The following is a 55,748-nucleotide window of genomic DNA, read 5'->3' on the forward strand; positions in this document are numbered from 1 at the left end:
TCGGGAAGTTTTATTCGTAAGTGCTTTATGAGTAAAACAGTCGTAAAACTTTGAAAACTTATTCATTTAATTTCCTTAACTTACCTGTTTGCCGAGTTGATACTCGGCTTTTTTTTTCGCCAAAATTTCTGTGAAAGAGCGTGGCAGGGCGATTTTGGCGTGTTGGGCTAAATTTTTGATAAAAAAATCGTCAGCTAAACCCGTTTAGTATTGCATTTTTTTTTTTTTTTTTACAATCGGGAAGTTTTATTCGTAGTTCCTTATGAGTAAGACACAGTCGTAACTCTAAAAATTTTATTCATTTACTTTCCTATTAGCCAAGCCTAACCCACTTGGCTTTTTTTCTTCTTTCTTATTTTTTCAGCCCATAAAAAAGCCCAAACCTATGTTTGGGCTTAAAATTTTTGCCAATCTCACCCCTTGCAAGCGGTGCGATAGCGGATTATTTCACGAAACTATCAAATTTGAGTTCGTAATTGTCGCCGTCTCGGTTGTAAGAGATGTAGCGAGGGAATTTTTCATCGGCGTGTTTTTTCACGGTAATGTATTTATCGCCCGTGCGGAAGCGGTAGGTGATTTCTTCCACATTTTGCCCGCCACGTTTTACCATTTTGCTGGTTTTGTTTACCACCACGTTTTCCGTTGGGTAGAGCTTTTTGCCGTTGGTGGTTTGGAAGCTGTTTGGCAATTTGTCGTAATAGCTCAACTGGAATGCGGTGGTAAAGAGGTCAAAGGTTGGCATTTTCATCACTTCTTCTTTGAGCGGTTCTTTGGTTCTGCCGTATTTGACGGTTTTTGAGTCAATTTCCGCCACGGCGTAGGTTTTGCCGTTGCGGGTATCGCGATAGCTCAACATACTGAGCATATTATTGCGATCTAACCCTTTGGCGGTAAACACGATGTTGTAAAGTGGCACGTTGATTTGGGATTTGATGCTATATTGCCCATTGCCATTTTTGAAGGTAACGTAGGCGGGCATTAAATAGTTTGAGCTGTATTTGATTTTAAATTCTTCGGCAAATGCCGCTGAACTGGCGACTAAAACGGCAATGCAAGCGGTCAGTTTTTTCCAAATTTTCATTTACTTTTCCTCTAATTGAGTTTGTTCAAACAGACGCAAAATGGCGTTGTTATCCCGTAATTGTTCCGCTTTTTCCACCTGCATTTTGGTTAAATGCGGCGAAAAATCGTTGATAAAATCATACATATAATTGCGTAGGAATGTGCCTCGTTTAAAGGCGATTTGGGTCATACTCGATTGAAAAATGTGGCTGGCATTGATTGCCACTAAATCTTTATCGTTGGCGGTGTGAGCCATTGACGCCATAATTCCCACCCCTAAACCAAGACGGACGTAAGTTTTAATCACGTCCGCATCGGTGGCGGTAAACACGATATTCGGCAAAATGCCCTCTTTGCTAAATGCGTGATCGAGATCCGATTGCCCTGTAAAGCCAAAGGTGTAAGTGATCAAATCGTATTTACCAAGCTCTTCGACAGTCAAAGCGGTGCTTTGGTTCGCAAATTTTGCGAGGGGGTGATCGGGTTTCACGATCACCGAGCGATTCCAAAAATAGCAAGGCAGCAAAATTGCTTCTTCAAACAGATATTGGGCTTCGGTGGTAATGGCGAGATCGACTTCCCCTTTCATCAAGGCATCGTAAATTTGGTTGGGCGAGCCTTGATGCAAATGCAAACTCACTTCGGGGTATTTCTGCTTAAATTTCTCAATAATTTCAGGCAGAACATAGCGAGCTTGGGTGTTAGTGGTAGCGATGCGTAGCGTGCCTTTATGCGGGCGGGTTTGTTCTTCCGCCACCGATTTAATGCTATGGGCTTTGACTAACAATTCCCGTGCAATCGCCACAATTTTCTTGCCCGCAGGGGTTAGCCCTTTAATATGCTTGCCGTTGCGTTCAAAAATGTTGATGCCGAGTTCCGTTTCCAACAGGCGAACCTGTTTGCTAATCCCAGGTTGCGAAGTGTAGAGATTTTCCGCCGCCTCAGTGATATTTAAATTTTGATTAACGATTTCAACAATATAGCGAAGTTGCTGTAATTTCATTTCACTTTCCTTGCACAATATCCACTAATTCGAGCATATTTTTGATTTCGTAGGTGGGGCGAATTTCGCTCTCGTTGTGATGATTTTCGTGGTTGAACCAACAGCTATCAATGCCGACATTATTTGCCCCGACAATATCGGAACTGAACGTATCGCCCACCATTAGGATTTGCGATTTATCCACCTCGCCCATTTGGGCGATAGCGTTCTCAAAAATTTTCGGATCGGGTTTCGCCACCCCAACTTTTTCCGACACCACCACAAATTCAAAAAAATCAGCGGTTTTTGTGTTTTCTAACCGCTTGCTTTGCATTGATTCAAAACCGTTGGTGATAATCCCCATTTTAACCTTGCCGTGCAGGGCGTTTAAGGTTTCCACCACCTGCGGTAACGGCTGGCTGACGATTGCCATTTCCGCCATTAACTCTTGATTGAGGCTTTCCGCATCTTTGCCGATTTGAGCCGACAGTTTGGCAAAACGGCGTTGGCGAAGCTGCTCGGCGGTAATCTCTTTATTTTGATAGGCAACCCAAAGGGGCTTATTGACTGCTTGAAATTCGGCATAATCCTGCTCGTTAAAATCAATGCCGTAACGTTTTAGCATTGTTTTCAAGCCAATAAACGAGTTGAACGAAAACAGGGTTTCGTCCGCATCAAAAAGAATCCATTGATATTTCATTAACAGCACTCCGCCATTGTTTGGGTAATCCATTGAATAAAATGTTGTACTTTTTCCGTGTTCGCCATTTGGGGCGGATAGACCACATAAAAGGCTTTTTCATCGTAAAGCTCGGTCGGGAACGGCTCAATCACCGTGCCTTTTTCGATTTCGTGTTGAGCCAAAATTTGGTTAGCAATCGCCACCCCCTGTTGGTGCATCGCCGCTTGCAACGCCATAAAAGTGTGGCTGAACGTTGAGCCAGATTCCGCATCCACATTGGTTAAATTGAGGTGTTGCACCATTTTTTTCCATTTATTGTGCGATCCAACGTGCAGTAAGTGCTTGCCCTCTAAATCTTCGGGGCGAGCAATCGGGTTTTCCGCCAAATAGGCTTGCGAGGCGAGAATCACAATCCGAGCCTGCCCGAGCGGAATCGCCTCTAAATTTTGCCAGTTGCCTAAGCCGTAATAAATCGCCACATCAATCTCTTTGCCGAGTTGCCCCTCATCTTGATCCACCCCTTTCAAACGAACTTCAATATCAGGGTATTTTTGATGAAAATCGTTCAAACGCGGCACCAGCCAGTGCATTCCAAAGGTTTGCGGCACGCTGATCGACAAAATTTGACGATGATTTTGCAGGCGGATTTTGTCGGTTACGAGGGCGATCTGCTCTAAAAGCGGTCGGATTTCCTCATAATATTGCGAGCCAAATTCGGTAAAGGCGAGCAAGCGATTTCGGCGGTGAAATAATTTCACCCCCAAAAATTCTTCCAGCAGCTTGATTTGGTGGCTCACCGCCGCTTGGGTTACGAACAGATCTTCCGCCGCTTTGGTAAAATTCAAATGGCGAGCCGCAACGTCAAAGGCTTTCAACGCATTGAGCGGTGGCAGTTTTTTATTCATCATAGTAAGTTTGATTATTTTTTTTGATAGTTAAAATAAAAATTTTTCGTTTGTGGATTTCGTACGATCCACCTAAAATGCACCCGTACTTAGATGGATAGTGATAGTTAATTTTTAGCTATTTCAGATTTTAAGTATGATGTTGTGTTTGCATATTGGTCTAGGAAACTAGACTTCGAGTAACCCAAGTCAAACGTAAGTTACTCATTTCACTTCCTGTATTTTTAACCGTTTTGGTTTATAAGCCCCCAATTTGGGGGCTTTTTTTATACCTAAAAAAACTAATCCATTCTAACAGAAGCGAATCCATAAAAACAGCGAAAATCTACCAAAAGGGCGATTTATTTATCAAGCAAAGAGAATTAGAACAGTAAGGGGAATTCTGCCCCCTTCGGCACTGCGTGCCACTTCCCCCGCAAGCGGGGGGCAGATCTGGTTTTTTGGTGGGGTAAAGATCTTCCCCCGTTTACGGGGGAAGTACCGCTGTTAGGCGGGGTAGGGGGCGAAATTTTAAGAAATCCCACCCCTTGCATTAAGTTCGGCTGTCGTTCGCCTGTTGTAGTAAATTTCGGCTCTCTTTGAGGAATTGCTCGGAATAGTCGCCAAACCAGTGGTGGACGCTTTCAAACGCCTCAATAAAGCCAGCTTTGTCGTTATTTTTGAAGTAAGCCAAACTCTGTTCAAAGCTCTGTTTGAGCGACTCAATTACGCTCAAATTTTCAGGTTTGTCGGCGATAATATCGGCGTAAAGCCCGCCGTCTTGGGCGAAAAGTCGCCCAATCATCGCCAATTCTAAGCGGTAAATCGGCGAGGAAAGTGCCAGCAGTTGCGACAATTTGACGGGCTGGCGAGAGAGATGCAAGCCGAACGCGAAAGTGGAAAAGTGGCGTAGGGCTTGAATGTAGGTCATTGAGTGATCGTGTTCGTGGGCGTCAATTTGCTCAATTTTTGCACCCCAAATGCGGATTTGATCGAGCAACCATTGATAACGCTCGGCAAAACGCCCGTGGCAGCAGGCGACCACTTGTTTGGCAAAACTGGCAATATCGCTACCAAACATCGGGTGCAAGCCAACCACCGCCCCTTGATGCACTTCCAACATTTTCGCCAACGGTTGAGCCTTGACGGACGTGAGATCGGCAAGAATCATCTGCTCGGTCAAATAAGGCTTCAACGCCTCGATGGTGTCGAGGGTGTTCACAATCGGCACGGATACAATCACCACGTCCGCCCCCGATAAAATCTCGTCCGCCTTACCCCAATCATCCTTATCCAGTACCTCAACGTGGTAGCCCGAATTGCGGAAATAGCGAGCGAAAAGCCCACCGAGCTTGCCTCGTCCGCCGACCACCACCATTTTCTGCACCTGCGGATTGACGGTTTTAAAGCCGTGCAAATTCTCGCTCACATAGGATTCCCGCATCACACGGCGTAGCACATCTTCAATCAGATCGGCAGGAACGCCTTGCTTTTCCGCCTCTTGACGGCGAGCTTCAATCATCGCTGTTTCACGGTCAGGAGCGTATACGGGCAACCCATGCTGATGTTTCACTTTGCCAACTTCCGATACTAATGCGAGGCGTTTGGCGAGCAGTTGAATAAGCTGTTGATCGACTTGATCGATCTGATCCCGTAATGGGGCGAGGGGGTGTTTGTTTTCGGTCATTATATTTGGAATATATTAAAAAGTTAGAATGTCAAAAATCTGTGCATATTTGAGTTTGTTACTTTTCTTTGCTTCGCCAAAGAAAAGTAACCAAAAGAAAGGCGACCCCGAGCATTTTGCTTTGTTTCGCTTGTTTCTAATTTCTACGGTCGATTTGTAAACTCGCTGACTTTGTCAGCTCAAACAGTACAAATCGCCCTTGGAATTAACGAAACCGCTCAACGCAAAATGACGGGGAATAATGCAAGCGGTGAGATCTTTTAAAATTTTTCATTCGTTTGCCCCCTACCCCCTACTTCGTAGGGTACTTCCCCCGTTAAACGGGGGAAGATCTTAGAATTTGTGAGAAATCAGATCTGCCCCCGCTGGCGGGGGAAGTGGCACGGAGTGCCGAAGGGGGCTATCCCACCGCTTGTGATTATTTTTGACGCAATTTTTCCGCAAAATCCGTCAAGACGGTTTCAGTCGTCTGCCAATCAATACAAGCGTCCGTGATCGAAACGCCATACTGCATTTGCTCGAACGGTTGTTCGGACGATTGATTGCCCGCGTTGAGGTGGCTTTCGATCATCAAGCCGATAATCGACTGATTGCCCGCCAGCAGTTGTGCTAACGCATTTTCAGCGACCGCGGGCTGACGGCGGTAGTCTTTGTTGGAATTGCCGTGGCTGCAATCGATCATAATCGATTCTGGCAAGTTGGCTTTGCGTAACGCTTGCTCACATTCTGCCACGAACGGCTGTTCAAAATTCGGGGTTTTGCCGCCGCGTAAAATCACGTGTCCGTCTGGGTTGCCTTTGGTTTGCAGTAGGGTAACTTGCCCTTTTTGGTTGATGCCGATAAAGCTATGCCCTTGTGCCGCCGCTTGCATTGCGTTGATCGCCACGCCTAAACCGCCGTCCGTGCCGTTTTTGAAGCCGACCGCCATTGATAAGCCTGAGGCAAGTTCGCGGTGGGTTTGCGATTCGGTGGTTCTCGCCCCGATTGCTGCCCAGCTAAATAAGTCCGCAAGGTATTGTGGGGTCATCGGATCTAAGGCTTCGGTGGCGAGTGGCAAGCCTAATTCGGCGAGGTCTAGGCAGAGTTTACGCCCCACACGCAAGCCCGTTTCGATATCGAATGAACCGTCAATTTTTGGGTCGTTGATCAAGCCTTTCCAGCCCACGGTGGTGCGAGGTTTTTCAAAGTAAACTCGCATTACAATGTAAAGTTTATCACTTAACTGATCGCTTAATGCTTTGAGTTTGTGGGCGTATTCGATGGCGGCTTTTGGATCGTGGATTGAGCAAGGCCCGATCACGATCAATTTGCGAGGATCACGTTTTTGAATGATGTCTGAAATCGTTTTACGCGATGTTTCGATTTGTTTACGCAGATGATCAGGCAGGGGTAATTCTTGTTTTAATTCCGCAGGGGTTAATAGCACTTTTTCATCACAGATATTGACATTGTGGATACTATCTTGATTAACGACATTGTTCATTTTTATTTCCTTTTATGTAAAAAAATTGATACAGCGAACTTTACTCGTTTCTGGCAAGGGTTTCAACTATTTTTTGCTTGACCGCCTCAACGGAAATGCGATTCATCAAATTTTTGCCTTTCGCTTTGGTCGCCCACGCCAGTTCCTGCCACGGTTTGCCGTAGCTTTCCAAAATCGCCTGATCGTAAACGGAAATCACTTTATCTAAATCGTTGTAAGGCCCTGTTCGGCGAGGGTTGTGAATCGCATAAAGCCCAATCACGGGGGTATTTTGGGTGGTGGCGATATGAGCAGGTCCAGAGTCAGATGATAGCACCAAATCCACCTGACGAATTAACGCCGCCAACTGTTTAAGGTTGGTTTTCCCTGCAAGATTGACACAATTCGGGGCAAGTTTGGCGATTTTCGCTGCCGTTTCCATTTCATAGGCAGAGGGCGAACCGCACACCAGCACATTAAAATCCTTTGCTGCCCAGCGAGCAATTTCCGCATAATTTTCCGCCTGCCAATCTTTTTCTTTTTTACTCGAACAAGGGGCAATCAGCAGATTTTTCCGTTGTGGATCAATAAATTGCGAACTGTATGCTAAATCCTGCTCGCTCACGGGCAGATTCCAGCAAGGGGTTAGATCCTGCACCCCAATTGCTTTGGCAAACATCATCTGCCCGTCTAAAACGTGGGGGGAAGCGGTCATTTCCACCTTGGCGTTGGTAAACAACCATTGCATTTCTCTGGCACGATCCTTGTTAAAGCCGATTTTGGTTTTTGCCCGAATCCCGAGCGACAAAATCGAGGCTCGCAAAGCGGTCTGCATATTTAACAAAAAATCAAACCGCTTGTGTCGCAAACTTCGCCAAAGTGTAAAGATACCTTTCCAGCCCGATTTTTTATCGTAGGGAATCAGGGTAACATTGGGAATGCCGTCCATTAACTGAGCTTCGGTTTTGCCGATAATCCAGCAAATTTCCGCCTGCGGATATTGGCGTTGAATCGCCTGCACCACCGCAAGGGTGTGGCACACATCGCCAATCGCCGAAAGACGCAGAATACAAATTGATTGAGGGGGTTGTTTCATCTTTTTTCTATCCAAAATCCAATCACGCTGGCTAGTTTACCAATTTTCAGCCTCGTGTGTGGGGAATTTTTGGGGAAATGGTGGCAGTCAGAAATTTCTTAAAATCTGACCGCTTGTATAAGATCACTTATGGCTTTCTTTCAAAATAAAAAAAACCACATCAAGCGGTGGCTTAATGTGGATTTTTCATTAAAGTTAAAAAATTATTCCACTTTTAAGATACGGCAGGTGTTTGTGCCGCCTTCTTTTAATTCATCGCCGTGGGTAAGAAGCACGAGGTCGCCACTTAATAGGTAGCCTTGCTCTTTTAATTGAGCGATCGCTTTTTTCGCCCCTTCAATCGTGCGGCTTACTTCATCGCAGAACACTGGGGTTACGCCACGGTAAAGGGCGGCGAGGTTTAATGCTTTCTCGTTGCGAGAGAGGGCGTAAATTGGTAAGCCTGAGCTGATACGGCTCATCAATTTCGCGGTTTCGCCAGAGTGGGTGAGGGCGATAATGGCTGAAACGCCTTCTAAGTGGTTGGCGGTGTACATTGCTGACATCGCCACCGCTTCTTCAATGCTGGTGAATGTGCCTTCCATACGGTGGCGAGAAACGTTGATGCTTGGCATTGTTTCTGCCCCTAAGCAAACTTCCGCCATTGATTTCACGGTTTCAACTGGGTAGTCGCCGTTTGCCGTTTCGCCTGAAAGCATTACTGCGTCCGTGCCGTCCAATACCGCATTCGCTACGTCCATTACTTCCGCACGGGTCGGCATTGGTTTTTTGATCATTGATTCCATCATTTGGGTCGCAGTGATCACCACACGGTTTAATTTGCGTGAACGGCGGATCAATTTTTTCTGTACGCCAACAAGGGCTGCATCGCCGATTTCTACGCCTAAGTCGCCACGAGCCACCATAATTACATCAGCACCAAGAATGATGTCGTTCATTGCTTCTTCCGTTGCCACGGTTTCCGCACGCTCTACTTTCGCCACGATTTTCGGATCAAAACCTGCTTCGTTCGCTAATTGGCGAGCATAGCGTAAGTCCGCACTTGATTGTGGGAAAGAAACCGCGAGGTAGTCCACCCCAATGCGTGCAGCGAGTTTGATGTCTTCTTTGTCTTTGTCGGTCAACGCTGGGGCAGATAAGCCGCCGCCTAATTTGTTGATCCCTTTGTTGTTTGAAAGTGGACCACCTACGGTAACTTCGGTGAACACTTTCGCCCCGTCAATGGTAAGCACTTTTAATTGAATGTTGCCGTCATCGAGTAAAAGAATATCGCCAGGTACGACATCACGAGGTAGGTTTTTATAGTCTAAACCGACTGATTCTTGATTACCTTCGCCTTTTGGTAATTCTGCGTCTAAGGTAAATTTGTCGCCGATATTGAGGAAAATTTTGCCCTCTTTAAAGGTAGAAACACGGATTTTAGGCCCTTGTAAATCTCCTAAGATCGCAACGTGTTTACCTAATTTCGCCGCAATTTCACGCACTTTTTTCGCACGTTCGATGTGATCTTCTGGTACACCGTGAGAGAAGTTCATACGAACCATATTCGCACCTGCGGCAATGATTTTTTCTAAGGTATTGCCACGATCCGTTGCAGGACCCATAGTACAAACGATTTTGGTTCTTCTGAGTTTTCTAGACATTGATTGCTCCGTTATGAATTTAAGAAATGAAAAATCTTTAATCACGGCTTGCCACCGCAAAAAAGTGGGGGCATTATACGCCTAAATCGGTTTAGTTTAAATAGTAAAGAGGTTGAAATGAACATTTGGATTATGCGACACGGCGAAGCGGGCTTTAACGCCAGCAAAGACAGCGAACGCACCTTGACCGAGTTCGGGCAAGCAATGGCGGAACAGCAAGGGCAATGGCTGGGCAAGCGGTTAGATCAGCAAAATTTATCCCTTGATAAAATTCTGGTTAGCCCTTACCAGCGAGCCAAGCAGACGTGGCAAGAGGTGGAACGGGGCTTACAAGCGGTCAGTTCGGGCAAAAATTTTTCTCACTTAGTGGAAGAGTGGGACGGCATTACCCCCGCAGGCGAGGTGCAAAATGTGCTGAATTACGCCCATTTTTTACGGGACGAGGGGGCGAAAAATCTGCTAATTATTTCTCATCTGCCACTGGTGTTTGATTTGGTGCAAGCCTTTACCGAACATCAACATAGCGTCCATTTTTACCCTGCGGTGATCGCCGAAATTGATTGGCGGACGGATGCGGGCAAATTAGTGATTGCGGAAAAACCGTAAATTCGGCACAAAAAAGCGGACGCTTGTCCGCTTAAATTTTTTATTTACTGACCGCTTGTTGCCATTCGGCAAGCCATTTTTTGATTGTGGCTTGTTCCACTTGTGGGGCGTTGAGCGGTTTGAAATCGGGCATTTGGCTAAGGGCTTGGTCGATTTCGCCTTGAATCACAGGCTTCATAATATTTTTGGTAGCGATGATTTTTTGCGATTCTGACTCAATCAAAAAACGCAAAAATTGGCGAGCGAGATCGGGCTGATTGCTAGTCGCCAAAATCCCTGCCACTTCAATTTGGGCGATATGCCCCTCACTAAACGGGGCGGCGGTATATTTGTTCTCTTTTTCATACCATTGATGATAGAGGGGCGAAGTGGTGTAGCTCAACACCAAATCCGCCTCGCCTTTCAAAAATGCCCCGTAGGTTTCCGACCAGCCTTTGCCGACCGTTACCGTATGTTTGGCGAGGGTTTGCCACGCCCTTTGAGCTTGTTCGCCATAAATTTGATTAACCCAAAGCAACAAGCCACGCCCCACGGTGCTGGTGCGAGGATCTTGATAAATCACGCGTAAATCTTGCCATTCCACCAATTCTTGCAAAGATTTGGGTGGATTGGCTAATTTGGTTTGATCGTAAATAAACGCATATTCGCTAAAATCATAGGGATAAAAGGTTTTGCTTTGCCATTTTTGCGGCAAATTCAGCGGATCAAGCGGTTGGTTATGCTCAATAAATAAGCCCGATTTTTCCGCCTCTGGCACGAGGAATTGATCGATGCCGAGCATCAAATCCGCCTTGCTTTTCTTGCCCTCTAACCGCAGACGGTTAAACATCGTAATACCGTCTTCAAACGGCACAAATTGCACTTTGCATTGACAGCGTTGCTCAAAGCGTTCCGCCAGCGGTTTCGCCGCCCCCCATTCATTCGCAAAAGAGTCGTAGGTGTAAACGGTCAAAGTCGGTTGCTGGGCAAAAAGTGGCAAAGCAAAAACAAGGCTTGCCAGCCCCAATAGTTTGGTAAGTTTCATTTGATGTTCCTTCTAAACGTGAAAATAGAAGGATTTAAGTCTGAAAGGCAGTCTCAAATCCCTACGCTGATATTACTCAGATCAGGTTCTATGGGTATTTCTCAGCAAAACGCACCCCAATGAGAACGGGCGTATTGTAACGAAATGGTTAATTTATTCAACAAAGCGGCGGCGGTTTTTTCTGTGGCGGTTTTTTCTGTGGCGTTTTTTTCTACGGTGTTTTTTTCTACGGTGTTTTTTTCTACGGCTCTTTTCCACAAGCTAGACGATCCCGATTTTTTTCTTTATAATCCGCACACTTTTCCTATCCCCCCATAGCTCAGTGGTTAGAGCAGGCGACTCATAATCGCTTGGTCGCTGGTTCAAGTCCGGCTGGGGGGACCATTCAAAACCTTTATTTTTCAATAAGTTACAAGAAAAATAAAGCGTCCTAAATTTTCCCTGAAATCAAAAGTGTGCCGAAAATGTGCCTGATTGCTTAACTATCCATTCCTTTTCAATAGAAAATTGTTTGACTTCTGTAAATGAGATTATGATAATTCATTAAAAGTGGGGGGTATTATGATAAATGTATTTGAGACCGTTTTTTTAGATTTTTTTATTGGTATCTTAATTATTGCGTTACTGATACTCTCTATATTATGGGTGTGGTTTTTACCTATTGCGTTTCTTATCTTTATACTTATAGTAATTGTTGAAAACATAAGAATAAATAAAAGAATGAAAAAGATTGAAGAAAAAGCAAAAAAAGCATCGGAAGTAAAATATATTATTATTAAATAAAATTTCACATAAGCCTTTGATCTTTTCAAAGGCTTTTCTTTATCTATCCATACTGCTATGAAATTAACCCTCTTTTTAGTAGTGGTATTACCTCTTGTTTGTACAAAAAATCATTAAATCCTTTTAAAAATTTTGACCTACCTCACAAATTGACAAAAATCTTGCTGATTCCTTGCTAAAAATCGTTATCATAGCCGTTCACAATAACAATTTAAAAAAGGGGCTTTTATGTTTTCATTTTTACAATCTAAGGCGGGAACGCCGGTGCCTGAAAGCGAAATTCGGGCGAGATATAACCGCTTGCGTTGGCACGCGTTGTTCGGGATTTTTATCGGCTATGCGGCGTATTACATTTTGCGGAATAATTTCCTGCTTTCATCGCCCGATTTAATCAGCGATTTCGGCTTTACCAAAAAGGATATCGGCTTTATTTCTGGCACGATGTTGATTGTGTATGGCATCAGCAAGGGCGTGATGTCGGCGTTGGCGGATAAATCCAACCCGAAACATTTTATGATTTTCGGCTTAGTAATGTCGGCGTTAGTCAATTTGATGATGGGCTTCACCGCTTCTTTCTGGATTTTCCTCTTCCTCTGCATTATGAACGGGATTTTCCAAGGAATGGGGGCTGGTCCTGCCTATGTGGTGTTGGCGAGCTGGTTTCCACGTAAAACCCGTGGTGTAACCACCGCAGCGTTCAACATTTCGCACAATGTGGGCGGTGGTTTGGTTGCACCGATTGCAGGGGCGAGCTTGGCGTGGTTGGGGCAGGAACAGTGGCAAACCGCTCACTTTATCGTGCCAACCGCGATTGCGGCGATTGTGGCATTGATTTTCTACATTTTCGGGGCGGGTCGAACCTATAACGAGGGATTGCCGCCGATGAATCAAATTCTGCAAAATGAATCGGAAGAGCTGATCGTAACCAAACAAGAGAATGTGGATTTAACCACTTGGCAGATTTTCACCCAATATATCGCCAAAGATATTAACGTGTGGTTTGTGTCCTTTATTGATGTGTTTACCTATATGATCCGCTTTGGGGTGCTAACGTGGTTGCCACTCTATCTGCTTGAAACCAAAGGCTTTTCCAAAGGGCAGATGTCCGCTGCCTTTGCGATTTTTGAGTGGGCGGCGATTCCTTCCACCCTATTCGCAGGTTGGATCACCGACACCTATTTCAAAGGCAAACGGATGCCGTTAGCGATGATTACCCTCGCAGGCGTAGGCTTGGCGATGTTCGCTTACTGGGGCGGACAAGATTTGCTGACCGTAACCATCGGGGCAGGGATTATCGGTTGTTTAATTTATGTACCGATGTTCCTTTCATCATTACAAACCATTGAGCTTGTACCGTCATTCGCCGCAGGTTCAGCAACGGGCTTGCGTGGCTTGTTGAGCTATGTTCTCGGCAGTTTCTCAGGCACAGCGTTATTCGGTATCTTAGCCGAAAAATTCGGTTGGGACGCAGGTTTCTACTTGCTCTTATTTGCAGTCGTAGCTTGTATCTTCTGCTGTTATATGACCCACCGTGGCGTAATGAAAATTGAAAGAGAAAAATTAGCAAGAGAATCAGCTAATTAACGGAAACAAATAAAAAGGGCGTGAATTTCACGCCCTTTTTTATTTAATGTAAGGGATAAGGTTTTTTTGAGTAATTTTCTTTACAATAAATACATTCAAAATTTCTAAAAATCCCACCGCTTGTAATCGCTAAATAATCCCAAAAACCGCTCGGATATAGCTCGCCACCGATTCGTGATGATTGTGTCCGATCACTTCATTGTGCGGTAATGCCTGTTTTAAACGAGGATCGGCGTTTCGCATAATGCAGCCTTTGCCGACTTGAGAAAGCATTTCCACATCGTTCATTCCGTCCCCGAATGCCAAGCAATCGGCGAGGGTGTAGCCGCGTAATTTGACCACTTCGGCAAGGGTGTTTGCCTTGCAGACCTTGGCGTTCATCACTTCTAAACATTGCGGGGTGGAATAGGTGAGTTGCAGTTGATCGCCGTAGGTTTGGCGGATCTGCTGTTCGATCTCAACCAGATCCTGCGGGGTTTTGGCAATGTAGAACACTTTTTCCGTGCGTTCGCCGTGCTGTTGGGCGAAATCCACCACTTGATAGCTGTAACCTGAATCTTGATGAAAGGCTTTGAGTTGCGGCACATCAACATTGATAAACCAGTCGTCCCCTTGATAGCTGTTCAAGCAGACAGCGGTCGGATTGAAAGGAATTTTAAATAACTCTCGTACAATGGCTTCGGGAATGTAATTGGTGGAAAGCAGTTCGCCCGAGAGAAAATTCGCCCTCGCCCCATTTGAAGTGATAAGCATCGCCTGTTCGAGTTTGATTTTTCGCACGAGGTGCTTCACATCGGGCAGGTTTCGCCCCGTGGCGAGAAAAATATCCACCCCTTTGGCGGCTAATTTTTCGAGGGTGTCAATCGTAAAATCGCCAATTTTATGCTGGGCGTTGAGTAAAGTGCCGTCAAGATCAGACACAATCGCACGAAATGGTAAATTCATAGAAAATCCTTGCTAGAAAAGTGGGTTTTAAAGGTATCAAATTTGGGGCTGAACATCAAAGGAAACGGCATTTTTTTATAGAATTTGTAAAAAATTGGTTAAAATTTGGTAAAATGAAAGAAAAGTGTAAAGAATTGTTATTCCTTTAATCTCTGTTTTTTTATCGTGTAAGTTTTTTATACGGCAAATTTATATCCTTTAAAAATTGCACTTGTCAGTTTTTTATACTTTTTTAATAAGCTAAATTCTCAACGTAAACGTTTGCGAAAGTGAAATGTGCTATTGACAATACTTCATTTGAAGTTAAGATAACGCCCACTTTACACATAACAATGCAAACATAAACACACACAACACAATGGAAAAACTCTCTTCGCTTCGACTGTTACGCTTATCGCCCCCGTTGCGAGCATAGTTTCATCGTATTGAAGAAAGTTCACTATCCACTTTGCCCGCACGCTTACCTTGCGGGCTTTTTTTATTCTGCGAAAACGCCGATAATAGCGGTCGGTTTTGCCCAATTTTTTCAATGAGGATTTATTATGAGCAACATCATTATTTTTGATACCACTTTGCGTGATGGCGAACAGTCGTTGAAAGCCAGCCTAACGGTAAAAGAGAAATTGCAAATCGCCCTTGCCCTTGAACGTTTGGGGGTGGACGTAATGGAAGTGGGCTTTCCTGTTTCATCGGCGGGGGATTTTGAGTCGGTGCAAACCATTGCTCGCCACGTTAAAAATAGCCGTGTGTGTGCCTTATCACGTGCGGTAGATAAAGATATTGATGTGGCGGCGGAAGCCTTGAAAGTGGCGGAAGCCTTCCGTATTCACACGTTCATTGCGACTTCGGCATTGCACGTTGAGGCAAAACTTCGCCGCACCTTTGATGATGTGGTGGAAATGGCGATCAATGCGGTGAAACGTGCCAGACGCTACACCGATGATGTGGAATTTTCTTGCGAGGACGCAGGGCGTACGGGGGTAGATAATATCTGCCGTATCGTGGAAGCGGCGATCAACGCAGGGGCGACCACCGTGAACATTCCTGACACCGTGGGCTACTGCTTGCCGAGTCAATATGGCGACATCATTGCCAACGTGATGAACCGTGTGCCGAACATTGATAAAGCGGTGGTTTCGGTGCATTGCCACAACGATTTGGGAATGGCGACCGCCAACTCGCTCACGGCGATCCAAAACGGGGCGAGACAGATTGAATGTACCATTAACGGCATCGGCGAGCGTGCAGGCAACACCGCCCTTGAAGAAGTGGTAATGGCGATCAAAACTCGCCAAGATCTGTTCGGGATTGACACTCGCATTAACACCCAAGAGATCCACCGTGTCAGCCAAATGGTCAGCCAACTTTGTAATATGCCGATCCAGCCAAATAAAGCGATTGTCGGCTCAAATGCGTTCGCTCACTCGTCTGGTATCCACCAAGATGGAATGGTCAAAAACAAAAATACCTACGAGATTATGTCGCCAGAAACCATTGGCTTGAAGAAAGAGAAACTCAACTTAACCGCCCGTTCTGGTCGTGCCGCTGTGAAAAATCATATGGAAGAAATGGGCTATCAAGAGTGCGATTACGATCTCGACAAACTTTATGATGCCTTCCTCAAACTTGCCGACAAAAAAGGGCAAGTGTTTGATTACGACCTCGAAGCCCTCGCCTTTATTGATATGCAGCAGGGCGATGAAGATCGCTTAACCCTTGATGTGATTACTTCGCAAACAATGAGCCATTTGCCCGCTTCGGCGTTCGTGCAAGTGGAATTAGACGGCGAGAAACTGAGCCAAGTATCGAGTGGCGGTAACGGACCTGTCGATGCGGTGTTTAATGCGATTTTGAGCATCACGGGCTTAGATCTCACAATGTCTTACTACAACCTGACCGCCAAAGGCGAAGGGGCGGAAGCCTTGGGGCAAGTGGATATTGTGGTGGAATATGAAGGCAGACGCTTCCACGGTGTCGGCTTGGCGACCGATATTGTCGAATCTTCGGCGAGAGCCTTAATCCACGCGATTAACGCCATTTACCGCTCGCAAAAAGTAGCGGTGTTGAAAGCGAATAAGCAATAAGCCCATTTTGCCCTTGCAAGCGGTGAGATTGTGCCAATTTTCCCGAAAAATTTGGTACAATCCCACCGCTTGTTGTTTCAAGTAAAAAATTTTTAAAAAAGGTTGAACTTTTTTTTTGAGGCAGCACACTAATCGGGTGTGCGATAGAAATGGACAAAATATCTAGGAGTTCGCAGTTTAATGAGTGAACAAATCACCGATCAAGAATTAGTCGAAAAAGCACAAAAAGGTGATAAAAAAGCGTTTAATTTATTAGTCGTACGTTATCAAAACCGCGTAGCAGGTTTATTAACTCGCTATGTCGCAAGAGATGATATTCCAGACATTGTGCAAGAATCTTTCATTAAAGCCTACCGTTCATTGGATTCTTTCCGTGGCGACAGTGCGTTCTACACTTGGCTTTATCGAATTGCGGTCAATACCGCCAAAAATCATTTAACCTCTTTGGGCAGACGCCCGCCAAAAGAAGATATTTTAGCCGAAGATGCTGAAAGCTATGATGTTGGCACGCAACTCAGAGAGGCAGATACCCCAGAAAATCTGATGTTATCTGATGAATTAAAACGTGTTGTTTTTGAAACTATCGAAAACTTACCCGAAGAACTTAAAACCGCCATTACCCTACGAGAATTAGAAGGTTTAAGTTACGAAGAAATTGCAGAAGTGATGCAATGCCCAGTCGGCACAGTTCGCTCTCGCATTTTCCGAGCAAGGGAAGCCATTGATGCCAAAATCAACCCCCTAATTTCATAAAAAACCGACTTAAAGAACACTTTGGAGTTATTATGCAACAACGAGAAATCCTTTCTGCTTATATGGATGGGCATATTGAGGAAAGCCATTTCGCCGACACCTTAACCAACAGCCCTGAATTACAGCAAAAATGGGCAAATTACCACGCAATCCGTAGTGTGATGCAAGGCGAAGAAATCCTACTCGGTAGCGATTTTAGTGCGAAAATGGCGGATTTGATCGAAAACGAAGAAATCGAAAAACAACCACAAGGCATTATGCTCAAACTAAAACGTTGGGGTACGCCGTTAATGCAAGCAGGGATCGCCGCTTCCGTTTGTTTGGTTGCCGTTTTCGGTTTCAATATGGTAAACAGCAACAATGAAGTGGCACAGAACGAGCCAGTGTTGCAAACCTTGCCATTCAGCAACTCGGTGCAAGCGGTGAGTTATAACGCCCCAGCCCAACAGCAACCAACGGCAGAGCGTTTGGAAAATCAGCAACGTTTAATCAACTCTTTGTTACAAAATCACGAGCTACAACGCCGTATCAACAATAACGTAACATTGAGCGATGAACAAAAAGCAAAATCACAAACATCATCAAACCAAGCTCAACCAACTCAAACGCAACCAAAATAATGTTGCCAACAGGAACGCTAACCTTAGCCACCGCTAACGTTAGCGTTCTTTTTTGATCTAAATTCAAATCTTTCCATTCTTGCCCTTTTGCTTTACGGCAAAATTGCCTAAAATTACCGTTCTTTTCAGTCGGAGAAAAATTATGTTCAATCCTAAAAATCTCGAATCTATCGCCCAACAACTTCACAACGCGTTGCCGCAAGGCTTAAAAAATGTCGGTAATGATTTAGAAGAAAAATTCAAACAGATCTTACAGGCTCAACTTGCCAAATTAGAAGTGGTTACCCGTGAAGAATTTGAGGTGCAATCGCAAGTGTTGCTTCGCACCCGTGAAAAACTGAACGAATTAGAAAAACGCCTAGACCAACTGACCGCTTGTCAAAATGAAAATTCCCAAAGCGGCAATTCCCAAAACGACAACCCACAAGGCGAATAACCGATTTTTCAACTTTAAAAGGACAAACTAATGCAAAAAATCAACCCAACTCAAACTCAAGCGTGGCAGGCTTTAACCGCTCACAAAACCGAGATCCCAACCATTGCTGAGCTTTTCGCCCAAGACGCACAACGCTTCGACCGTTATTCCCTGCGTTTTGACGATCAAATCTTAGTCGATTATTCTAAAAACAATCTCAACGACAAAACCCTAACCCTTTTACGCCAACTCGCGGACGAATGTGGCTTAAAATCTGCCACCGAAGCGATGTTCAACGGCGAAAAAATCAACCGCACCGAAAACCGTGCCGTGCTACACACCGCCTTGCGTAACCGCAGCAATCAGCCTGTTTGGGTGGACGGCAAAGATGTAATGCCCGAAGTGAATGCGGTGCTTGCCAAAATGAAAAACTTCTGCGAGCGTGTGATTTCAGGCGAGTGGAAAGGCTACACGGGCAAAGCGATTACTGATGTCATCAATATCGGGATCGGTGGTTCGGATCTTGGTCCTTATATGGTAACTGAGGCATTACGCCCTTACAAAAATCATCTCACAATGCACTTTGTGTCGAACGTGGACGGCACGCACATCGCCGAAACCTTACGCAAAGTGAACCCTGAAACCACCCTCGTGTTGGTGGCTTCAAAAACCTTTACCACCCAAGAAACTATGACCAACGCCCTTTCCGCTCGCCAATGGTTACTTGACGCGGCAAAAGACGAAAGTGCGGTGGCAAAACACTTCGTGGCACTCTCAACCAACGCCAAAGAAGTGGCAAAATTCGGGATCGATACTGACAATATGTTTGAATTTTGGGATTGGGTCGGCGGTCGTTACTCGCTTTGGTCGGCAATCGGTTTATCCATCGCTCTATCCCTCGGCTTTGAAAACTTTGAGCAACTGCTCGCAGGGGCGAACGCAATGGATTTACACTTCCGCAACGCCCCAATCGAACAAAACATTCCAACCACCCTCGCCTTAGTCGGCATTTGGAACAACAACTTTTTAGGGGCGGAATCGGAAGCAATTTTGCCTTACGACCAATATCTACACCGCTTCGCCGCCTATTTCCAACAAGGCAATATGGAATCAAACGGCAAATTTGTCGGCAGAGACGGCAAACCTGTCAGCCACCAAACAGGCCCGATTATCTGGGGCGAACCAGGGACGAACGGTCAGCACGCGTTCTATCAGCTCATTCATCAAGGCACGAAATTGATCCCGTGCGATTTCATCGCCCCTGCTCAAACGCACAATCCGCTTGCCGATCATCACAGCAAATTGCTCTCAAACTTCTTCGCTCAAACGGAAGCCCTTGCGTTCGGCAAATCAAAAGAGGTAGTCGAAAAAGAGTTCCTAGACGCTGGCAAACCCCTTGATGAAGTGGCGGAAATCGTGCCGTTTAAAGTGTTCACGGGCAACAAACCGACCAACTCAATCCTGTTGCAAAAAATTACCCCATTCAGCCTCGGGGCGTTGATTGCGATGTACGAACACAAAATTTTCGTACAAGGCGTGATTTTCAATATTTACAGCTTCGACCAATGGGGCGTTGAACTCGGCAAACAACTCGCCAACCGCATTTTGCCAGAGTTAGAAAACAACGAAAAAATCACAAGCCACGACAGCTCAACCAACGGCTTAATCAACCAATTTAAAGCGTGGCGGTAGGCATTTTTGCTGTAGCAAGGGGTAGGATTTTTGCAGAAATCCCACCCCTTGTTTCTCTCTATCCCTGATTTTCAAACCAACTTTCCAGAATTAAGCAGGCGGAAATTGAGTCGATTTTGTCTTTTTTGAGGGCTTTGTAGCCGCCGCGGGCGAAGATTTCGGATCTTGCTTCAACGGTGGTGAGGCGTTCATCGTGTAGGGCGGTGGGGATGTTGAAGCGTCCGTTGAGGCGGTTGGCGAATTTTTTTGCTCGTTGGGTGAGGGGCTGTTCTGTGCCGTCCATATTGAGGGGTAAGCCGATGACGAGTAGGTCGGGCTGCCACTCTTTGATCACTTTTTCGATCTGTTCCCATTGGGGAATGCCGTCTTGGGCTTTGAATGCGGGCAAGCCTTGTGCCGTGCCAGTAATGCTTTGCCCCACCGCACAGCCGATGCTGTTCGTGCCGAAATCAAAGGCGAGAATGGTTTGGCTCATTAGGCACGCCCCGCTTTGCCGAGAATGGCGGTAATGCCAAGTAGCTCGTTTGCTTCGTTCCAGCGGTCGAGGTAGCCCGTTTCAAACAGGATTTTTTCGCTACTTGGGGCGTAGATCCAGTCATTTCGGGCGATTTCCTGTTCCAGTTGGTCGTTTTTCCAAGTCGCACAACCTAGGCAGACGAGGAATTTTTCGGGGGCGGTTGGTGTGCCAAAGGTTTCCAAAATATCGCCTGAGGTAGTGAGGGAAATACGATCATCAATTGGGTAGCTATGCAGAAAAGGTTGATCGGTTTTGGTGTGCAGAATGAAGCCCCGATCTTGGCTGACTGGCCCGCCGCTCAATACCATTTGATCTTCCGTGTAGTTGCGTTGATTCGCCATTTGGAAATCCATTCGGGTCAGCAATTCCAATACGGAAAGGTCGGTCGGCGAGCTGATCATCAGCCCCATTACCCCCTGTTGCGAATGTTCGCAGATGTAAATCACTGAACGGGCGAAAAACTCATCGTCCATTTCGGGGGTAGCAATCAGAAATTTTCCTTGTAGGTTGGGGATTGTCGCTAACATTAGAGATCTCCAAAGCAAACTTGTAGGGCGGTAATCGCAGCGAGGGACGCCGTTTCGGTGCGAAGTACCCGCTTGCCGAGTAGCACTTCGGTAAAGCCCTCGCTTTCGGTCATTGCAATTTCTTCGGCGGACAGCCCGCCCTCTGAACCAATCAATAATCGTACCCCTTGTGCTGGGATATTTGGCAGTTGGCGGATGCTGTATTTGGCACGGGGGTGCAGATTGAGTTTGAGCATTGCATCTTGCTCTTTGCACCAATCGGTCAGTTTCATTATCGGGCGGATTTCGGGGATCACATTTCGCCCGCACTGTTCGCAGGCGGCAATCGCAATTTTTTGCCATTGTTGCAGCTTTTTGTCTTGCCGTTCGCCGTCTAGTTTCACGCCACAACGTTCCGACCAAAGCGGGGTAATGGTGGTTACGCCCAATTCCACCGATTTTTGGATAGTAAATTCCATTCGGTCGCCCCGTGAAATCACTTGCCCTAAGTGGATCGGCAGGTGGGATTCACGGTCGTCTAATTCGCTGGATAAAATTTCCGCCTCAATCTGTTTTTTCGACACGCTTTTTAGCACGGCGTGGAAAATGTGGTTTGAGCCATCAAACAGGGTGATTTGATCCCCTTGATTCATTCGCAATACACGCCCAACGTGGTTGGCGGCGTCTTCGCTAAGTTGGCAAATTGATTGCCCTTTCAAGGGTTCTGGGTGGTAAATTCGTGGGATTCGCATTTTAACCTGCCATAAGTTGAGACACGCCGTTGTAAATCAGCGAGAGACCAAAAAAGATAAACACAATGCCCGCGAGATTATCCATATAACGGCTATGTTTGGCGTAAAACGCTCGCACGGGTTGGCGAGAGAATAATAGGGCGATCACGATGAAATAGAGCATACTTTCCGCCCCGATCAAAAATATCGCTAACAGGCTGTCGGAATAACCGCCGATAGCAGCGGCGTAGCCCGAAAACACACTACTGAAAAAGACCACCACTTTGGCGTTGCTGAGGTTGATCATCAGCCCTTCGAGGATACTTTTGAAAATCGGTTGATCTTGATTTTCCTGAATTTTATCGCTTTTTAGCTGCACATTCTTGCGAATTTGCACCATTTTCCAGCCAGAATAGGCGAGATAGCTACCGCCAAGGCAGATGATAATCCCCTGCACAAAGGGCAGATTTTTATTGATAAAGGTTAAGCCAAAAATCGCCATCGCCGCCCAAAAACAGACCCCAAGCCCGATCCCTACACTGCCAAAAATGGCGTTGCGGGTGGTGCTACTGGCGGCTTTGCGGCTAACGTAGAAGAAATCAGGACCAGGGCTAAGTAGCCCCATTAGATTAACAAATAAAATCGTGAGCATTGGCTTTCCTTAAATCAAAAAATAAAAATGTAGTAGGGCGAGGGCATAAAGGGCGGCGAGAATGTCGTCCAGCATAATGCCGAAGCCTCCGCTCACTTTTTCGTCCAGTTGGCGAATGGGGTAAGGTTTCCACACATCAAAATGTCGGAAGAATACAAAGGCGAGCAGGTAGCTCTGCCAGTTATATTCGGGCAAAGCACAAAACATCAGCCAAATCGCGACCATTTCGTCCCACACAATGCGACCGTCATCGTGCACGCCGAGATCGTGGCTGGTGCGTTCGCATAAATAACAGCCCACCGCAAAGCCCACGAGGGTTAGCCCCACAAAAAGCAGAATGGAAGCGGTGAGATTCCATAAAATAATCGCGATCAACAAGCCTGCCAGCGTTCCCCAAGTGCCAGGGGCGGGTTTTAACAAGCCCGAGCCGAAGCCTGTGGCGAGCAAATGAATGGGGTTTTTGAGACTGATTTTAGGCTTAATTTGAGGGTTCAATTTTTCGTTCATTTTGATGTTTGAAAATGGTCAAAGCCGATTTTGGTTGGCGGTGGCACGATTTGCCCTTGACGGCGTAGGGTTAGCCCTTGTTCCGCCGCCACAATCCGCCCGATACAGGTTGCTTTAATCCCCTGCGAACGTAGAAATTTTTCAAAATCCGACCGCTTGTGAGGTGCAATCGTAAAGCAAAGTTCGTAATCTTCGCCCCCCGTGAGGGCAAGCTGTTCCGCCTCAAATTGAGGGTTGCGAGCGAGCAAATGCGAGGAAAGGGGCAGATCCGCCAATTCAATTTCCGCCCCACAGCGGCTGCGTTTGAGAATATGCCCTAAATCGGCGAGCAAGCCGTCTGAAATATCAATCGCACATTGGGAAAAGGCTCGTAGGGCGATGCCAAGCTCAACCCGTGGGGTTGGGCGTAGGTGGCGGGCGATCAGCAAGCGGTCGGATGCCGTCAAATTTTCCGTTTGATTGAGTAATAACGCCAAGCCCGCCGCACTATCGCCCAGCGTGCCAGAGACGAAAATCCAATCCCCCTCTTGGGCTTGGTGGCGGAAAAGCCCTTGCTCGGCGGGTAAAATCCCTTGTGCGGTTAGGGTCAGCGACAAATGCCCTTTGGTAGTGTCACCGCCGATCAATGCCACATTATAACGATCTAAAATCGCAAACAGGCTTTGGCTAAATTCGGCGAGCCATTGATGATTAACGTCGGGCAGGGTTAAGGCGAGGGAAATCCACGCAGGGGTTGCCCCCATTGCAGCGAGATCGCTCAAATTAACAGCGACACTTTTGTAGGCAAGATCCGCAGGGGTAATGTTCGGCAGAAAATGGGTGTCGCACACGAGGGTGTCGGTGCTGATCGCCAGCCGTTGATTGGGGGCGAGTTTGGTGATCGCACAATCATCGCCGATCGCCAGTTCAACCCCGTGAGAGCTTGTCGTTTTTCGGTCGAAATAGCGATAAATCAGATCAAATTCGCCCACATTTCCCCCTTTATCCCCTTGGTTTTTGGCGATTATTTACGCCCTAAGCGTGGGGCGAGTTTGTCGAGTACGCCGTTGATATATTTGTGGCTATCGTCTGAGCCGAACACTTTCGCCACTTCGATCCCCTCGTTGATCACCACTTTGTACGGCACATCAAGTTCATAAATCAATTCGTAACCTGAAAGGCGTAAAATGGAACGCTCAATCGGATCAACTTCATCAATCCCACGGTCGAGGCACGGGGTTAATTGTTCATCAATATCCGCCACATTTGCCACAACGCCACGCAATAATTTGCGGAAGTAAGGCGTATCAACGCCCTGCATATCTTGATCGGCAATAAAGGCGAGTTCCACTTCTTCAACACTATTTTGAGAAATATACCAAGAATAAATCGCTTGAACCGCACACTCTCTCGCTCGGCGGCGTGGGGAAACTTTCATAAAACCTCGTTTGTAAAATTATCAAAAATCATACCGCTTGCACGGCAAAAAATAGTGGCGGATTGTAGCACAAATTCCCCTAATTTGGGCGAGATTTCTCGGTTTTTACCGCCACATCACTCGATTGCACCACATAAGGCGTAACGAAAATCACCAATTCCCGTTTGCTGATTTTATCGCGGCTTTGGCTGAATAGCCGTTTGATAAAGGGAATTGAGCCTAAGATCGGTACACGATCTTCGCCTTTCGCTGCAAGATGTTGAAAGATCCCGCCCAAAACGATAGTTTCGCCGTGTTTGGCAAGCACTTGGGTGTTGAGTTCTTGTTTGTCGATTGTAATCAGGGGATTACCTGCGGAACTGGTAGGGTTGGGCGAATTTTGCGTTACCAGCAGATCCATTAAAATTTGGTTGTTTTGCGACAGTTGCGGGGTAACTTCCAAGCCCAGCACTGCCTCTTTAAATTCAATGTTCGCCACTTCCGATTTTTTGCTGTAAAGCACATAGGGAATTTCCGTGCCTTGCTTGATGCTGGCGGGTTTTTTGTTGGTGGTCAGCAGGCGAGGGCTGGCGATAATTTCGACACTATTTTCCTGTTCAAGGGCGGAAAGTTCCAAATCCAGCACGCGGCTGTTGAGGGTCGCCACTTGTAGCACCGCCGAAGCCGCATTATTAACGGGAAAATTGACGTTCAGATTATCCAAATTGGTGGCACTGTTGCCCTGCAAAGTGCCGCCGAAACGTTGGTGGTTCTCGCCTCTGCCGAGCATTCCCCACCGCACCCCAAGCTCTTGCAGATTTTCGCTGCTAATGGTAACGATGCGAGCCTCAATCGCAATTTGTGGGATCGGCTTATCCAGCTCTTTAATCAGCTTTTGGATATTGGCGAGGGCGGTGGCACTATCCTTGATAATCAAGCTGTTACTGCGTTCATCAAAATGAAGATAGCCATTTTCAGACAGCACTTTGCCGTTACCTTTGGTTAAAGCGTCAATGATTTCTGAGGCTTTGGCGTGGTTAATTTTGATCGTTTTGGTGAGCAATTTCGGTTTTGCAGGCGTTTGTGCCTGCGTGCGAGCGGTCAGATTTTCGGAATTTTTGAGCCGAGCCGTGCTAACCGCTGGGCTTTTTTCCTCTTTTTGGTGGCTAACGTAGTAGATATTTTTCTGCTGGGAAGCATTGAGCTGATTGATTTTGGTAATGCTATTGAGGATCTGCTCAAAGTTGCTGTTTTCGATCCGCAGGGTGGTTTGGCTGTCGATTTTATCCGCCAGCACAATATTTTTGCCCGTTTCTTCCGCCAAAAAGGAAAGCAGTTGGGCGGTGGGGGCGTTTTTGAGGGAAATCGAAAGTTCATTCGCCAATAGTGGTAGGGCGAATAAAGTGAGTAACCATAATCGTTTTTGCATTTTTCCCCCTTACAATTTTTCCATAAAAGTGAACGGTTGCTGGCAATTTTCGGTTTTTTGCCAGTCGATCCATTCCACTGATTTTAAATTGATCGATTTAATTTGTAGCGAGCCGAGCAGATCTTCTATTTTTAAATCCACCAGTTGCTGATTATCCGTTAAATAGAGAGCTTTAAATTGATCGCCATTTTTTAAAATGCCAACCAACTTTAATTTTTCCTTTTCAAAGGGAAAATGGGGTTGGTTTTCGCTTTTTTCCATATTGCAAGCGGTCGGATTTTTTGAAATTTCTTGCTGTTCGACTTTTGTCGTTTCGCTGGTTTTATTTGGTTCAGATTCGCCATAAAAAGGATCGGCATAGCCAAATGAAATAAAGGAAAAAATCAAAATTAAATAATGTTTCATATTCATTGCGGCGTTACCATTAAATCTGTATTAAGTTGAATTAACCGATCTTGATTCAGTTTCGTCAGCGTAATGCTTTTAAAGGAAAATAACGGCGATTGATTTAAGCCTTTTAATAGTTCGAGCAACGGCAAAAACCTTTGATTTGCAACGAGATTCACGCTTTTTTCTTCGGTTAAATTCCATTGTTGTGTTTCCAGTTGCATTTGATGTTTTGCTAATAATTGTTCAAGGGTTTGATTGATTTGGGTAATCTGTTTATCGCTCACGTTGATTTGGCGAGCTTGTAAGGTTGCCAATAATTTTTGTTGTTGGCTGATTTCATCATTTAATTTCACCATTTCTTGCTGTTTATTTCGCCACTCTTGTTGTAATTGAATAGAGCGAAAAAGTGGATAACTTACGATCAGCAAAGTAATAATGAGCATTATTCCCCAACGCCATTTTTGAATAAAATCAAGGCTAAGATGTAATGGGTGGTGGGGCTGTAAATAAAAAGATTGAAGCCATTTTTTCATTTTATTCCTCACTGTTTTCATTGCCGTTTTCAGAAACGGGAATTAAACGCAAACTAAATTCCGCCTTATATTTTTCCGAACTTTGCAGATAATCCATTTTGATCGTAAAGGCGGAAAATTGAGCCAAAACGTGCTGAAATTGCTCAAAATCCTGCTGTTTGGCATATTTGCCGATAAATTTTAGCTGGGGTTGAGCCTGTTCATTTTGGCTGATTTGAGCTACTTCCAACCCTGCGGATTGGGGCGGGATCTTTTGCAAGATCGCAATAAAATCGGCAATTTCCGTGCTGTTTAAGCCATTTTTGCCTAACGCCGTTTGGCTTTTTAATCGCTCAATATGGCTCTGTTGTTGGTTGAATTTGGCTTTTTGAGCGGAAATTTCCTTTGCTAGCGGTTGGATTTCGGCAAATTTTTGGAAATTCAGCCAAATCAGACCGCTTGCAAGGGCGATACTCAATAAAAGGCAAACTGCCAGTTGCCCCAAATGGCGTAGGTGCAGGCTCGCCCAGTCGCGGGCGAGGTGGTTGTTTAAATTGGATCGATATTCCATATACTTGCTCCCAGTGCCATATAGAAAAGAGTGTAATCAAGAACATCGCCGTCAGGGTCGGGGGTTGTACTTGGTCGCCAAGTGGCGTTGTCGAGGTTGGTATCAAAAATAATGCCGTCATTGGTAAATTGCACCACCTTATCTTTAATCAAATAGCGAGCATTGGGATCACGAGGGTTGCTATATTCAATGCCTCGCAAAAACGAGTGCAGTTCGCAGTTCAAAACGGTGTCTTCATTGAGCATTAATTCATCGGCATAACTTTTGCGTAACGCGTTGCAATGCACCCGTTGCAAGGGGTTGTTTTCAATCGGGACGGTTTCAAAATCGAGGTTGATTTCGCTTAATGGCAAGGGGATTTCCCGTTGCACGATTTGCACAATTTGCCCCAATACGATCCGTTGCGAATAGTGGCGAGGAACGCAGAAATTTTTTCGCCACACATATTGATAAGGCACGCAACGCACGAGGGTAAAGGGTTTACTGGTGTCCACCACTTCGTAGATAAAATCTTTGAACGAGTAGGGTTTGGTTCGCCATTCGATACTAAAATTGCCGTCATCGTTGATGATGATGCAATAATATTCATCGTTCTCGCTTAATCCCACGAGGGTTTTGGCGGGGGTAATTGTGTTAAAAATAGACATTATTACTTCTCCTTTTTTGAATGTTGAGGATTAAAACTGTTTTTTGGTTTATACTTGCCGAAAATTTGATGTATATCTTGACGAGATTTTTTAAGTTCGTCATTCAGCAAAAGAGAATTTGTCGATGAAGATCGCAAAAATAATATTTAGCACTTTACTTTCTCTGTTAATTCTGGCAGGGGTGGGAATTGGCTTGTTATATGTGAATATCAAAGCCGAATTGCCCGATGTTTCAAGCCTTAAACAGGTGGAATTAGAACAGCCGATGCAGATTTTTACCGCAGACGGTAAATTGATTGGCGAGGTGGGCGAGCAACGCCGTATTCCTGTGAAATTGGAAGATATTCCGCAACCGTTGATTGATGCCTTTATTGCCACTGAGGACTACCGTTTCTACGAGCATAATGGGATCGACCCGAAAGGGATTGCCCGTGCGATTGTGCGTTCGGCACAAGGGGACACACAGGGGGCGAGTACTATTACCCAACAGTTAGCTAGAAATTTCTTCCTTACCAACGAACGGACAATGGTGCGTAAACTGCGTGAAGCGGTGTTGGCGTTGGAAATCGAAAAAGTGATGACTAAACGGGAAATTTTAGAGCTTTATCTCAACAAAATTTTCTTAGGCTACCGCTCTTACGGGGTTGCTGTGGCGGCGAAAACTTATTTTGGTAAGAATTTGAATGAATTGACCTTGGGCGAAATGGCGATTATTGCTGGCTTGCCGAAAGCCCCGTCCACAATGAACCCGATCTATTCTGTGAAGCGTGCCGAAGAACGCCGTAATGTGGTGTTACGCCGTATGTTGGACGTGGGTAAGATCACCGAACAACAATATCAAGCCGCCAAAGCGGAAAAAGTGGAAAGTAAATATTACACCACTGCCTTAGAGTTCCGTGCCGATTACGTTACTGAAATGGTGCGTCAAGAAATGGAAAAACGCTACGGGGCGGAAAAGATCAAAAGTGCGGGCTATCAAGTTTATGTAACGGTGCTATCACAAGATCAGAGTGCCGCTCAAAAAGCCTTGCGGGACAACCTTATTCGTTACGACCGCAGCCGTGGCTGGCGTGGGGCGGAAAAACTGTGGAAGCCTAACGAAAAAGCGTGGAATGATGAAAAAATTATCGATCATCTGAGTAAATTGCCAAATTCCGATCCTTTCGTGCCTGCGGTGATCGTAGGATCGGACAAAGCGAATTTTTTGATTTTATTGCAAAATGGCGAACAAGCCCGTTTAAGACGTGTCAATGCGACTTTTGCGAACGGTAAAATTGCGGTGGGCGAGCAGATTTGGGTCAGCCAAAACAGCAATAAAGAGTGGGCGTTAGGGCAAATTCCTGCGGTCAATTCGGGTTTGGTGTCGATCAACAGCGATAACGGGGCGATTGAAGCGATTGTGGGCGGATTTAGTTTCGAGCAGAGCAGTTTCAACCGTGCGACCCAATCCCTCGTGCAAGTGGGATCATCAATTAAGCCGTTTATCTATGCAGCGGCAATGAATAAGGGGTTGAGCCTTTCTTCCACCATTAGCGATGATCCGATTACGATCAAAAAACGAGGTCAAAAACCGTGGACACCAAAAAATGCAGACGGTCGTTATGAAGGCCCGTTGCGTGTGCGTGTCGCCCTCGGTAAATCGAAAAATATGGTGGCGATCCGTATTTTACAAATGGCGGGGATCGATTATGTCGCCGACTATTTAGAGCGTTTCGGTTTCAAACGTAGTCAATTTGTGGCGACCGAATCCCTTGCGTTGGGTGCGGCATCTTTCACCCCCCTTGAAATGGCACGAGCCTATGCGGTGTTTGATAATGGCGGTTATTTGATTGAGCCGTATTTGATTGATCGCATTTTGGATAATCAAGGCAAAGAGATCTACAAAGCAAACCCTGCGATTGCCTGCGTAGAGTGTAATGATCGCCCTGTGGTTTACACCGAGCCAGAGTATTTTGATTCGGTCAAAATCTACGATGAAAACCGTGTTTCTTCGGCGATTACGGAATCCGCTGAAATTCCAAATGAAGAAGCGAACGAAGAAATGGACGATGGGCAAATTGCGGTGCAACAAACGGATCAGCCCGTGTTAATGGCGGACGACATCAAAGTGAACAGCGGGATCAAATACGCCCCTCGTGTGATCAGTGGCGAACTCGCTTTCTTAATGCGAAGTGCGTTAAATTCGGCAATTTACGGCGAAACAGGGTTATCGTGGCGTGGTACGAGTGCCAGAATGGCGGATCAAATCAAGCGTAAAGACGTGGGCGGTAAAACGGGTACGACCAATAACGCCAAAGTTACTTGGTACGCAGGTTTTGGGGCAAATCTCGTTACCACTGTTTACGTTGGTTTCGATGATAGCAGCAAAACCCTCGGCAAATCGGCACAAGGGGCGGCAACGGCAATGCCAGCGTGGATTGCCTATATGAAAAAAGCCTTGGCGGATAAGCCAGAGCGAAATCTCAAAACCCCGCCGAATATCGTTGAGGTGAAAATTGACGCATCAAGCGGTTTCCTCGGCAACAGTAAAAATGAGTATTTCATCAAGGGAACTGAGCCAACCAAACGTTACATTGTGGAACGAGCCTATAAAGTGAGTGAGCCGAAGCCAAAATCGGCAAATCCAAATGGGGCGCCCCCAGAGCGTAAAAAACCGCACGAGGCGTTGGATCAACGGCTAGGTTTACCGCCGATAGGGGTATTGAAAGGGTCAAGTGATGATCTCTTTTAAAAATAATTGAGAAAATCACCGCTTTCTGAGGCGGAACAGTTGAAATTTGGGGCGGTTTCTTGCGATAATCCGCCCCAAATTATTTTTGGGCGATTTGTGCTGTGAGTTGTACTCTTTTTAAACAATGATCACGCTTTCAACAGTTTTGGCGAAATTTACGAAAAACTGACCGCTTGTCCTTTCAAGATGTTGATGATCGACAAGCGGTTTTTCTTTCCACAAATCGAAATTTTTCACTTTTTCAAACAAGAACAGACTAATGGCTGAAAAACGTAACATTTTCTTGATCGGGCCTATGGGTGCAGGCAAAAGCACTATCGGACGCCAACTGGCACAAATGTTGAATATGGATTTTATGGATTCTGACTCAGTGATTGAAGAACGTGCTGGGGCGGATATTGATTGGATTTTTGATGTGGAAGGCGAAGCGGGCTTCCGCAAGCGAGAGGAACGCATCATCAACGAATTGACCCAAGGGCAAGGCATTGTGCTTTCTACGGGCGGTGGTTCGGTGCTTTCAAAGGATAACCGTAATTTCCTTTCCGCTCGTGGGATCGTGGTTTACCTCGAAACCTCAGTAGATAAACAGTTTGAACGCACCCAACGCGATAAAAAACGCCCGTTATTGCAAACGGAAGATCCGCGTCAAGTGTTGGAAGATTTGGCGAAAATCCGCAATCCACTTTACGAAGAAATTGCCGACATCAAACTTCAAACGGACGAGCAAAGTGCCAAAGTGGTGGCAACCCAAATCATTGATTTAATGGATAATTTACAGTAATAAAAAGGTGGCAAGCGATGTTGCAGGTAAATGTTGAATTAAAAGAACGCCGTTATCCGATCCAAATCGGGGCGGGATTGTTGCAAAATCCTGCGAGTTTCGCCCCGCTTAAAGCGGGCGATAAAGTGATGATTGTGTCGAACCCAACCATCGCCGAACATTACCTTGCCACCGTGCAACAAACCCTTGCTGAAATTGGCTGTGTAGTCGATTATGTGTTGATCCCAGACGGCGAACAATACAAAACCCTCGATTCCCTCAATCTCATTTTTACTGCGTTACTCGAAAAAAATCATAATCGTGATACCACCTTGCTTGCTCTTGGTGGCGGTGTGATTGGCGATGTGGCAGGTTATGCCGCCGCCTCTTATCAGCGTGGCATTCGTTTCATTCAAATTCCAACCACCTTACTCGCCCAAGTTGATTCTTCCGTGGGCGGAAAAACGGCGGTAAACCACCCGCTTGGTAAGAATATGATCGGGGCGTTTTATCAGCCGATCTCGGTTATCGTGGACACCAACACCCTGCACACCCTCGCCAAACGTGAAGTGAGTGCAGGTTTAGCCGAAGTGATCAAATACGGGGCGATTTTCGATCTCGCTTTCTTTGAGTGGTTGGAACAGAATATCGATCAACTAGTGGCGTTGGATCAACAGGCGTTAGAATACTGCATTCAGCGTTGTTGCCAGCTCAAAGCCGATGTGGTGGCGCGTGATGAAACGGAAAAAGGCGACCGTGCCTTGCTCAATTTGGGGCATACGTTTGGACACGCAATCGAAGCTCATCAAGGCTACGGCAACTGGCTACACGGCGAAGCGGTGTCGGTGGGAATGTTAGAAGCGGCGGCACTTTCGCACATTTTGGGCGATTTGACTGAGCAGGACGTTTTCCGTCTCGAAAAATTATTAACGAGAGCCAATTTGCCAACCATTTCGCCGGACAATATGCAACCGAGCGATTATTTGCCTTATATGTGGCGAGACAAAAAAGTGTTAAGCGGCCAGTTACGCCTGATTTTACTCAAATCCCTCGGGCAAGCCTACGTTACCGCCCAAGCCAGCGAGCAACAAGTGTTAGCGGCGATTGAACGTTTTACCCAACGCTAATAAAACGCTAACAAAATGAACATCGCACGCCACCGAGCCTTTCTCAAATGGGCTGGCGGAAAATACCGCTTGATCCCCCAAATTCACGCCCACTTACCAAAAAAGGCTTGCCTTGTTGAGCCTTTTGTCGGGGCGGGTTCGGTGTTTTTGAATACGGATTTTGAGCGATATGTGCTTGCCGACATCAATCCTGATTTAATCAACCTCTATAATTTAATTAAGCAAGATGTTGAGGGCTACATCGCCGAAACCCGTCCGCTTTTTCAGCACAAAAATGCAAATAGTGCCGAATTTTATTACGCACGCCGTCAAGCCTTTAATCAATCGAACGATATTTTTGAGCGGTCGGTGCTGTTTCTCTATTTAAATCGTTTTGGCTATAACGGCTTGTGTCGCTACAACGCCAAACACGAATATAACGTGCCGTTCGGCAAATATAAAAAACACTATTTCCCTGAAAATGAACTGCGTTTTTTCGCCGAAAAAGCCCAAAATGCTCAATTTATTTGTGCCGATTTTGAATGCGTATTTCAGTCGCTGGCGTTAAATTCCGATGATTATGTGGTCTATTGCGACCCACCCTACGCCCCGATTTCACAGGATACCAATTTCACCCAATACGCAGGGGGCGGATTTAGCTTGGCACAACAACGGTTACTGGCGGATTACGCCCGCCAAACCGCCCAACAACAAATCCCCGTGCTGATTTCCAACCACGACACCCCTTTCACACGGGAAATCTACCAAGGGGCGAAAATCCACAAAATCAAAGTGCAACGCTCAATCGGACAACGGGCAAATTCAAGGGGAAAAGTGGATGAATTATTCGCCCTGTTTAAATAATCGGGGCGAACAAGCGGTAAGTTAGGGCAAAATTTTTGTATTTGGTTGCCCCCTACCCCACCTACGGTGGTACTTCCCCCGTAAACGGGGGAAGATCTTAAAATGATCGAAGTATAAGATCTGCCCCCGCTTGCGGGGGAAGTGATTGAGCGAAGCGAAACCGAAGGGGGCAAAACGTAAGTAAAACCGAAGGTAGCAAGCGGTAAGTTAATGCAAAAATTTTATTTATTAACTTTGAGATAAATAAATATGGAAAAAGTCAAAATTTATCATAATCCTAAATGTGGTACATCAAGAAATACCTTGAAACTACTTGAACATTTGGGGCTTCAAGTCGAAGTCATTTATTATTTAGATACGCCGCCAACGGTAGCTGAATTAACTGATTTATTGGCTGAGATGAAAATGTCGCCAACAGCATTATTACGCAAAAACGTACCTGAATATGAGCAGTTAAATATGGCGGAAAATCGCTATTCAGACCAAGAATTGATAAGCAAAATGGTGGAAATCCCTATTTTAATTAACCGTCCGATCGTGGTTACTTCACTCGGGACAAAATTGTGCCGCCCATCGGAAGAGGTGCTAACCATTTTACCAATCCCATTAACCGAAGATTTTATTAAAGAAGATGGCGAAGTAATTAAAGCCAACAAAGTATGAAAATTGAATTAAAGCATCTGCGAAATTTTCAAAAATCTAACCGCTTGTAAGAGGTAATAATGACAACAGAGAAAGTAGAACGCCAATCGTGGTCGAACCGTTTGGCGTATGTGATGACGGTGGCTGGGGCGACGGTCGGATTTGGTGCAACGTGGCGTTTTCCCTATTTGGTTGGGGAAAATGGCGGTGGGGCTTATGTGTTCCTGTTTTGTGTGGCGATGATTGTGATCGGGATTCCTATGATCCTCGTGGAAAACGTGATCGGCAGACGAATGAAAGTGAATGCGATTGACGCTTTCTCTGGCTCGGCGAATGGCAAGAAAATTCATTCGGGCTGGAAATTGCTCGGCTATATGGGCTTGCTCGGGGCGTTTGGGATTCTCGCCTACTATATGGTACTCGGCGGCTGGGTGCTGAATTATATCGGTAGTCTTGTGTCGGGGTCGCTTGATCTTTCGTCGCCAGTTGGGATTGAAACCACCGCGGCTTACTATAAAGAAAGTATTCAAAATAGCCCGTGGGCGATTATTGGCTACACCGCACTTTTCGTGTTGGCGAACTATCTGATCCTCGTCAAAGGCGTGGTGGACGGCATTGAGCGTTCGGTTAAATACCTAATGCCGATTTTGTTTATTTTCTTGATCGTAATGGTGGTGCGAAACATCACGTTACCTGGGGCGGCAGAAGGGATTAAATTCTACCTAATGCCTGATTTTTCCAAAATCACCCCACAACTGTTCGTGTTTGTGTTAGGGCAAGTGTTCTTCGCATTAAGTTTGGGCTTTGGCGTATTGATTACCCTATCGAGCTACCTCGATAAAAAAGAAAATTTAGTAAAAACCGCCACCATCACGGGCGTGATGAACACGGTCATCGCGGTATTGGCTGGCTTTATGATTTTTCCATCACTATTCAGCTTCGGCGTTGCCCCAAATTCAGGGCCGACCCTCGTGTTCCAAAGTTTGCCGATTGTGTTCTCAAATATGTGGGGCGGCACGATTTTTGCGATTATCTTCTTCGGCTTGTTGGTGGTGGCGGCATTAACCACCTCGCTTACCATTTACGAAGTGATTATCACCGCCATTCAAGAGAAAACCAAACTCTCTCGCCAAACAGCAATTGCTTTAACTTTGGGCGTGATTTTCGTGATCGGCAACGTGCCGTCTGTGCTGGGGGATAACCTCTGGAAAGAAGTAACCATCGCCGGCAAAAGCATTTTTGACGCATTCGACTATTTCAGCGGCAACGTATTATTCATTTTAACCGCCCTCGGCAGTGCGATTTTTGTCGGCTTTGTCCTCAAAGACGAAGCCAAACAAGAGCTGGGGGCAAGCCAAGGTTTTACCAATTTGTGGTTTAACTACGTTAAATTTGTGATTCCCGTCATTATTTTAGTGATTTTCTTTAATTCACTTTAAAAAATTGCCCTCGAAAGAGGGCGATCCTCTTTAAAGGATTTAATTGATGATTCGTTTTTTTTATACGGTTCTGCTCTATTTAATTCAACCTCTCTTGCTACTGATGATGTGGAAAAGAGGCTCGAAGTCGCCGGATTACCGCAAACGCTTGCCAGAGCGTTATGGGCTTTATGGCGATAATGTCGCACCGCAGCCACAGGGGATTGTTGTGCACGCGGCTTCGGTGGGGGAAGTGATTGCGGCAACGCCGTTGATTAAGGCGATTCAACAAAAATATCCCGATTTGCCGATTACCATAACCACCGTTACCCCCACGGGGTCGGTACGGGTTACGGCGGCATTTCCAGAGGGGATTTCCCACTATTATTTGCCTTACGATCTACCCGATTCGATCAATCGTTTTTTGGATTTCGTGCAACCGAAATTATTTATTGTGATTGAAACGGAACTTTGGCCTAACTTAATCCGCCAAATTCATCGCCGATCCATTCCCTTTGTGATTGTCAATGCTCGCCTTTCCCCTCGTTCGGCGAAGCGTTACGGTTGGATAAAATCCGCCATTCGCAATATGTTGCAAGAGATCGATCTGATTATGGCACAGGACAAAGTGAGTGCGGATCGTTATTTGGATCTCGGTTTCGACCCTCGCCACCTTGTGAATACGGGCAATCTCAAATTTGACTTGGTAGTGAGCGAGAAACATCGACGTCAAATTGCCGAGGCGGCGAAATCCCTCAACATCGCCAATCGCCCCGTTTGGATTGCAGGTAGCACCCACGAGGGCGAGGAAAAAATGATTTTAGAGGCGCACAAAAAATTGTTAGAGGCTTACCCCGATATGGTGCTGATCCTTGTGCCTCGCCACCCCGAGCGGTTTGATTCGGTGGAAAATTTGATCCAAAAATCGCCGTTTAACTATGTTACTCGCTCGTCTCAACAGCCCCTGACCGCCGATACCCAAGTACTACTCGGTGACACGATGGGCGAAATGATGGTGTTATATGGTTTGGCGAAAATTGCCTTTGTGGGCGGAAGTTTGGTGAAGCACGGTGGGCATAATCCATTAGAGCCGATTGCGTTTGAATTGCCCGTGATTTCAGGCGTACATACCTTTAATTTCCCCGAAATTTTCGCCAAATTGCGTTCCGTTGAGGGCGTGGTGGAAATCGGCAGTAACGTGTATGAATTGGTGAAAGCGGTGATTTTCCTGCTCGAACACCCAGAGGCGTGCAAAAAAATTAGCCGAGCGGGTTATGGCGTGTTGCGAGAAAATCAAGGGGCGTTAAAACGCCATTTGAAACTGCTTGCCCCTTATTTAGAAAAATAATTTAGAGAAATAAAATGAAACGAGCGATTTACGCAGGCACGTTCGACCCGATTACCAACGGGCATTTGGATATTATCGAACGCAGTGCCAAGCTGGTGGAAACCCTTATCGTGGCGGTGGCAAAAAACCCCAGTAAGCAACCGCTTTTTGAACTTGCCGAACGGGTCGAGCTGGTGCGTCAAAGCGTGAAGCACCTTACCAATGTGGACGTGGTGGGGTTTAGCGGCTTGCTAGCCGATTTTGCTCAACAGCAAAACGCTCAAATTTTGGTGCGGGGCTTGCGTGGGGCGGACGATATTGAGTATGAAATCCAACTCGCTCAACTGAATAATAAACTTTCGCCCACCTTAGAAACCCTGTTCCTACCGCCCTCGGTGGAATGGCGTTACCTTTCGTCCACAATGGTGCGAGAGATTTTTAAACATCAAGGGGACGTGGCTCAGTTTGTACCAGCTTGTGTGAGCAAGGCTTTACAATACAAGCGGTAGGATTTTTTGAAATTTTAGAGAAAATAAAATGACAGCAAATAAAGACAATTTAATTTGGATCGATCTTGAAATGACGGGGTTAGATCCTGAAAAAGAGCGAATTATTGAGATCGCCACCATTGTTACCGACAAAGATCTCAATATTTTGGCGGAAGGGCCTGTGCTGGCGGTTCATCAATCGGACGAGTTACTCGGCAAAATGAGCGAATGGTGCGTTAAAACTCACACGGCTAATGGCTTGGTGGAACGGGTTCGTCAAAGTAAATTAACCGAGCGAGCCGCCGAGTTGCAAACCCTCGATTTCCTCAAACGCTATGTGCCGAAAGGGGCTTCGCCGATTTGTGGTAACAGCATCGCCCAAGATAAGCGTTTTTTATACAAATATATGCCTGATTTGGCGGATTATTTCCACTATCGCCACCTTGATGTCAGCACCCTCAAAGAATTGGCGAGCCGTTGGAAACCTGAAATGTTGAAGCAATTTAGCAAGAAAAATAGCCATTTGGCGTTGGACGATATTAAAGAATCGATTGAAGAATTGAAATTTTATCGCCAACATTTTATCAACCTTGACTAAAAAGTCGTAAATTTGATTGGATAATCGGCAAAAGAACGCATTTTGCGATTTTTTGCTTGCGAGAGGTCGGAAAATCGCTATAATACGCCTCGTTTTCACAAACGACCTCTCAAATGCGGGAATAGCTCAGTTGGTAGAGCACGACCTTGCCAAGGTCGGGGTCGCGAGTTCGAGCCTCGTTTCCCGCTCCATTTTCTTCCAGTCAAAATTTTTTAATCTTACTTTTTCATTTGAATTTTGATGGATAGCAATTTTACTTTTCATTTTGATCACGAACCTGCAATGTTGCAATTTGGGCAACAGCTCGCGGTGGCTTTGCGTCAATTTTTGGCTCAACATTCCGAGCAAGGTTTAGTGATTTACCTCAATGGTGAATTAGGGGCGGGCAAAACCACCCTCACCCGTAGCATTGTGCAAGCCTTTGGACATCAAGGCAATGTGAAAAGCCCAACTTACACTCTCGTGGAAGAGTATCCGCTCACACCGTTCCAACTTTATCATTTCGATTTGTATCGCCTTGCCGATCCCGAAGAGTTGGAATTTATGGGGATTCGTGATTATTTCCGTCCACAAACCTTGTGCTTATTAGAATGGGCGAGCCGAGGGCAAGGAATGATCCCCGAGGCGGATCTGACCATTCAGATCGATTATGTGGGCGAGGGCAGAGAGCTGACATTGATCCCACAATCGCCACAACTGGCGAGTTTTTTGGTAGAATTTCGCCCAAATCTGACCGCTTGATCGAAGAATTTAAGGAATAAAATGAAAAAAATAATCAATCAATTTGCTTTTTGTTTGCTTGCGTTGAGTGCAAGCGTGGCTGTTTCGGCAAAAAACATTGTGGCGATTGATGCAGGGCACGGTGGTAAAGACCCTGGGGCAATCGGGGCAGGCTTAGGCATTAAAGAAAAAGAGGTTACCCTTTCCATCGCCCGTGAATTAAAAGCGTTGCTCGATGCTGATCCGAATTTCAAAGGGGTAATGACCCGTAGCGGCGATTATTTTATTCAGTTGCCAGAGCGTACCGAAATTGCCCGCAAAAATCGGGCGAATTATTTGATTTCGATCCACGCCGATTCTTCGCCAGTGTCCAGTTCCGTCAAAGGGGCTTCGGTGTGGGTGCTGTCAAACCGCCGAGCCAGCGATGAAATGGGGAAATGGTTGGAAGATCACGAGAAACAGTCGGAATTATTAGGCGGTGCGGGGCGTTTGCTTTCCAGCAATAACGAGAAATATCTCAACCAAACGGTGTTGGATCTGCAATTTTCCCACTCACAACGGGCGGGCTATGAATTGGGTCGCAACATTATGAACAAAATGGCGAATATGACGTCCCTCGCCAAAAGTAACCCGCAAGCGGCAAGTTTAAGCGTTTTACGTTCCCCTGATATTATTTCAGTGTTGGTGGAAACGGGCTTTTTGTCGAACCCTGTGGAAGAAGCGAAATTGGCAAACCCAAATTACCGCCGTCAGCTTGCCCGTGCGATTTATAACGGCTTAGTTGCTTATCGCAGCAAAAATGTGAGCATTTCGGAAACCCCTGCAAGGGTGGCGGTTTATAAGGAAGCTACTGAGCCGAAAACCACAAAAACGGCGGAAGTGAAGAAATCCGACAGTAAAAATGTTGAGAAAAAAGAGGAAAAATCTGCCAAAAACGTTGAGCAGAAAACGGCTCAAAAAACTGAAAAATCGGTGGACGTGAAATCTACCAAAGGTGAGAAAAAAGCAGAGAGCAAAACGGCTGAACAAGCGGTGCGATCCGAGCCAAAAGCGGTGAATCCAAATGCGAGTTACCACGTTGTCGAGCAGGATCAAACCCTCTATTCGATTGCCAGAATGTACAAGACCACCCCAGAGAAATTGAGCGAGTTAAATGGCATCAAAAATAATCACATTGTGGTCGGCAAAAAATTGAAATTGAAGTAGTAAAAATGGAAAGGGTAGTGGCGATTTACTGCCCTTTTTTCTGAAAAATAGTATATTAACTTTCCAAAATGGCGAAAATCAATGACAAAAAGGGGATTTTCGCCTATCATTAGTATCTCATTTTTGGACGCAATACAAAATTATGACGGATTTTGCTTATCTTCAACAAAAACGGAAACAGCTCAAACTGAAAGTCGGCGATGTTTGTGAACAGGCTGGGGTTACCCGTGGCTATTTTAATCAATTAGTCAGAGGCATCATCAAGAACCCAAGTGCGAACAAATTGAAAGCCTTGCACCGCGTGCTGAACATTGTTGAAGAGCCGACCAAGCGTGAAGGGGTGATTTTCGGCAAGTTCTACCCGATTCACACGGGGCATATCAATATGATTTACGAGGCGTTCAGTAAGGTGGATCAACTACACGTTGTAGTTTGCACCGAAACGGAACGTGATCTGAAATTATTCCAAGACAGCAAAATGAAGCGAATGCCGACTAACGAAGATCGTTTGCGTTGGGTTCAGCAGATTTTTAAATATCAGCAAAAGCAAATTTTTGTGCATCATCTGATTGAAGACGGCATTCCAAGCTACCCAAACGGCTGGGAAGGCTGGGCGGAACGGGTGAAATCTTTGTTCGAGGCGAAAAATATTCAGCCAACGGTGGTGTTTAGTAGCGAAGTGCAGGATAAAGCCCCTTACGAAAAATACCTCAATTTGGAAGTGCATTTGGTTGATCCAAACCGAGAATCGTTTAACGTTTCGGCAACTAAAATCCGCAATAATCCATTCCAATATTGGCGTTTTATCCCGAAAGAAGTGCGTCCGTTTTTCGTGAAAACCATTGCGATTTTGGGGGGCGAAAGTAGCGGTAAAAGCGTGCTAGTGAGCAAATTGGCGAACGTGTTTAACACCACTTCTGCGTGGGAATATGGGCGTGAATTTGTGTTTGAGCAACTGGGCGGTAGCGAACAGGCGTTACAATACTCGGATTACCCACAAATTGCCCTCGGGCATAAGCGTTACATTGATTATGCGATGAAACACGCCCACAAAGTAGCGATTATCGACACCGATTACATCACGACCCAGGCGTTTTGTATCAAATACGAGGGCAAGGCTCATCCATTTTTAGATTCTATGATCCGTGAATACCCCTTTGATGTAACGATTTTACTCTCAAATAATACCAAATGGGTCGATGACGGTTTACGCAGCCTCGGCTCGCAAAAACAGCGTCAGCAGTTTCAGCAGTTACTGAAAAAATTGCTCGACAAATATAACGTGCCTTACATTGAGATCGAATCGCCGAGCTATTTGGATCGTTACAACCAAACCAAAGCGATTGTTGAGGCGATTTTATTGGAAGAGCCAATTCAGCTTGCCTCGCCAAATCAAAATGAGAGTGAGGCGAAATGATTTTATTCGCAGGCGATCCGCACGGCAGTTACGAACATTTGTACCCCATTGTCGAGGCGGAAAAAAATGTCGCATTGGTTATTTTAGGGGATTTGCAACTTACCACCCCACAAGAACTGGATAAACTCGCTCAACATTGCGATATTTGGTTTATCCACGGCAACCACGACAGCAAAACCGTTGCCGCATTTGATTCGATTTGGGGTAGCGAATGGAAAAGTCGCAACATTCACGGCAGAGTGGTGGACGTGCAAGGGGTGAGAATCGCAGGATTAGGTGGCGTGTTCCGTGGGCATATTTGGATGCCACCGAATCGCCCAATGTTTTTTGATCCGATTCACTATTGCCAGTATTGTCCACAGGAAAAAATCTGGCGAGGCGGTTTACCACTACGCCACCGTAGCTCGATTTTTCCGTCCGATGTGGAAACCTTAGAGAGCCAAAAAGCGGATATTTTGATTACCCACGAAGCCCCTCGCCCACACCCACAAGGGTTTGCGGTGATTAACCAACTGGCTCGCAAAATGGGGGCGAGAAAAATTTTCCACGGGCATCATCACGATAATTTTGATTATCGCCCGATCAACTACAACAAACATTGTGAAATTTTTAATATCGGCTTTCGTAGCTTGGCGGATATTCACGGCAACTATTTGATCGTTGGGGTTGATGATCGTGATCTTGCCAAAAATAAAACCAAAACCGCCTAAACAAGCGGTCGGATAATTCAGAATTTTTCAAATTTTAAAAGGCGAATAGCAATGCAAAATCCACAAATTTTAATCGTTGAAGACGAAGCGGTAACCCGCAACACCCTCAAAAGCATTTTTGAGGCAGAGGGTTACGATGTGTTCCAAGCGACAGATGGCAATGAAATGCGTGATGTATTGGAACAGCAGGAAATCCACCTCGTTTTAATGGACATTAACTTACCAGGTAAAAACGGCTTAATGCTCGCCCGTGAATTACGCGAAAATACCGATATTGCGTTAATTTTCTTAACGGGGCGTGATAACGAAGTGGATAAAATCCTCGGGTTGGAAATCGGGGCGGACGATTACATTACCAAACCGTTCAACCCGCGTGAATTAACCATTCGTGCCAGAAACTTACTGCAACGCACAATGGCGGAAAAAGAGAAAGCCAATAAAGAAACGGCATCGGTGGAAAACTACCGCTTTAACGGCTGGACACTCGATGTAAACAGCCGCAGCCTGATTAGCCCAGAGGGGAAAGTGAACAAATTGCCTCGCAGCGAATTTCGAGCCTTGCACCATTTCTGCGAAAACCCCGGCAAAATCCAAACCCGTGAGGATCTGCTTTTCAAAATGACGGGGCGTGAGCTGAAACCGCACGACAGAACGGTGGACGTAACCATTCGCCGTATCCGCAAGCATTTTGAAGATCACCCAAATACCCCAGAGCTGATCGTAACCATTCACGGCGAAGGCTACCGTTTTTGCGGTGAGTTAGAATAATCCATTCCCCTCGCACGAGGGGATTTTTCAGAGGTTTTATGACACAGCGTCAAACATCTTATCTGGCGATTTTCGTGATTCTGTTTTTCGCCCTCGCGATTGCAGGCTGGTTTTTCAGCGATAAACAGCAGAAATCGATCCAACGCTCGGTGGCAGGCAATTACGACACCATTATGAGCGAAGATAAAATCGGGCAAAATAAAAAAGCCCCGATTGATTATTACACCCTTTCCCTCTCGTGGTCGCCCGCTTTTTGTGATTTGCAAAAGAAACGCAACAACGGCAACGTGCCAGCTCGTTTGGCATATCAATGTGGCGACACCCAACAATTTGGCTGGGTGATTCACGGCTTATGGCCGCAAAATGGCAAGGCTCGCAAAGTTAGCGACCACCCCCGTTTTTGTAAAGGTGATTTACCTGAAATTCCCGAAAGTGTGATCGAAAAATACCTGCCAGAATCCCCTGGGGCGGCATTATTGCAAGGACAATGGGAAAAACACGGGGCTTGTGCTTTCGACACCCCAGAAGCCTATTTTGACAAGCAAAAAGCTCTGTTCCAACAACTCAACTTGCCAAAATACGCCCTCTCAAAACGAGAATTGTTCGACTGGTTACGCAAAAACAACGAACCGCTTGCAGGGCTTTATTTCGGCACGAATGGCAATGAACTTTACATCTGCTACGATAAAAGTTGGAATCCGATTAGTTGCCCGAAAACGCAATACCAATAACAAAATTTTTCTGTTTGGTTCGCAAGCATTGTGAGCCAAGGTAGGGACGCCACGCTGGCGTCCTTTTTCGTTGTAAAAAGGCAAAATTTTACAAAATCCGACCGCTTGCTCACCGAGTTAAGCGGTTTTTTATTTCCTTTGGTTATATAAAATGCTTTTTTAACGCTACATTCTTGCTAAAAAAGGGCGTATTCTTATCCTCAATTCAACATCACAAAGAGGAAAACCCAATGACGATTTATGCAGACAATTCATACAGCATCGGCAACACACCGCTTGTTCGATTGAAAAATTTTGGTAACGGCAACATCGTGGTGAAAGTTGAGGGGCGTAACCCAAGTTTTAGCGTAAAATGCCGTATCGGGGCGAATATGGTGTGGCAGGCGGAAAAAGACGGCACACTGACCAAAGAGAAAGAAATCGTGGAAGCGACTAGCGGTAATACGGGCATCGCCCTCGCCTATGTGGCAGCCGCTCGGGGCTACAAAATCACCCTCACAATGCCTGAAACGATGAGTACCGAACGCAAACGTCTATTGCGTGGTTTGGGCGTGAATTTGGTACTAACCGAAGGGGCGAAAGGAATGAAAGGGGCGATTGCTAAAGCCGAAGAAATTGTGGCGAGCGACCCAAACCGCTACGTTAGCCTCAAACAGTTTGAAAACCCAGCCAACCCTGCAATTCATCAACAAACGACTGGCCCAGAAATCTGGAACGGTACGGAAGGGGCAATCGATGTGTTAGTCGCAGGGGTCGGCACGGGCGGCACGATCACGGGCGTGAGCCGTTACATCAAGCAAGATCAAGGCAAAGCGATTACCAGCGTTGCCGTTGAGCCAGCGGAATCCCCCGTGATCAAACAGACCCTCGCAGGGGAAGAAGTCAAACCCGCCCCGCACAAGATTCAAGGGATCGGGGCCGGTTTTATCCCGAAAAACCTCGATCTCAGCTTGATCGACCGAGTCGAACAAGTCGATAGCGAAACCGCCATCGCCACCGCCCGTCGCCTAATGGCAGAAGAGGGCATTTTGGGTGGTATTTCATCGGGTGCCGCCGTTGCCGCCGCCGATCGTTTGGCAAAATTACCTGAATTTGCCGACAAGCTAATCGTAGTAATCCTACCATCTGCCTCAGAACGCTACCTTAGCACCTTATTGTTTGAGGGAATTGAGGCGTAAAGAGAGAATACAAGCGGTGGGATTTTGGAAAAATCCTACCGCTTGTGTGAGTTCTGTTACACGATTGTAGGGACGCAATGCTTGCGTCCCGTTTCTTGGAAAATCTACAACTAAAAGTGGGAGGCGAACATCGCGTCCCTACAACCACTAAACTTCGCAAGCTCAAACAATACAAATTGCCCTTGAAATTAACGAAACTGCTCAACGTAAAATGACGGGGAAATTATCCGCACAATGATTTAAGAATGGGAAATAAATGAAAAAGGACGCCAGCGTGGCGTCCCTACGGTAGGGACGCAATGTTCGCGTTCTAAAACAATGGGTAGGATTTCTGAAAATTTCGCATAATCCTACCGCCTGCTATTTTTTATAACCCCAACACTTTCCTCACTGGTGCAAAACTCTTGCGGTGAAAGGGTGTAGCCCCAAATTGGGCGAGTTTTTCGAGGTGGAGGGCGGTGGGGTAGCCTTTGTGTTGGGCGAAGCCGTATTCGGGGAATTGGGCGTGCAGTTCGTCCATTTCCTGATCGCGAGCGACTTTGGCGAGGATTGAGGCGGCACTGATTTCTGGCACGAGGCTGTCGCCTTTGACCACCGCTTGGGCGGCAATGCCGAGTTGGGGTGGGATTCGGTTGCCGTCAATCAGCACAAAATCGGGCTGAATGGCAAGCCCTGCCACCGCTCGTTGCATTGCTAACATAGTGGCGTGCAAGATGTTGAGTTGGTCGATTTCTTCGGGTTCGGCGCGTCCGAGCGACCAGCAGAGGGCTTTTTGTTTGATCTCTTCAGCGAGGGCGAGCCGTTTTTTTTCGCTCAATTTTTTGGAATCAGTTAAGCCGTGAATTGGTTGGTTTGGGTCGATAATCACGGCGGCGGTAACCACCGCCCCGACTAGCGGGCCTCGCCCCACTTCGTCCACCCCTGCGATCAGGTTGGCGACAGGATAAATAAAGGGTTGCATTGCGTTCCTTAATGGTCAAAATCAGAGGGACGCCATTTTACCGATTTCCCCCTAATGAAAAAAGGGCTAAAAAAAAGATCTACTATTTTCAATGAGTTAGAAGAATGAATAAGCGTTCAGGATTTGTCAAGACCTTGCGATTTAGAAATTTTTGCATAGAATACCGCACCATTCTTTTCAACTTTTGATACTGCGAATATGTCTGCTCGAAATCTCTTTCAAAAACGTTTAAATATCAAACCTTATGAATACCCTGAATTGCTCGATTTTAAAGATGCGATTCGCCACTCTTACTGGCTGCATACGGAATTTAATTTCACGGGGGATATTCAAGATTATCGCACCAACATTAACGATCACGAACGCCACGTTTTGACCCGTGCGATGTTGGCGATTTCGCAGGTGGAAGTGAATGTGAAACGTTTCTGGGGCGAGCTATATCGTTACTTCCCGAAACCAGAAATGGACGATGTGGGCGGCACTTTTGCGGAAAGTGAAGTGCGACACAAAGATGCTTACTCGTTCTTGTTGGAAAAATTGGGCTTAAACGAGATGTTTAGCCAAATTAGCGAGATCGAACCGCTGATGAATCGTATCCGTTATATGGAAGATTTTATGCGTGAGAAAGATGCGGGCAAAGGGCAGTTTGTGCTGTCGTTGGTGTTGTTCTCGTTGTTCGTTGAGCATATTTCCCTGTTCGGGCAGTTCCTCGTGATGATGTCGTTCAACAAGCATAAAAACCTGTTTAAAGGGATTTCAAATGCGGTGGAAGCGACCTCAAAAGAGGAAGAAATTCACGGTAAATTCGGGATTGCGTTATACGAAATTTTGCGTGATGAGCATAGCGAACTCTTTACCCCTGAATTTTATCAAGAGTTGAAAACCCTTGCCGATCAAGCCTTTGAAGCTGAAAAAGGCATTTTAGATTGGATTTTTGAAGAAGGCGATTTGAGTTTTATCACCCGCCAAACGGTCGAAAATTACATTAAGAGCCGTTACAACAATTCATTGATGATCCTAGGCTTAGAACCGCCACACGATATTGATCCTGAATTGTTGAAAGAAACTGAGTGGTTTGATATTGAAATTTTGTCGAGCAAAGAGACCGATTTCTTTAACAAACGTAGTACCGATTACAGCAAAAAAATGAAACAGATTACCGCCGATGACTTATTCTAATTCTGAACGTCCAGACTTTCACTGGCTCAACGAAGACAGCCGTTTATTTTTACAACGTGGGTATTTACTCGAAGGCACAACCGCCCTCGAACGCATCCGTTTTATCGCCGACCACGCCGAGCAAAAACTGGGTATCGCAGGCTTTGCGGATAAATTCTATCACTATATGGCGAGAGGTTATTTCTCGCTTTCTTCGCCGATTTGGTCAAACTTCGGCTTAGATCGTGGCTTGCCGATTTCGTGCTTTGGTAGCTATATCGGCGATTCAATCCACGAAATTATGGTAACCACCGCCGAAGTGGGAATGATGAGTAAAATCGGCGGCGGCACGTCCGCCTATTTTGGCGATATTCGTCCGCGTGGTAGCAACATCAGCAACAACGGCAAATCAGACGGCTCATTTAATTTCAGTAAATTATTTGATACCGTGATCGATGTGATCTCGCAAGGCACTTCACGCAAAGGGCAGTTTGCGGGCTACATCGACATTGAACACGGCGACATTGACGAATGGTTGGATATTCACACCGAAGGCAATCCAATTCAGTTAATGTATTACGGCGTGTGCGTAGGGCATGACTGGCTTGAATCAATGAAGAAAGGCGACCCTTACAAGCGGCAGCTTTGGGCGAAAATTTTGCAACGCAAAACCGAGACAGGGATTCCGTATCTGTTCTTCAAAGACAATGCGAACGCCTACCGTCCAGATGTTTACAAAGATAAAAATATGACGATCCACGCCTCAAATCTTTGTACCGAAATTATGTTGCCATCAAATTCGGACGAAAGTTTTGTGTGCTGTTTGTCTTCAATGAATTTGCTCTATTTTGATGAGTGGAAAGACACCGATGCCCCAGAGGTTTTAACCTACTTCCTCGATGCGGTAATGAGCGAATTTATTGAGAAAAGTAAAGATATGCCATTCCTCGACCGTGCGAACCGCTTTGCGGCTCGCCACCGTGCCTTGGGGATCGGCGTGTTAGGTTGGCATAGTTATTTGCAGGCGAACAACATTGCGTTCGACAGTTTCGCAGCAATGCAAAAAAACAACCAAATTTTCAAATTATTGCAAGAAAAAACGCTCAAAGCGTCCAAAGAGTTGGCGGAATTATTTGGCGAGCCAGAAATTCTGAAAGGCTACGGTCGCCGCAACACCACCTTAATGAGCATTGCCCCGACCAAATCGAGCAGCTTCATTTTGGGTAGCGTGTCGCCGTCCGTTGAGCCGTTCAAATCGAACTACTATGTGAAAGATCTTGCCAAGATCAAAACCGTTTACAAAAACCCATTCCTTGAAAAATTGTTGCAAGAGAAAGGGTTAGATCGGGAAGATATTTGGGAATCGATCTTACACAATGACGGTTCGGTGCAACACCTTGCGGAATTAACCGATGACGAGAAAGAAGTGTTCAAAACTTTCTCAGAAATCAGCCAGTTAAGTGTGATTCAGCAAGCGGCACAACGCCAAAAATATATCGATCAAGGGCAAAGTATCAACGTGATGATCCACCCTGCCACCCCAGCGAAGGATCTCAACCAACTTTACTTGACCGCCGAAGAATTAGGTTTGAAATCGATCTACTACCAATACAGTATGAGTGCGGCACAGGTGTTTAACCGCAACTTGTTGAATTGTAGTAGTTGTGAGGGCTAACAAACCATCACGAACGCAAGGACTGAGCGAGAGCAATCTCACTCAGTCTTTTTGCATTTCATTTCAGCTTGCAAGGGGTAGGATTTTCCGAAATTTTGAGAAATCTACCCGCTTGCAAGAGAACATTTAAGAAAAGGAAAACAATGTTACAAGATCCAAATTATCAACAAGAAAAAGAGAAATATGAAAACCCCGTGCCGAGCAGGGAATTTATTTTACAGACCATTCGTAATTATGATGCCCCAATGAGCCGTGAGGAATTGCACGAGGCGTTTGGCATTTTTGATGAAGAACGGCAAGAGGCGATTCGCCGCCGTTTGCGGGCAATGGAAAATGACGGGCAGTTGGTGTTTACCAAACGCAAGCGGTACGCCCTGCCCGAAAAAATGGATTTGCTTAAAGGCACGGTGATCGGGCATCGAGACGGCTACGGCTTTTTGGAAGTTGAGGGCGACAGCGATTGGTTTATTCCTAACGGGCAAATGATGCGAGTAATGCACGGCGATTACGTTCTGGCTCAACCGAACGGCACGGATCGGCGTGGGCGGAAAGAGGTTCGGATTGTCCGCATGCTGGAAGCCCGCAAAAAACAGATTGTCGGACGCTTTTTCCTCGAAAGTGGCATTGGCTTTGTCGTGCCTGACGATAGCCGTATCACGCAGGATATTTTGATCCCCGATGAACATCGCCTCGGGGCGAGAATGGGGCAAGTTGTGGTGGTGGAACTGCAACCTCGCAAAGCTAATTTCGCTCAACCCGTTGGATTTATTACCGAAATTCTGGGCGACAATCTCGCCCCTGGAATGGAAATTGAGATCGCATTACGCAATCACGATATTCCCCACGTTTGGGGCGAGGGGGTAGAAAAGCAGATCCGCCAATTTAGCGAAGAAGTGCCAGAGGAAGCGAAGATCGGGCGAATTGATTTGCGAAACCTACCGCTTGTTACGATTGACGGTGAGAGTGCCAGAGATTTTGACGATGCGGTGTTCGCCCAAAAAGAGGGCGAGGGCTGGCGGTTGTGGGTGGCGATTGCGGACGTGAGCTATTACGTTCGCCCGAAAACTGCCCTCGATTTAGAGGCTCAACAGCGGGGCAATTCGGTCTATTTCCCAAATCGCGTAATCCCAATGTTGCCTGAAATTTTGTCGAATGGCTTGTGTTCCCTCAATCCGCAGGTGGATCGCCTCTGTTTGGTGGCGGAAATGACCGTCTCAAAAACGGGCAAGCTGACCAGCTACAAATTCTACGAAGCGGTGATGAATTCCCACGCCCGTTTAACTTACACCAAAGTTTGGAAAATTTTGCAGGGGAATCAGGCGTTGCGTGAGCGTTATCACTACCTTGTGCCACATTTGGAAACCCTGAACGAAATGTTCCAAGTGTTAGTTTCAGCACGAGCCAAACGAGGGGCGATTGAGTTTGAAACGGTGGAAAATCAATTTATTTTCAATGAGTTAGGCAGAATTGAGCGAATCGAACCCCTTGTTCGCAATGACGCACACAAAATCATTGAAGAGTGTATGATTTTGGCGAACATTGCGTCCGCTCGCTTTGTGGAAGAGGCGAATGAGCCAGCGTTATTCCGTATCCACGATAAACCGAGCGAAGAAAAATTAACCAGTTTCCGTACTTTCCTCAAAGAGTGCGGCTTATTCCTTGACGGCGGACTAAGTCCTGCCCCGAAAGATTACGCCAAATTGTTGGAAAAAGTGCAGGAACGCCCTGATCGTGAGCTGATCCAAACAATGTTGCTACGCTCGTTGAAACAGGCGGTGTACACCCCTGATAACGTGGGGCATTTTGGCTTGGCTTTGACGGAATACGCCCACTTTACCTCGCCGATCCGCCGTTACCCTGATTTGCTGTTGCATCGTGCGATTAAGTATTTGATCGAAAAGCAAAAAGGTAACAAACGCCACTACACGGACGGCGGCGGCTACCATTATCAATTTGACGATATGGATCAATTTGGCGACAAATGTTCCGCCACCGAACGCCGTGCGGACGAGGCGACCCGTGATGTGGCGGATTGGCTGAAATGCGAATATATGCAGGATCATATTGGCGAAGTGTTTGAGGGCGTGATTTCAAGCGTAACGGGCTTTGGCTTGTTTGTGAAATTGAACGAGTTGCTGATTGACGGCTTGGTGCATATTTCCACCCTCGACAACGATTACTACCATTTCGACAGCGACCGCCAACGCTTGGTGGGCGGTGCAAGCGGTGTGATTTATCGCTTGGGCGACCCTGTGAAAGTCAAAGTGATCGGCGTGAATCTGGACGATAAAAAGATCGATTTCGCCCTGATTACCAGTTTGCGGAAACTGCACCACGAGGGCAAAACGGCGAAGAAAAAAGCCAAACAAGCGGCACAAATTCAACCCGTTTTCAAAGAAGTGGCAACCCAAAAGCCGAAAAAATCCAAAAGCAAAGCCAAAGCAAGCGGTGCGAAAAAAGCGAAAAAAAGCACCGCTAAACGGGCGAAAAAACAATAAATGATTGTCTTAATTCGGGGCAATGGTAGAATTGCCCTGTTTTTTAACCTCACTTTTCATCTCAAACAAGAGGATTTTACAATGAAAAAATTAACCGTTTTAGCGGCGACCCTACTTTCAACATCTGCGTTCGCCGCCCCTGTCGGACAAACCTTTACGGGCGTTGGCGTGGGTGTGGATCTCACTACCGTAAAATACAAAAGTGGCGATCTCAAAGGTAAACAAGCGACTGGGGCAAATTTAGTGGTGGATTATGGCTTCGATCAAGGCAACGAATTAGTGGGCTTGGTTGAGGGCAAAGCGAAATTGGGTAGCACCAAAATTTTCAACGACACCAAACAAAAATCCCAATTCAGCGTTGGCTATAAACAGGGCTACCGTATCGCCGATGTAATGCCTTACGCCAAAATCAACTATAACGTGAGCAAAGTGGGCGACATCGGCAGCTTCAAAGGATTCGGTTACGGGGCTGGCGTGAAATATGCGGTGTCAAGCAACATGGAAGTGGGGGCGGAATACACCCGCGAAAACCTCAAACGCCAAGGGAATAAATTAAAAGGCAATGCCTTTGCAGGTTCGGTAGGTTACCGTTTCTAATTTGACTTTATAAAAATTTTAAGGGAAAGCACCGCTTGCTTTCCCTTTTTGTTTTTATCAACCTTGGAAAAGTTGAAAACCAATGCGGTGGCGTTCCGCAATTTTGCGTTTGCGTTGATGAATCCGCAAAATTCGGCGGAATTTGTTGCAGGTTAAACGGCGTTTTCTGACTTTTAGATAACATTTTCGACTCATTGTGTTTCCTTGTTTTGATTATTGTTTGTTGGTAATTCCGTTTTTTCAGCTTCCGCCGCAGGCTCAGTTTTGGGTGGCTCGGGGACGGTCGCTTCCGTTTTTGGCGGTTCTGCTTTGGGTTCAGGCTGATCGCTTTGGGCTTCTTTCTGCTCTTGTTGTTCTTTCTGTTCTTGTTCCTTTTGTTCTCGTTGTTCTTTTTGCTCTTCTTCTACCCGCTTGTAATTTTGCAGACTGTTGAGGTAACGGCGGATATTTTCCACATAGCTAAACGCCTCAAAGCCCCGTGCGTAGCCATATTTTAGATTGCTGTAATAGCGTTTTTCGGCGAGTAGTGGCAGGTTTTTCTTCACATCCAGCCAATTATCGGGATCGCCACCGAGCTGTTTGGTGAGGCGGCGAACATCAACCAAATGTCCAAAGCCCATATTGTAGCCTGCGAGGGCGAACCAAATTCGATCCTCTTTCGGAATGGTATCAGGCAGTTGCGAAATCAATAAGTGCAGATATTCCGAACCGCCCTTAATGCTCTGGGCTGGGTTGGTGCGGTCGCTCACATTCATTCGCTCGGCGGTGTCTTTGGTCAGCATCATAATGCCACGTACCCCTGTCGGCGAAGTGGCGTTCGGATCCCAATGGGATTCTTGATAGGCAATGGCGGCAAGGGTTTGCCAATCGAGATCGCCCTTGTATTTCTCAAACAGCGGACGATATTTCGGCAAGGTTTTGTCAATCGCCGTTAAGAAACTTTGAATATCCACATAGTCGAATTTGCTCAAATAGTTGAAATACTTTTCCTCTAAGCGAGAAATCAAGCCGTTTTCATTCGACTCATTCATAAAGCCTAAAATACCCGCTTGTAATTCGCTGTAATTGCTCGGTGGCAGATACCACACCACGGGCATTTCATCGGTTAAATCGAAGCCAATCGCAATATCAGGCTTGATGTGCTGTGCCGCCGAAATATCAAGGGAAATTGCCACCGTGTAAGGAATTTTGCCCTCTGCCACTTGCAGTAGCAATTCTTCTTCGGTGAATTGATCGGTAATTTCCCAACGCAAGTTTGGATATTGTTTTTGTAAGTTTTGTAAAATTGGCAGCACGCTTGACCCTTTTGGAATGGTCAGCGGGGCTTGCAGATCTTCAATTTTATAGGGGCGTTGCGTCCCTTTTTTGTAGGCAACTTGCCACGAAGCCGAGTAATAACTCGCCCCAATTTGGAACTGTTCACCTTTCTCGGGTTGATAGAGCAAGCCTGCGGCGGCGAGGTCGATTTCCCCCTCTTTGAGGGCGGTAAAGAGCTGCTCGCTATTGTCGTAAGTTTTGACCTCTAATTTGACATTGAGGTAATCAGCGAAAGATTTGGCAAGCTCATACTCAATCCCCGATGTGCCGTTTGAACCAATAAAATAGGCAATCGGGTGGTTAATCATTCCCACTTGCAGGGTTTTGCGTTGTTGAATTTGTGCGTAGCGATTTTCCTCGCTTTGCATCATTTTTTGCCACGGGAAAACCATATCCCACGCCCACAAAAGCAGGGCTAACCCTGCCACTAAACGAATAATCAGACCTTTCAAAACAGTTCCTTAAATCTTCTTCTTTTGTATTCGGTGGCAGTCTATCCGAAATTCAAACGACAAGCCATATCCGCCACTTTGAATTTTGTCAATTTATGTGATGAAAACTGTAAAAAATTAAAGATTTTTGGCAAAAAAAACGGTAAAATCTGCTCGCTTTTATAAGTCGTGCCGATTCTGTTCTCTTTTTGAACAGGTGTCGGGAAGTTAGTTTTCTTTTTTGAGGTTTTTCAAAATGGGTGCTTTAAATAGCCTTTTAGGTATTGCCGTACTCTTATTGATTGCTTTCTTATTATCAAGCAATAAAAAAGCGATCAATGTGCGTACAGTATTAGGTGCATTAGTATTGCAAATCGGTATTGGTGCGTTAATTCTTTATGTGCCAGCAGGTCGTGAGGCTTTACTTGCGGCGGCGGAAGGGGTCAGCAAAGTTATCAGCTATGGTAACGATGGTATCAACTTCTTATTTGGTGGCTTAGTTAGCGACAAAATGTTTGAAGTGTTCGGCGGTGGCGGTTTCGTCTTCGCATTGCGTGTTCTTCCCCCTATCATTTTCTTCTCTGCGTTAATCTCTGTTCTCTACTACCTCGGCATTATGCAAGTGGTGATCCGCATTTTAGGTGGTGCATTACAAAAAGTATTAGGCACATCAAAATCGGAATCAATGTCTGCGGCGGCTAACATCTTCGTAGGTCAAACAGAAGCCCCATTATTGGTTAAGCCTTACATCAAATCAATGACCAACTCAGAACTCTTTGCGGTAATGTGTGGTGGTCTTGCGTCTGTGGCAGGTGCGGTAATGATCGGTTACGCAGGAATGGGCGTGCCATTGCCTTACTTAATCGCAGCGTCATTTATGGCGGCACCAGGTGGTTTATTATTCGCCAAAATTCTACATCCGCAAACAGAATCTTTTAAAGATGAGTTAAGCGAAGACGACATCGAAGAAAAACCGTCAAACGTAATTGAAGCGGCGGCAGTGGGTGCGTTCTCTGGTATGCAACTTGCGATGAACGTAGGTGCGATGTTATTAGCATTCATTGCGTTAATCGCGATGTTAAACGGCTTCATCGGTTGGGTAGCTGGCTTAGTCGGCTTTGAGGGCGTAACCTTACAATCTTTATTAGGTTATGTTTTCCAACCGCTTGCGTGGGTAATCGGTGTGCCGTGGGGGCAAGAAGCCCAAGTAGCTGGCTCGTTAATCGGTCAAAAATTAGTGGTAAACGAATTTGTTGCCTATGCTGACTTCGTAAACTACTTACCAAATAAAGAAGGCGTTATCGCCTCTGGCGTAACATTAAGCCCGAAAACCATTGCGATTATCACATTCGCACTTTGCGGTTTTGCGAATCTTAGCTCAATCGCGATTCTTATCGGTGGTTTAGGTGGTATGGCACCAAATCGCCGTGGCGATGTGGCTCGAATGGGGATCAAGGCAGTAATTGCAGGTACTCTTTCTAACTTAATGAGTGCGGCGATTGCAGGTTTCTTCATCGGCTTAGGCGGTGCGGTAATGTAACCGCAAACGGAATGCACAACACCACAGGAAACTGTGGTGTTGTCGTTTATAGCCAAGTTAAACGATTGCGTAACATTAAACAAAAAGGGGATTTTTTATGACCTTAAAACAAGTGGCTCAACAAGCTCTTTCGTTAATGGATTTAACCACCTTAAACGACAACGACACGGACGAAAAAGTGATCGCCCTCTGCCAACAAGGCAACACCGAATTTGGCACGCCAGCGGCGGTGTGTGTTTACCCTCGTTTTGTGCCGATTGCTCGCAAAACCTTGCAAAATCAAGGCACAGCACAAGTCAAAATTGCGACCGTTACCAACTTCCCTCACGGCAACGATGATATTGAAATTGCCGTTGCCGAAACCAAAGCGGCGGTGGCTTACGGGGCGGACGAGGTTGATGTAGTATTCCCTTACCGTGCCTTAATCGCAGGCAACGAACAAGTGGGGGTGGAATTAGTCAAACAGTGCAAGGCGGAATGTGCCAAACATAACGTGTTGCTCAAAGTGATTATCGAAACGGGCGAATTAAAAACCGCGGAATTGATCCGCAAAGCGAGCGAGATTTCAATCCAAGCAGGGGCGGATTTCATCAAAACCTCAACGGGTAAAGTGGCAGTGAATGCCACCCTTGAATCGGCAAAAATTATGCTCGAAACCATTCGTGATTTAGGCGTGGCGGATAAAGTCGGTTTCAAAGCCGCTGGTGGTGTAAAAACCACCGAAGAAGCCCAAGCCTACCTCGATCTCGCTCGCCAAATTCTCGGCGAACAATGGGTAAATCAAGCCCACTTCCGCTTCGGTGCGTCAAGTTTATTGGGGAATTTATTAGCCACCCTCAATGATCAAGAGGCGAAAGCGGTTTCGGGTTACTAATTAGATTTTATTTAAATCAGTAAGCGGTAGGATTTTCAGAGATTTCGCTTATTGCCCCCTTCCCCCTAGTTCGTAGGGTACTTCCCCCGTAAACGGGGGAAGATCGAATAAATCTGCCCCCGCTTGCGGGGGAAGTGGCTGAGCAAAGCGAAGCCGTAGCAACTGTGTTCC

The 55,748-nt window shown here is 46.0% G+C and carries 54 protein-coding genes, 2 tRNA genes, 1 pseudogene and 1 riboswitch; of the genes and pseudogenes, 31 read left to right on the top strand and 26 right to left on the bottom strand.

The window, feature by feature from the left end; all coding sequences use genetic code 11:
* Nucleotides 1-442: 442 nt before the first annotated feature.
* From B0187_RS04090 to pyk, 8 genes are all read right to left on the bottom strand, one after another.
* A complete protein-coding gene (locus B0187_RS04090; protein WP_078236583.1) occupies nucleotides 443-1,081 on the bottom strand; it encodes a hypothetical protein in 639 nt (212 codons plus the stop codon).
* The gene (cysB, locus tag B0187_RS04095; RefSeq protein ID WP_078236584.1) at nucleotides 1,082-2,065 is read right to left on the bottom strand and encodes an HTH-type transcriptional regulator CysB; all 984 of its coding nucleotides are present in this window, start codon (nucleotides 2,063-2,065) and stop codon (nucleotides 1,082-1,084) included. It lies immediately after the preceding gene.
* Nucleotide 2,066: 1 nt separating this feature from the next.
* Nucleotides 2,067-2,744, bottom strand: coding sequence for a pyrimidine 5'-nucleotidase (gene yjjG / locus B0187_RS04100; RefSeq protein ID WP_078236585.1), 678 nt, complete (start codon nucleotides 2,742-2,744; stop codon nucleotides 2,067-2,069).
* Nucleotides 2,744-3,631 carry a transcriptional regulator GcvA gene (locus B0187_RS04105; RefSeq protein ID WP_078236644.1) on the bottom strand — a complete coding sequence of 296 codons (888 nt, stop codon included), beginning with the start codon at nucleotides 3,629-3,631 and terminating at the stop codon, nucleotides 2,744-2,746. The genes yjjG and B0187_RS04105 overlap by 1 nt, the downstream gene beginning before the upstream one ends.
* A 532-nt stretch (nucleotides 3,632-4,163) precedes the next feature.
* The gene (gene tyrA, locus B0187_RS04110) at nucleotides 4,164-5,297 is read right to left on the bottom strand and encodes a bifunctional chorismate mutase/prephenate dehydrogenase (protein WP_078236586.1); all 1,134 of its coding nucleotides are present in this window, start codon (nucleotides 5,295-5,297) and stop codon (nucleotides 4,164-4,166) included.
* Between the two features lie 418 nt (nucleotides 5,298-5,715).
* The gene (locus B0187_RS04115; RefSeq protein ID WP_078236587.1) at nucleotides 5,716-6,780 is read right to left on the bottom strand and encodes a 3-deoxy-7-phosphoheptulonate synthase; all 1,065 of its coding nucleotides are present in this window, start codon (nucleotides 6,778-6,780) and stop codon (nucleotides 5,716-5,718) included.
* Nucleotides 6,781-6,820: 40 nt separating this feature from the next.
* A complete protein-coding gene (locus B0187_RS04120) occupies nucleotides 6,821-7,855 on the bottom strand; it encodes a glycosyltransferase family 9 protein (RefSeq protein ID WP_078236588.1) in 1,035 nt (344 codons plus the stop codon).
* 203 nt (nucleotides 7,856-8,058) lie between these two features.
* The gene (gene pyk, locus B0187_RS04125; RefSeq protein ID WP_078236589.1) at nucleotides 8,059-9,498 is read right to left on the bottom strand and encodes a pyruvate kinase; all 1,440 of its coding nucleotides are present in this window, start codon (nucleotides 9,496-9,498) and stop codon (nucleotides 8,059-8,061) included.
* Between the two features lie 117 nt (nucleotides 9,499-9,615).
* Here pyk and sixA point away from each other — a divergent pair, with 117 nt between their 5' ends.
* Nucleotides 9,616-10,104 carry a phosphohistidine phosphatase SixA gene (gene sixA / locus B0187_RS04130; RefSeq protein ID WP_078236590.1) on the top strand — a complete coding sequence of 163 codons (489 nt, stop codon included), beginning with the start codon at nucleotides 9,616-9,618 and terminating at the stop codon, nucleotides 10,102-10,104.
* Nucleotides 10,105-10,144: 40 nt separating this feature from the next.
* Here the strand turns inward: sixA and thiB are convergent, their stop codons facing one another.
* Nucleotides 10,145-11,128 carry a thiamine ABC transporter substrate binding subunit gene (thiB, locus tag B0187_RS04135; RefSeq protein WP_078236591.1) on the bottom strand — a complete coding sequence of 328 codons (984 nt, stop codon included), beginning with the start codon at nucleotides 11,126-11,128 and terminating at the stop codon, nucleotides 10,145-10,147.
* A gap of 40 nt (nucleotides 11,129-11,168) precedes the next feature.
* Nucleotides 11,169-11,257, bottom strand: a riboswitch (TPP riboswitch).
* 179 nt (nucleotides 11,258-11,436) lie between these two features.
* Here thiB and B0187_RS04140 point away from each other — a divergent pair.
* A tRNA-Ile gene (locus B0187_RS04140) sits at nucleotides 11,437-11,512 on the top strand.
* Between the two features lie 627 nt (nucleotides 11,513-12,139).
* Nucleotides 12,140-13,495 (top strand): MFS transporter, encoded by a 1,356-nt coding sequence (locus tag B0187_RS04150; RefSeq protein ID WP_078236593.1) that lies wholly within the window; start codon nucleotides 12,140-12,142, stop codon nucleotides 13,493-13,495.
* Nucleotides 13,496-13,624: 129 nt separating this feature from the next.
* Here the strand turns inward: B0187_RS04150 and B0187_RS04155 are convergent, their stop codons facing one another.
* Nucleotides 13,625-14,440: a Cof-type HAD-IIB family hydrolase gene (locus B0187_RS04155; protein WP_078236594.1), complete on the bottom strand. Its 816-nt coding sequence runs from the start codon at nucleotides 14,438-14,440 to the stop codon at nucleotides 13,625-13,627.
* Nucleotides 14,441-14,979: 539 nt separating this feature from the next.
* Between B0187_RS04155 and leuA the strand changes: the two genes are divergently transcribed.
* The 5 genes from leuA (at nucleotide 14,980) to pgi (ending at nucleotide 20,004) form a co-directional block, all read left to right on the top strand.
* Nucleotides 14,980-16,524 carry a 2-isopropylmalate synthase gene (gene leuA / locus B0187_RS04160; protein ID WP_211272706.1) on the top strand — a complete coding sequence of 515 codons (1,545 nt, stop codon included), beginning with the start codon at nucleotides 14,980-14,982 and terminating at the stop codon, nucleotides 16,522-16,524.
* 180 nt (nucleotides 16,525-16,704) lie between these two features.
* Nucleotides 16,705-17,277: an RNA polymerase sigma factor RpoE gene (rpoE, locus tag B0187_RS04165; RefSeq protein ID WP_078236596.1), complete on the top strand. Its 573-nt coding sequence runs from the start codon at nucleotides 16,705-16,707 to the stop codon at nucleotides 17,275-17,277.
* 32 nt (nucleotides 17,278-17,309) lie between these two features.
* Nucleotides 17,310-17,897 (top strand): sigma-E factor negative regulatory protein, encoded by a 588-nt coding sequence (locus tag B0187_RS04170; RefSeq protein ID WP_078236597.1) that lies wholly within the window; start codon nucleotides 17,310-17,312, stop codon nucleotides 17,895-17,897.
* Between the two features lie 142 nt (nucleotides 17,898-18,039).
* Entirely contained in the window at nucleotides 18,040-18,333 is a 294-nt protein-coding gene (ubiK, locus tag B0187_RS04175; RefSeq protein WP_078236598.1) for a ubiquinone biosynthesis accessory factor UbiK, read from the top strand.
* A 30-nt stretch (nucleotides 18,334-18,363) separates the two neighbouring features.
* Nucleotides 18,364-20,004, top strand: coding sequence for a glucose-6-phosphate isomerase (pgi, locus tag B0187_RS04180; RefSeq protein WP_078236599.1), 1,641 nt, complete (start codon nucleotides 18,364-18,366; stop codon nucleotides 20,002-20,004).
* A gap of 58 nt (nucleotides 20,005-20,062) precedes the next feature.
* Here the strand turns inward: pgi and ruvX are convergent, their stop codons facing one another.
* From ruvX to B0187_RS04240, 12 genes are all read right to left on the bottom strand, one after another.
* The gene (gene ruvX, locus B0187_RS04185) at nucleotides 20,063-20,479 is read right to left on the bottom strand and encodes a Holliday junction resolvase RuvX (RefSeq protein ID WP_078236600.1); all 417 of its coding nucleotides are present in this window, start codon (nucleotides 20,477-20,479) and stop codon (nucleotides 20,063-20,065) included.
* Nucleotides 20,479-21,048: a YqgE/AlgH family protein gene (locus B0187_RS04190; RefSeq protein ID WP_078236601.1), complete on the bottom strand. Its 570-nt coding sequence runs from the start codon at nucleotides 21,046-21,048 to the stop codon at nucleotides 20,479-20,481. Before B0187_RS04190 ends, ruvX begins: the two co-directional genes overlap by 1 nt.
* The gene (gene rsmE, locus B0187_RS04195; RefSeq protein WP_078236602.1) at nucleotides 21,048-21,779 is read right to left on the bottom strand and encodes a 16S rRNA (uracil(1498)-N(3))-methyltransferase; all 732 of its coding nucleotides are present in this window, start codon (nucleotides 21,777-21,779) and stop codon (nucleotides 21,048-21,050) included. Before rsmE ends, B0187_RS04190 begins: the two co-directional genes overlap by 1 nt.
* Nucleotide 21,780: 1 nt before the next feature.
* Nucleotides 21,781-22,410 (bottom strand): LysE family transporter, encoded by a 630-nt coding sequence (locus B0187_RS04200; RefSeq protein ID WP_078236603.1) that lies wholly within the window; start codon nucleotides 22,408-22,410, stop codon nucleotides 21,781-21,783.
* Nucleotides 22,411-22,419: 9 nt separating this feature from the next.
* Nucleotides 22,420-22,917 carry a phosphatidylglycerophosphatase A family protein gene (locus B0187_RS04205; protein WP_078236604.1) on the bottom strand — a complete coding sequence of 166 codons (498 nt, stop codon included), beginning with the start codon at nucleotides 22,915-22,917 and terminating at the stop codon, nucleotides 22,420-22,422.
* Complete coding sequence (thiL, locus tag B0187_RS04210; RefSeq protein ID WP_078236605.1) at nucleotides 22,914-23,888, bottom strand: thiamine-phosphate kinase; 975 nt, start codon at nucleotides 23,886-23,888, stop codon at nucleotides 22,914-22,916. The genes B0187_RS04205 and thiL overlap by 4 nt, the downstream gene beginning before the upstream one ends.
* A 32-nt stretch (nucleotides 23,889-23,920) precedes the next feature.
* Nucleotides 23,921-24,334, bottom strand: a complete 414-nt coding sequence (gene nusB / locus B0187_RS04215) for a transcription antitermination factor NusB (protein ID WP_078236606.1) — start codon at nucleotides 24,332-24,334, stop codon at nucleotides 23,921-23,923.
* Between the two features lie 79 nt (nucleotides 24,335-24,413).
* Nucleotides 24,414-25,742, bottom strand: coding sequence for a type IV pilus secretin PilQ (locus tag B0187_RS04220; protein ID WP_078236607.1), 1,329 nt, complete (start codon nucleotides 25,740-25,742; stop codon nucleotides 24,414-24,416).
* Nucleotides 25,743-25,751: 9 nt separating this feature from the next.
* Nucleotides 25,752-26,147, bottom strand: coding sequence for a hypothetical protein (locus B0187_RS04225; protein WP_143413758.1), 396 nt, complete (start codon nucleotides 26,145-26,147; stop codon nucleotides 25,752-25,754).
* 2 nt (nucleotides 26,148-26,149) lie between these two features.
* Nucleotides 26,150-26,665, bottom strand: a complete 516-nt coding sequence (locus tag B0187_RS04230) for a hypothetical protein (RefSeq protein ID WP_078236609.1) — start codon at nucleotides 26,663-26,665, stop codon at nucleotides 26,150-26,152.
* A gap of 1 nt (nucleotide 26,666) precedes the next feature.
* A complete protein-coding gene (locus B0187_RS04235; RefSeq protein ID WP_078236610.1) occupies nucleotides 26,667-27,215 on the bottom strand; it encodes a hypothetical protein in 549 nt (182 codons plus the stop codon).
* Nucleotides 27,194-27,862, bottom strand: a complete 669-nt coding sequence (locus tag B0187_RS04240) for a type IV pilus biogenesis protein PilM (protein ID WP_078236611.1) — start codon at nucleotides 27,860-27,862, stop codon at nucleotides 27,194-27,196. Before B0187_RS04240 ends, B0187_RS04235 begins: the two co-directional genes overlap by 22 nt.
* Before the next feature lie 124 nt (nucleotides 27,863-27,986).
* Between B0187_RS04240 and B0187_RS04245 the strand changes: the two genes are divergently transcribed.
* Nucleotides 27,987-30,593: a penicillin-binding protein 1A gene (locus tag B0187_RS04245; RefSeq protein ID WP_078236612.1), complete on the top strand. Its 2,607-nt coding sequence runs from the start codon at nucleotides 27,987-27,989 to the stop codon at nucleotides 30,591-30,593.
* A gap of 117 nt (nucleotides 30,594-30,710) precedes the next feature.
* Here the strand turns inward: B0187_RS04245 and B0187_RS10295 are convergent, their stop codons facing one another.
* Nucleotides 30,711-30,872, bottom strand: coding sequence for a hypothetical protein (locus B0187_RS10295; RefSeq protein ID WP_169835298.1), 162 nt, complete (start codon nucleotides 30,870-30,872; stop codon nucleotides 30,711-30,713).
* Between B0187_RS10295 and aroK the strand changes: the two genes are divergently transcribed.
* From aroK to cysK, 16 genes are all read left to right on the top strand, one after another.
* Entirely contained in the window at nucleotides 30,853-31,374 is a 522-nt protein-coding gene (gene aroK, locus B0187_RS04250; protein WP_078236613.1) for a shikimate kinase AroK, read from the top strand. The genes B0187_RS10295 and aroK overlap by 20 nt on opposite strands.
* 17 nt (nucleotides 31,375-31,391) lie before the next feature.
* Nucleotides 31,392-32,480: a 3-dehydroquinate synthase gene (gene aroB / locus B0187_RS04255; RefSeq protein WP_078236614.1), complete on the top strand. Its 1,089-nt coding sequence runs from the start codon at nucleotides 31,392-31,394 to the stop codon at nucleotides 32,478-32,480.
* 15 nt (nucleotides 32,481-32,495) lie between these two features.
* Nucleotides 32,496-33,323 (top strand): Dam family site-specific DNA-(adenine-N6)-methyltransferase, encoded by an 828-nt coding sequence (locus tag B0187_RS04260; protein WP_078236615.1) that lies wholly within the window; start codon nucleotides 32,496-32,498, stop codon nucleotides 33,321-33,323.
* Between the two features lie 249 nt (nucleotides 33,324-33,572).
* Nucleotides 33,573-33,986, top strand: a complete 414-nt coding sequence (gene arsC, locus B0187_RS04265) for an arsenate reductase (glutaredoxin) (RefSeq protein WP_078236616.1) — start codon at nucleotides 33,573-33,575, stop codon at nucleotides 33,984-33,986.
* A gap of 59 nt (nucleotides 33,987-34,045) precedes the next feature.
* The gene (locus B0187_RS04270; protein WP_078236617.1) at nucleotides 34,046-35,404 is read left to right on the top strand and encodes a sodium-dependent transporter; all 1,359 of its coding nucleotides are present in this window, start codon (nucleotides 34,046-34,048) and stop codon (nucleotides 35,402-35,404) included.
* Nucleotides 35,405-35,450: 46 nt separating this feature from the next.
* Entirely contained in the window at nucleotides 35,451-36,731 is a 1,281-nt protein-coding gene (waaA, locus tag B0187_RS04275; RefSeq protein ID WP_078236618.1) for a lipid IV(A) 3-deoxy-D-manno-octulosonic acid transferase, read from the top strand.
* Nucleotides 36,732-36,745: 14 nt separating this feature from the next.
* A complete protein-coding gene (gene coaD / locus B0187_RS04280) occupies nucleotides 36,746-37,219 on the top strand; it encodes a pantetheine-phosphate adenylyltransferase (RefSeq protein WP_078236619.1) in 474 nt (157 codons plus the stop codon).
* Nucleotides 37,220-37,247: 28 nt separating this feature from the next.
* Complete coding sequence (orn, locus tag B0187_RS04285) at nucleotides 37,248-37,796, top strand: oligoribonuclease (protein WP_078236620.1); 549 nt, start codon at nucleotides 37,248-37,250, stop codon at nucleotides 37,794-37,796.
* A 115-nt stretch (nucleotides 37,797-37,911) separates the two neighbouring features.
* Nucleotides 37,912-37,987, top strand: a tRNA-Gly gene (locus B0187_RS04290).
* A gap of 49 nt (nucleotides 37,988-38,036) precedes the next feature.
* Nucleotides 38,037-38,537, top strand: a complete 501-nt coding sequence (gene tsaE, locus B0187_RS04295; RefSeq protein ID WP_078236621.1) for a tRNA (adenosine(37)-N6)-threonylcarbamoyltransferase complex ATPase subunit type 1 TsaE — start codon at nucleotides 38,037-38,039, stop codon at nucleotides 38,535-38,537.
* Between the two features lie 21 nt (nucleotides 38,538-38,558).
* Nucleotides 38,559-39,722, top strand: a complete 1,164-nt coding sequence (locus tag B0187_RS04300) for an N-acetylmuramoyl-L-alanine amidase (protein ID WP_078236622.1) — start codon at nucleotides 38,559-38,561, stop codon at nucleotides 39,720-39,722.
* A gap of 142 nt (nucleotides 39,723-39,864) precedes the next feature.
* Nucleotides 39,865-41,139 carry a multifunctional transcriptional regulator/nicotinamide-nucleotide adenylyltransferase/ribosylnicotinamide kinase NadR gene (gene nadR / locus B0187_RS04305; RefSeq protein ID WP_078236623.1) on the top strand — a complete coding sequence of 425 codons (1,275 nt, stop codon included), beginning with the start codon at nucleotides 39,865-39,867 and terminating at the stop codon, nucleotides 41,137-41,139.
* Complete coding sequence (locus B0187_RS04310) at nucleotides 41,136-41,849, top strand: metallophosphoesterase family protein (RefSeq protein WP_078236624.1); 714 nt, start codon at nucleotides 41,136-41,138, stop codon at nucleotides 41,847-41,849. The genes nadR and B0187_RS04310 overlap by 4 nt, the downstream gene beginning before the upstream one ends.
* Before the next feature lie 51 nt (nucleotides 41,850-41,900).
* Nucleotides 41,901-42,617 carry a two-component system response regulator ArcA gene (gene arcA / locus B0187_RS04315; RefSeq protein WP_078236625.1) on the top strand — a complete coding sequence of 239 codons (717 nt, stop codon included), beginning with the start codon at nucleotides 41,901-41,903 and terminating at the stop codon, nucleotides 42,615-42,617.
* 38 nt (nucleotides 42,618-42,655) lie between these two features.
* The gene (locus tag B0187_RS04320) at nucleotides 42,656-43,348 is read left to right on the top strand and encodes a ribonuclease T2 family protein (RefSeq protein WP_078236626.1); all 693 of its coding nucleotides are present in this window, start codon (nucleotides 42,656-42,658) and stop codon (nucleotides 43,346-43,348) included.
* 230 nt (nucleotides 43,349-43,578) lie between these two features.
* Nucleotides 43,579-44,526, top strand: coding sequence for a cysteine synthase A (gene cysK / locus B0187_RS04325; RefSeq protein WP_078236627.1), 948 nt, complete (start codon nucleotides 43,579-43,581; stop codon nucleotides 44,524-44,526).
* 367 nt (nucleotides 44,527-44,893) lie between these two features.
* Here cysK and rnhB read toward each other — a convergent pair whose 3' ends face one another.
* Entirely contained in the window at nucleotides 44,894-45,487 is a 594-nt protein-coding gene (gene rnhB / locus B0187_RS04330) for a ribonuclease HII (protein WP_078236628.1), read from the bottom strand.
* 198 nt (nucleotides 45,488-45,685) lie between these two features.
* On the opposite strand from rnhB, the gene B0187_RS04335 reads away from it, so the two are divergent.
* From B0187_RS04335 to B0187_RS04350, 4 genes are all read left to right on the top strand, one after another.
* Nucleotides 45,686-46,666 carry a ribonucleotide-diphosphate reductase subunit beta gene (locus B0187_RS04335; RefSeq protein ID WP_078236629.1) on the top strand — a complete coding sequence of 327 codons (981 nt, stop codon included), beginning with the start codon at nucleotides 45,686-45,688 and terminating at the stop codon, nucleotides 46,664-46,666.
* Complete coding sequence (locus tag B0187_RS04340) at nucleotides 46,653-48,320, top strand: ribonucleoside-diphosphate reductase subunit alpha (RefSeq protein WP_078236630.1); 1,668 nt, start codon at nucleotides 46,653-46,655, stop codon at nucleotides 48,318-48,320. The genes B0187_RS04335 and B0187_RS04340 overlap by 14 nt, the downstream gene beginning before the upstream one ends.
* Before the next feature lie 143 nt (nucleotides 48,321-48,463).
* A complete protein-coding gene (gene rnr / locus B0187_RS04345) occupies nucleotides 48,464-50,818 on the top strand; it encodes a ribonuclease R (RefSeq protein ID WP_078236631.1) in 2,355 nt (784 codons plus the stop codon).
* An 81-nt stretch (nucleotides 50,819-50,899) separates the two neighbouring features.
* A complete protein-coding gene (locus tag B0187_RS04350; protein ID WP_078236645.1) occupies nucleotides 50,900-51,415 on the top strand; it encodes a porin family protein in 516 nt (171 codons plus the stop codon).
* A 57-nt stretch (nucleotides 51,416-51,472) separates the two neighbouring features.
* On the opposite strand, the gene B0187_RS10300 is transcribed toward B0187_RS04350, so the two are convergent.
* Nucleotides 51,473-51,610, bottom strand: a complete 138-nt coding sequence (locus B0187_RS10300; protein WP_169835299.1) for a hypothetical protein — start codon at nucleotides 51,608-51,610, stop codon at nucleotides 51,473-51,475.
* Nucleotides 51,611-51,729: 119 nt separating this feature from the next.
* Nucleotides 51,730-53,184 (bottom strand): annotated as a pseudogene (gene mltF / locus B0187_RS04355) (membrane-bound lytic murein transglycosylase MltF); the annotation flags it as partial.
* A gap of 235 nt (nucleotides 53,185-53,419) precedes the next feature.
* On the opposite strand from mltF, the gene B0187_RS04360 reads away from it, so the two are divergent.
* Both B0187_RS04360 and deoC read left to right on the top strand, forming a co-directional pair.
* Nucleotides 53,420-54,703 carry a NupC/NupG family nucleoside CNT transporter gene (locus B0187_RS04360; protein ID WP_078236633.1) on the top strand — a complete coding sequence of 428 codons (1,284 nt, stop codon included), beginning with the start codon at nucleotides 53,420-53,422 and terminating at the stop codon, nucleotides 54,701-54,703.
* Between the two features lie 97 nt (nucleotides 54,704-54,800).
* Nucleotides 54,801-55,577 carry a deoxyribose-phosphate aldolase gene (gene deoC / locus B0187_RS04365; RefSeq protein WP_078236634.1) on the top strand — a complete coding sequence of 259 codons (777 nt, stop codon included), beginning with the start codon at nucleotides 54,801-54,803 and terminating at the stop codon, nucleotides 55,575-55,577.
* Nucleotides 55,578-55,748: the final 171 nt, after the last annotated feature.

The sequence above is a fragment of the Haemophilus paracuniculus genome (genome assembly GCF_002015115.1).
Lineage (GTDB): Bacteria > Pseudomonadota > Gammaproteobacteria > Enterobacterales > Pasteurellaceae > Haemophilus_E > Haemophilus_E paracuniculus.

Coding starts and splice junctions, on each gene's coding strand:
- B0187_RS04090 (WP_078236583.1), bottom strand. CDS start 1,081: ATGAAAATTTGGAAAAAACTGACCGCTTGCATTGCCGTTTTAGTCGCC.
- cysB (WP_078236584.1), bottom strand. CDS start 2,065: ATGAAATTACAGCAACTTCGCTATATTGTTGAAATCGTTAATCAAAAT.
- yjjG (WP_078236585.1), bottom strand. CDS start 2,744: ATGAAATATCAATGGATTCTTTTTGATGCGGACGAAACCCTGTTTTCG.
- B0187_RS04105 (WP_078236644.1), bottom strand. CDS start 3,631: ATGAATAAAAAACTGCCACCGCTCAATGCGTTGAAAGCCTTTGACGTT.
- tyrA (WP_078236586.1), bottom strand. CDS start 5,297: ATGACCGAAAACAAACACCCCCTCGCCCCATTACGGGATCAGATCGAT.
- B0187_RS04115 (WP_078236587.1), bottom strand. CDS start 6,780: ATGAACAATGTCGTTAATCAAGATAGTATCCACAATGTCAATATCTGT.
- B0187_RS04120 (WP_078236588.1), bottom strand. CDS start 7,855: ATGAAACAACCCCCTCAATCAATTTGTATTCTGCGTCTTTCGGCGATT.
- pyk (WP_078236589.1), bottom strand. CDS start 9,498: ATGTCTAGAAAACTCAGAAGAACCAAAATCGTTTGTACTATGGGTCCT.
- sixA (WP_078236590.1), top strand. CDS start 9,616: ATGAACATTTGGATTATGCGACACGGCGAAGCGGGCTTTAACGCCAGC.
- thiB (WP_078236591.1), bottom strand. CDS start 11,128: ATGAAACTTACCAAACTATTGGGGCTGGCAAGCCTTGTTTTTGCTTTG.
- B0187_RS04150 (WP_078236593.1), top strand. CDS start 12,140: ATGTTTTCATTTTTACAATCTAAGGCGGGAACGCCGGTGCCTGAAAGC.
- B0187_RS04155 (WP_078236594.1), bottom strand. CDS start 14,440: ATGAATTTACCATTTCGTGCGATTGTGTCTGATCTTGACGGCACTTTA.
- rpoE (WP_078236596.1), top strand. CDS start 16,705: ATGAGTGAACAAATCACCGATCAAGAATTAGTCGAAAAAGCACAAAAA.
- B0187_RS04170 (WP_078236597.1), top strand. CDS start 17,310: ATGCAACAACGAGAAATCCTTTCTGCTTATATGGATGGGCATATTGAG.
- ubiK (WP_078236598.1), top strand. CDS start 18,040: ATGTTCAATCCTAAAAATCTCGAATCTATCGCCCAACAACTTCACAAC.
- pgi (WP_078236599.1), top strand. CDS start 18,364: ATGCAAAAAATCAACCCAACTCAAACTCAAGCGTGGCAGGCTTTAACC.
- ruvX (WP_078236600.1), bottom strand. CDS start 20,479: ATGAGCCAAACCATTCTCGCCTTTGATTTCGGCACGAACAGCATCGGC.
- B0187_RS04190 (WP_078236601.1), bottom strand. CDS start 21,048: ATGTTAGCGACAATCCCCAACCTACAAGGAAAATTTCTGATTGCTACC.
- rsmE (WP_078236602.1), bottom strand. CDS start 21,779: ATGCGAATCCCACGAATTTACCACCCAGAACCCTTGAAAGGGCAATCA.
- B0187_RS04200 (WP_078236603.1), bottom strand. CDS start 22,410: ATGCTCACGATTTTATTTGTTAATCTAATGGGGCTACTTAGCCCTGGT.
- B0187_RS04205 (WP_078236604.1), bottom strand. CDS start 22,917: ATGAACGAAAAATTGAACCCTCAAATTAAGCCTAAAATCAGTCTCAAA.
- nusB (WP_078236606.1), bottom strand. CDS start 24,334: ATGAAAGTTTCCCCACGCCGCCGAGCGAGAGAGTGTGCGGTTCAAGCG.
- B0187_RS04220 (WP_078236607.1), bottom strand. CDS start 25,742: ATGCAAAAACGATTATGGTTACTCACTTTATTCGCCCTACCACTATTG.
- B0187_RS04225 (WP_143413758.1), bottom strand. CDS start 26,147: ATGAAACATTATTTAATTTTGATTTTTTCCTTTATTTCATTTGGCTAT.
- B0187_RS04230 (WP_078236609.1), bottom strand. CDS start 26,665: ATGAAAAAATGGCTTCAATCTTTTTATTTACAGCCCCACCACCCATTA.
- B0187_RS04235 (WP_078236610.1), bottom strand. CDS start 27,215: ATGGAATATCGATCCAATTTAAACAACCACCTCGCCCGCGACTGGGCG.
- B0187_RS04240 (WP_078236611.1), bottom strand. CDS start 27,862: ATGTCTATTTTTAACACAATTACCCCCGCCAAAACCCTCGTGGGATTA.
- B0187_RS04245 (WP_078236612.1), top strand. CDS start 27,987: ATGAAGATCGCAAAAATAATATTTAGCACTTTACTTTCTCTGTTAATT.
- aroK (WP_078236613.1), top strand. CDS start 30,853: ATGGCTGAAAAACGTAACATTTTCTTGATCGGGCCTATGGGTGCAGGC.
- B0187_RS10295 (WP_169835298.1), bottom strand. CDS start 30,872: ATGTTACGTTTTTCAGCCATTAGTCTGTTCTTGTTTGAAAAAGTGAAA.
- aroB (WP_078236614.1), top strand. CDS start 31,392: ATGTTGCAGGTAAATGTTGAATTAAAAGAACGCCGTTATCCGATCCAA.
- B0187_RS04260 (WP_078236615.1), top strand. CDS start 32,496: ATGAACATCGCACGCCACCGAGCCTTTCTCAAATGGGCTGGCGGAAAA.
- arsC (WP_078236616.1), top strand. CDS start 33,573: ATGGAAAAAGTCAAAATTTATCATAATCCTAAATGTGGTACATCAAGA.
- B0187_RS04270 (WP_078236617.1), top strand. CDS start 34,046: ATGACAACAGAGAAAGTAGAACGCCAATCGTGGTCGAACCGTTTGGCG.
- waaA (WP_078236618.1), top strand. CDS start 35,451: ATGATTCGTTTTTTTTATACGGTTCTGCTCTATTTAATTCAACCTCTC.
- coaD (WP_078236619.1), top strand. CDS start 36,746: ATGAAACGAGCGATTTACGCAGGCACGTTCGACCCGATTACCAACGGG.
- orn (WP_078236620.1), top strand. CDS start 37,248: ATGACAGCAAATAAAGACAATTTAATTTGGATCGATCTTGAAATGACG.
- tsaE (WP_078236621.1), top strand. CDS start 38,037: ATGGATAGCAATTTTACTTTTCATTTTGATCACGAACCTGCAATGTTG.
- B0187_RS04300 (WP_078236622.1), top strand. CDS start 38,559: ATGAAAAAAATAATCAATCAATTTGCTTTTTGTTTGCTTGCGTTGAGT.
- nadR (WP_078236623.1), top strand. CDS start 39,865: ATGACGGATTTTGCTTATCTTCAACAAAAACGGAAACAGCTCAAACTG.
- B0187_RS04310 (WP_078236624.1), top strand. CDS start 41,136: ATGATTTTATTCGCAGGCGATCCGCACGGCAGTTACGAACATTTGTAC.
- arcA (WP_078236625.1), top strand. CDS start 41,901: ATGCAAAATCCACAAATTTTAATCGTTGAAGACGAAGCGGTAACCCGC.
- B0187_RS04320 (WP_078236626.1), top strand. CDS start 42,656: ATGACACAGCGTCAAACATCTTATCTGGCGATTTTCGTGATTCTGTTT.
- cysK (WP_078236627.1), top strand. CDS start 43,579: ATGACGATTTATGCAGACAATTCATACAGCATCGGCAACACACCGCTT.
- rnhB (WP_078236628.1), bottom strand. CDS start 45,487: ATGCAACCCTTTATTTATCCTGTCGCCAACCTGATCGCAGGGGTGGAC.
- B0187_RS04335 (WP_078236629.1), top strand. CDS start 45,686: ATGTCTGCTCGAAATCTCTTTCAAAAACGTTTAAATATCAAACCTTAT.
- B0187_RS04340 (WP_078236630.1), top strand. CDS start 46,653: ATGACTTATTCTAATTCTGAACGTCCAGACTTTCACTGGCTCAACGAA.
- rnr (WP_078236631.1), top strand. CDS start 48,464: ATGTTACAAGATCCAAATTATCAACAAGAAAAAGAGAAATATGAAAAC.
- B0187_RS04350 (WP_078236645.1), top strand. CDS start 50,900: ATGAAAAAATTAACCGTTTTAGCGGCGACCCTACTTTCAACATCTGCG.
- B0187_RS10300 (WP_169835299.1), bottom strand. CDS start 51,610: ATGAGTCGAAAATGTTATCTAAAAGTCAGAAAACGCCGTTTAACCTGC.
- B0187_RS04360 (WP_078236633.1), top strand. CDS start 53,420: ATGGGTGCTTTAAATAGCCTTTTAGGTATTGCCGTACTCTTATTGATT.
- deoC (WP_078236634.1), top strand. CDS start 54,801: ATGACCTTAAAACAAGTGGCTCAACAAGCTCTTTCGTTAATGGATTTA.